At 41.1% G+C, this 57,671-nt stretch carries 53 protein-coding genes and 3 pseudogenes (1 of these 56 running past the window's edge); 48 read left to right on the top strand and 8 right to left on the bottom strand.

Translation table 11 applies throughout. The features are described 5' to 3' along the window. From asd to ACQKFG_RS00250, 7 genes are all read left to right on the top strand, one after another. A protein-coding gene (asd, locus tag ACQKFG_RS00280; protein ID WP_192204065.1) for an aspartate-semialdehyde dehydrogenase crosses the window boundary here: on the top strand, positions 1-948 show its 3' portion. The gene continues 108 nt to the left of window position 1, outside the view; the window shows 948 of its 1,056 coding nt (coding positions 109-1,056); its start codon lies off the left edge, out of view; the stop codon is at positions 946-948. Between the two features lie 103 nt (positions 949-1,051). Next, entirely contained in the window at positions 1,052-2,278 is a 1,227-nt protein-coding gene (dapG, locus tag ACQKFG_RS00275; RefSeq protein ID WP_192204066.1) for an aspartate kinase, read from the top strand. A gap of 47 nt (positions 2,279-2,325) precedes the next feature. Beyond that, on the top strand, positions 2,326-3,195 hold the full coding sequence (gene dapA, locus ACQKFG_RS00270; protein ID WP_192204067.1) for a 4-hydroxy-tetrahydrodipicolinate synthase: 870 nt from the start codon (positions 2,326-2,328) through the stop codon (positions 3,193-3,195). A 274-nt stretch (positions 3,196-3,469) separates the two neighbouring features. Then, the gene (locus ACQKFG_RS00265) at positions 3,470-5,140 is read left to right on the top strand and encodes a ribonuclease J (RefSeq protein WP_427555392.1); all 1,671 of its coding nucleotides are present in this window, start codon (positions 3,470-3,472) and stop codon (positions 5,138-5,140) included. A gap of 128 nt (positions 5,141-5,268) precedes the next feature. Beyond that, on the top strand, positions 5,269-6,015 hold the full coding sequence (locus ACQKFG_RS00260; protein ID WP_228467355.1) for a ClpP family protease: 747 nt from the start codon (positions 5,269-5,271) through the stop codon (positions 6,013-6,015). After that, the gene (locus tag ACQKFG_RS00255; RefSeq protein ID WP_098370978.1) at positions 6,012-6,239 is read left to right on the top strand and encodes a YlzJ-like family protein; all 228 of its coding nucleotides are present in this window, start codon (positions 6,012-6,014) and stop codon (positions 6,237-6,239) included. The genes ACQKFG_RS00260 and ACQKFG_RS00255 overlap by 4 nt, the downstream gene beginning before the upstream one ends. Positions 6,240-6,478: 239 nt before the next feature. Next, a complete protein-coding gene (locus tag ACQKFG_RS00250) occupies positions 6,479-8,809 on the top strand; it encodes a DNA translocase FtsK (RefSeq protein WP_427555387.1) in 2,331 nt (776 codons plus the stop codon). A 30-nt stretch (positions 8,810-8,839) separates the two neighbouring features. Here the strand turns inward: ACQKFG_RS00250 and ACQKFG_RS00245 are convergent, their stop codons facing one another. Then, positions 8,840-9,139 (bottom strand): DUF6509 family protein, encoded by a 300-nt coding sequence (locus tag ACQKFG_RS00245; protein ID WP_192204070.1) that lies wholly within the window; start codon positions 9,137-9,139, stop codon positions 8,840-8,842. A 304-nt stretch (positions 9,140-9,443) separates the two neighbouring features. Between ACQKFG_RS00245 and ACQKFG_RS00240 the strand changes: the two genes are divergently transcribed. From ACQKFG_RS00240 to ACQKFG_RS00145, 20 genes are all read left to right on the top strand, one after another. After that, the gene (locus ACQKFG_RS00240; protein ID WP_192204071.1) at positions 9,444-10,169 is read left to right on the top strand and encodes a GntR family transcriptional regulator; all 726 of its coding nucleotides are present in this window, start codon (positions 9,444-9,446) and stop codon (positions 10,167-10,169) included. Positions 10,170-10,330: 161 nt separating this feature from the next. Beyond that, complete coding sequence (locus ACQKFG_RS00235; protein ID WP_192204072.1) at positions 10,331-11,419, top strand: BMP family lipoprotein; 1,089 nt, start codon at positions 10,331-10,333, stop codon at positions 11,417-11,419. Positions 11,420-11,620: 201 nt separating this feature from the next. Next, positions 11,621-13,156, top strand: a complete 1,536-nt coding sequence (locus tag ACQKFG_RS00230) for an ABC transporter ATP-binding protein (RefSeq protein WP_192204073.1) — start codon at positions 11,621-11,623, stop codon at positions 13,154-13,156. Then, the gene (locus ACQKFG_RS00225; protein ID WP_260284294.1) at positions 13,149-14,192 is read left to right on the top strand and encodes an ABC transporter permease; all 1,044 of its coding nucleotides are present in this window, start codon (positions 13,149-13,151) and stop codon (positions 14,190-14,192) included. Before ACQKFG_RS00230 ends, ACQKFG_RS00225 begins: the two co-directional genes overlap by 8 nt. Further along, positions 14,193-15,152 (top strand): ABC transporter permease, encoded by a 960-nt coding sequence (locus ACQKFG_RS00220; RefSeq protein WP_192204075.1) that lies wholly within the window; start codon positions 14,193-14,195, stop codon positions 15,150-15,152. It begins immediately after the preceding gene. A gap of 211 nt (positions 15,153-15,363) precedes the next feature. Further along, a complete protein-coding gene (gene yfmF / locus ACQKFG_RS00215) occupies positions 15,364-16,644 on the top strand; it encodes an EF-P 5-aminopentanol modification-associated protein YfmF (RefSeq protein ID WP_427555380.1) in 1,281 nt (426 codons plus the stop codon). Beyond that, the gene (gene yfmH / locus ACQKFG_RS00210) at positions 16,644-17,930 is read left to right on the top strand and encodes an EF-P 5-aminopentanol modification-associated protein YfmH (RefSeq protein ID WP_192204077.1); all 1,287 of its coding nucleotides are present in this window, start codon (positions 16,644-16,646) and stop codon (positions 17,928-17,930) included. Before yfmF ends, yfmH begins: the two co-directional genes overlap by 1 nt. An 18-nt stretch (positions 17,931-17,948) precedes the next feature. After that, positions 17,949-18,674, top strand: coding sequence for an elongation factor P 5-aminopentanone reductase (gene ymfI, locus ACQKFG_RS00205; RefSeq protein ID WP_192204078.1), 726 nt, complete (start codon positions 17,949-17,951; stop codon positions 18,672-18,674). A gap of 79 nt (positions 18,675-18,753) precedes the next feature. Then, positions 18,754-19,011: a DUF3243 domain-containing protein gene (locus ACQKFG_RS00200; RefSeq protein WP_192204079.1), complete on the top strand. Its 258-nt coding sequence runs from the start codon at positions 18,754-18,756 to the stop codon at positions 19,009-19,011. Positions 19,012-19,252: 241 nt separating this feature from the next. Then, entirely contained in the window at positions 19,253-20,044 is a 792-nt protein-coding gene (locus ACQKFG_RS00195) for a DUF3388 domain-containing protein (RefSeq protein WP_034313530.1), read from the top strand. Positions 20,045-20,052: 8 nt separating this feature from the next. Further along, complete coding sequence (locus tag ACQKFG_RS00190) at positions 20,053-20,961, top strand: helix-turn-helix domain-containing protein (protein WP_228467356.1); 909 nt, start codon at positions 20,053-20,055, stop codon at positions 20,959-20,961. A 168-nt stretch (positions 20,962-21,129) separates the two neighbouring features. Continuing rightward, on the top strand, positions 21,130-21,714 hold the full coding sequence (pgsA, locus tag ACQKFG_RS00185; protein WP_034313524.1) for a CDP-diacylglycerol--glycerol-3-phosphate 3-phosphatidyltransferase: 585 nt from the start codon (positions 21,130-21,132) through the stop codon (positions 21,712-21,714). Positions 21,715-21,736: 22 nt separating this feature from the next. Next, positions 21,737-22,969: a competence/damage-inducible protein A gene (locus ACQKFG_RS00180; RefSeq protein ID WP_192204081.1), complete on the top strand. Its 1,233-nt coding sequence runs from the start codon at positions 21,737-21,739 to the stop codon at positions 22,967-22,969. Positions 22,970-23,318: 349 nt separating this feature from the next. Continuing rightward, on the top strand, positions 23,319-24,365 hold the full coding sequence (recA, locus tag ACQKFG_RS00175; protein ID WP_098370967.1) for a recombinase RecA: 1,047 nt from the start codon (positions 23,319-23,321) through the stop codon (positions 24,363-24,365). 353 nt (positions 24,366-24,718) lie between these two features. Then, complete coding sequence (gene rny / locus ACQKFG_RS00170) at positions 24,719-26,278, top strand: ribonuclease Y (RefSeq protein ID WP_063231807.1); 1,560 nt, start codon at positions 24,719-24,721, stop codon at positions 26,276-26,278. A gap of 152 nt (positions 26,279-26,430) precedes the next feature. Beyond that, on the top strand, positions 26,431-27,228 hold the full coding sequence (locus ACQKFG_RS00165) for a TIGR00282 family metallophosphoesterase (protein ID WP_427555372.1): 798 nt from the start codon (positions 26,431-26,433) through the stop codon (positions 27,226-27,228). A 173-nt stretch (positions 27,229-27,401) separates the two neighbouring features. Then, positions 27,402-27,662 (top strand): stage V sporulation protein SpoVS, encoded by a 261-nt coding sequence (spoVS, locus tag ACQKFG_RS00160; protein ID WP_029281188.1) that lies wholly within the window; start codon positions 27,402-27,404, stop codon positions 27,660-27,662. Positions 27,663-27,795: 133 nt separating this feature from the next. Beyond that, the gene (locus ACQKFG_RS00155; protein ID WP_427555369.1) at positions 27,796-28,731 is read left to right on the top strand and encodes a dipeptidase; all 936 of its coding nucleotides are present in this window, start codon (positions 27,796-27,798) and stop codon (positions 28,729-28,731) included. Positions 28,732-28,948: 217 nt separating this feature from the next. Further along, positions 28,949-30,706, top strand: coding sequence for a 2-oxoacid:acceptor oxidoreductase subunit alpha (locus tag ACQKFG_RS00150; RefSeq protein WP_192204084.1), 1,758 nt, complete (start codon positions 28,949-28,951; stop codon positions 30,704-30,706). Continuing rightward, positions 30,693-31,559 carry a 2-oxoacid:ferredoxin oxidoreductase subunit beta gene (locus ACQKFG_RS00145; RefSeq protein ID WP_192204085.1) on the top strand — a complete coding sequence of 289 codons (867 nt, stop codon included), beginning with the start codon at positions 30,693-30,695 and terminating at the stop codon, positions 31,557-31,559. The genes ACQKFG_RS00150 and ACQKFG_RS00145 overlap by 14 nt, the downstream gene beginning before the upstream one ends. Before the next feature lie 81 nt (positions 31,560-31,640). On the opposite strand, the gene ACQKFG_RS00140 is transcribed toward ACQKFG_RS00145, so the two are convergent. Beyond that, the gene (locus ACQKFG_RS00140) at positions 31,641-31,886 is read right to left on the bottom strand and encodes a hypothetical protein (RefSeq protein ID WP_427555365.1); all 246 of its coding nucleotides are present in this window, start codon (positions 31,884-31,886) and stop codon (positions 31,641-31,643) included. Between the two features lie 347 nt (positions 31,887-32,233). Between ACQKFG_RS00140 and tdh the strand changes: the two genes are divergently transcribed. The 7 genes from tdh to mutL all read left to right on the top strand — a co-directional run bounded on the left by tdh (position 32,234) and on the right by mutL (position 41,760). Continuing rightward, positions 32,234-33,274, top strand: a complete 1,041-nt coding sequence (tdh, locus tag ACQKFG_RS00135; protein WP_427556710.1) for an L-threonine 3-dehydrogenase — start codon at positions 32,234-32,236, stop codon at positions 33,272-33,274. Between the two features lie 170 nt (positions 33,275-33,444). Continuing rightward, the gene (locus tag ACQKFG_RS00130; RefSeq protein ID WP_427555362.1) at positions 33,445-33,849 is read left to right on the top strand and encodes a hypothetical protein; all 405 of its coding nucleotides are present in this window, start codon (positions 33,445-33,447) and stop codon (positions 33,847-33,849) included. A 320-nt stretch (positions 33,850-34,169) separates the two neighbouring features. Further along, positions 34,170-35,714, top strand: a complete 1,545-nt coding sequence (miaB, locus tag ACQKFG_RS00125; protein WP_137019693.1) for a tRNA (N6-isopentenyl adenosine(37)-C2)-methylthiotransferase MiaB — start codon at positions 34,170-34,172, stop codon at positions 35,712-35,714. Between the two features lies 1 nt (position 35,715). Further along, positions 35,716-36,144 (top strand): RicAFT regulatory complex protein RicA family protein, encoded by a 429-nt coding sequence (locus ACQKFG_RS00120; protein ID WP_063231802.1) that lies wholly within the window; start codon positions 35,716-35,718, stop codon positions 36,142-36,144. A 213-nt stretch (positions 36,145-36,357) separates the two neighbouring features. After that, a complete protein-coding gene (locus ACQKFG_RS00115; protein WP_192204090.1) occupies positions 36,358-36,897 on the top strand; it encodes an outer spore coat protein CotE in 540 nt (179 codons plus the stop codon). A 269-nt stretch (positions 36,898-37,166) separates the two neighbouring features. Then, complete coding sequence (mutS, locus tag ACQKFG_RS00110; RefSeq protein ID WP_427555357.1) at positions 37,167-39,797, top strand: DNA mismatch repair protein MutS; 2,631 nt, start codon at positions 37,167-37,169, stop codon at positions 39,795-39,797. A 22-nt stretch (positions 39,798-39,819) separates the two neighbouring features. After that, the gene (gene mutL / locus ACQKFG_RS00105; protein ID WP_427555354.1) at positions 39,820-41,760 is read left to right on the top strand and encodes a DNA mismatch repair endonuclease MutL; all 1,941 of its coding nucleotides are present in this window, start codon (positions 39,820-39,822) and stop codon (positions 41,758-41,760) included. Positions 41,761-41,780: 20 nt separating this feature from the next. Here mutL and ACQKFG_RS00100 read toward each other — a convergent pair whose 3' ends face one another. Next, positions 41,781-42,140, bottom strand: a complete 360-nt coding sequence (locus ACQKFG_RS00100; protein WP_342615370.1) for a tyrosine-type recombinase/integrase — start codon at positions 42,138-42,140, stop codon at positions 41,781-41,783. Positions 42,141-42,325: 185 nt separating this feature from the next. Here ACQKFG_RS00100 and ACQKFG_RS00095 point away from each other — a divergent pair, with 185 nt between their 5' ends. From ACQKFG_RS00095 to ACQKFG_RS00075, 5 genes and pseudogenes are all read left to right on the top strand, one after another. Continuing rightward, the gene (locus tag ACQKFG_RS00095) at positions 42,326-42,934 is read left to right on the top strand and encodes a PadR family transcriptional regulator (RefSeq protein WP_192204093.1); all 609 of its coding nucleotides are present in this window, start codon (positions 42,326-42,328) and stop codon (positions 42,932-42,934) included. 3 nt (positions 42,935-42,937) lie between these two features. Further along, positions 42,938-44,215: an MFS transporter gene (locus tag ACQKFG_RS00090; protein ID WP_427555349.1), complete on the top strand. Its 1,278-nt coding sequence runs from the start codon at positions 42,938-42,940 to the stop codon at positions 44,213-44,215. Positions 44,216-44,601: 386 nt separating this feature from the next. Continuing rightward, positions 44,602-44,772, top strand: a pseudogene (locus ACQKFG_RS00085) (histidine phosphatase family protein); the annotation flags it as partial. Positions 44,773-44,776: 4 nt separating this feature from the next. Beyond that, the gene (locus ACQKFG_RS00080) at positions 44,777-45,046 is read left to right on the top strand and encodes a histidine phosphatase family protein (protein ID WP_427555346.1); all 270 of its coding nucleotides are present in this window, start codon (positions 44,777-44,779) and stop codon (positions 45,044-45,046) included. A 39-nt stretch (positions 45,047-45,085) separates the two neighbouring features. Continuing rightward, entirely contained in the window at positions 45,086-45,538 is a 453-nt protein-coding gene (locus ACQKFG_RS00075; RefSeq protein ID WP_427555343.1) for a GNAT family N-acetyltransferase, read from the top strand. 545 nt (positions 45,539-46,083) lie between these two features. Here ACQKFG_RS00075 and ACQKFG_RS00070 read toward each other — a convergent pair. After that, complete coding sequence (locus tag ACQKFG_RS00070; protein WP_427555340.1) at positions 46,084-46,737, bottom strand: cupin domain-containing protein; 654 nt, start codon at positions 46,735-46,737, stop codon at positions 46,084-46,086. A 341-nt stretch (positions 46,738-47,078) separates the two neighbouring features. Here ACQKFG_RS00070 and ACQKFG_RS00065 point away from each other — a divergent pair, with 341 nt between their 5' ends. The 4 genes from ACQKFG_RS00065 (at position 47,079) to ACQKFG_RS00050 (ending at position 51,078) form a co-directional block, all read left to right on the top strand. After that, positions 47,079-48,971 (top strand): OPT family oligopeptide transporter, encoded by a 1,893-nt coding sequence (locus ACQKFG_RS00065; RefSeq protein WP_192204098.1) that lies wholly within the window; start codon positions 47,079-47,081, stop codon positions 48,969-48,971. After that, the gene (locus tag ACQKFG_RS00060; protein WP_192204099.1) at positions 48,961-49,326 is read left to right on the top strand and encodes a PqqD family protein; all 366 of its coding nucleotides are present in this window, start codon (positions 48,961-48,963) and stop codon (positions 49,324-49,326) included. The genes ACQKFG_RS00065 and ACQKFG_RS00060 overlap by 11 nt, the downstream gene beginning before the upstream one ends. A 221-nt stretch (positions 49,327-49,547) precedes the next feature. Further along, a complete protein-coding gene (locus tag ACQKFG_RS00055) occupies positions 49,548-50,357 on the top strand; it encodes an SDR family NAD(P)-dependent oxidoreductase (protein WP_427555336.1) in 810 nt (269 codons plus the stop codon). Positions 50,358-50,469: 112 nt separating this feature from the next. Then, complete coding sequence (locus ACQKFG_RS00050) at positions 50,470-51,078, top strand: methyltransferase domain-containing protein (RefSeq protein ID WP_427555333.1); 609 nt, start codon at positions 50,470-50,472, stop codon at positions 51,076-51,078. A gap of 145 nt (positions 51,079-51,223) precedes the next feature. Here the strand turns inward: ACQKFG_RS00050 and ACQKFG_RS00045 are convergent. The 3 genes and pseudogenes from ACQKFG_RS00045 to ACQKFG_RS00035 form a co-directional block, all read right to left on the bottom strand. Then, positions 51,224-51,588, bottom strand: a pseudogene (locus ACQKFG_RS00045) (asparagine synthase-related protein); the annotation flags it as partial. Between the two features lie 147 nt (positions 51,589-51,735). Then, positions 51,736-51,953 (bottom strand): annotated as a pseudogene (locus tag ACQKFG_RS00040) (asparagine synthase-related protein); the annotation flags it as partial. Between the two features lie 59 nt (positions 51,954-52,012). Beyond that, positions 52,013-52,729 carry a GntR family transcriptional regulator gene (locus ACQKFG_RS00035; protein WP_228467669.1) on the bottom strand — a complete coding sequence of 239 codons (717 nt, stop codon included), beginning with the start codon at positions 52,727-52,729 and terminating at the stop codon, positions 52,013-52,015. 289 nt (positions 52,730-53,018) lie between these two features. On the opposite strand from ACQKFG_RS00035, the gene ACQKFG_RS00030 reads away from it, so the two are divergent. Genes ACQKFG_RS00030 through chbG form a run of 5 tightly spaced genes read left to right on the top strand, consistent with a single transcriptional unit; the run spans position 53,019 to position 57,113 of the window. Further along, positions 53,019-53,327 carry a PTS sugar transporter subunit IIB gene (locus ACQKFG_RS00030; RefSeq protein WP_192204102.1) on the top strand — a complete coding sequence of 103 codons (309 nt, stop codon included), beginning with the start codon at positions 53,019-53,021 and terminating at the stop codon, positions 53,325-53,327. Between the two features lie 4 nt (positions 53,328-53,331). Beyond that, positions 53,332-54,681 carry a PTS sugar transporter subunit IIC gene (locus ACQKFG_RS00025; protein WP_192204103.1) on the top strand — a complete coding sequence of 450 codons (1,350 nt, stop codon included), beginning with the start codon at positions 53,332-53,334 and terminating at the stop codon, positions 54,679-54,681. Positions 54,682-54,697: 16 nt separating this feature from the next. Continuing rightward, positions 54,698-55,045 (top strand): PTS lactose/cellobiose transporter subunit IIA, encoded by a 348-nt coding sequence (locus tag ACQKFG_RS00020; RefSeq protein WP_098370952.1) that lies wholly within the window; start codon positions 54,698-54,700, stop codon positions 55,043-55,045. After that, a complete protein-coding gene (locus tag ACQKFG_RS00015; protein ID WP_349729686.1) occupies positions 55,042-56,385 on the top strand; it encodes a 6-phospho-beta-glucosidase in 1,344 nt (447 codons plus the stop codon). The genes ACQKFG_RS00020 and ACQKFG_RS00015 overlap by 4 nt, the downstream gene beginning before the upstream one ends. After that, on the top strand, positions 56,382-57,113 hold the full coding sequence (gene chbG / locus ACQKFG_RS00010; protein ID WP_192204105.1) for a chitin disaccharide deacetylase: 732 nt from the start codon (positions 56,382-56,384) through the stop codon (positions 57,111-57,113). The genes ACQKFG_RS00015 and chbG overlap by 4 nt, the downstream gene beginning before the upstream one ends. A gap of 72 nt (positions 57,114-57,185) precedes the next feature. Here the strand turns inward: chbG and ACQKFG_RS00005 are convergent. Continuing rightward, positions 57,186-57,671 (bottom strand): NAD(P)/FAD-dependent oxidoreductase (locus ACQKFG_RS00005; RefSeq protein WP_427555327.1); only part of this gene is annotated, 486 nt, incomplete at its 5' end.

Genomic DNA, 57,671 nt, shown 5'->3' with positions numbered 1-57,671 from the left:
ATCTTTTTATCATCGGCTCGTTCCGCTGGAATCAAACTTACGTTTAAGGGCGAGGAAATCGAAGTGCAGGAAGCAAAACCTGAAAGCTTTGAAGGCATAGATATCGCTTTATTCAGTGCTGGAGGAAGCGTGTCTAAGGAATTGGCTCCAGAAGCAGTGAAACGCGGTGCGATAGTAGTGGATAATACGAGCGCATTCCGCATGGATGAAAATGTTCCGCTAGTCGTTCCTGAAGTAAATGAAGAAGACTTGAAACAGCATAATGGGATCATTGCAAACCCGAATTGTTCAACTATCCAAATGGTTGTGGCATTAGAACCGATCCGCGAGACGTACGGCTTATCAAAAATTGTTGTTTCAACCTATCAGGCTGTCTCCGGTGCAGGTGCAGCAGCGATAAATGAATTAAAGGAACAGGCTCGCGACTTGCTTGATGAAAAAGAAATAGATCCGAAGATTTTACCGGTAAAAGGGGACGAAAAGCATTATCAAATCGCATTTAACGTCATTCCCCAAATCGATAAATTCCAAGATAACGGGTACACATTCGAAGAGATGAAAATGATTAATGAAACAAAGAAAATCATGCATATGCAAGACCTTCCAGTGGCTGCAACTTGTGTGAGGCTTCCTGTTGTAACAGGTCATTCGGAATCTGTATACATTGAAGTTGAAAAAGAAGGCATAGCGGCTTCTCAAATCAAGGATTTAATGAAAACGGCACCTGGAATAGTGTTAGAAGATGAACCTGAGCGACAAGTTTACCCTACGCCTGCTTCATCCGTCGGCAAGAATGATGTATTCGTCGGTCGGATTCGCAAAGATTTGGATGAAGATAAAGGCTTCCATTTATGGGTGGTTTCCGATAATCTATTAAAAGGAGCAGCTTGGAATTCAGTTCAAATTGCTGAGAGCCTTTTAAAATTAGGTTTGGTTACCGTTAAGTAATAATTTATTTTTAATAACTAGAAAAAAATTAAATTCCAATAGGATAGAGAGTTTTTGTCAGCTTCCCGGATTGGGAAGCTGGCTTATATTTGGGGTGCATATTATGAAAATTATCGTCCAGAAGTACGGTGGGACATCCGTTCGCGATGAGGAAAGCCGTTTATTTGCCAAGGGGCATATTGAAAATGCGATCAAAGAAGGCTATAAAGTGGTGGTTGTGGTTTCAGCAATGGGAAGAAAAGGCGATCCTTATGCAACGGATACCTTACTTTCCCTAGTAAATGGAGCGAAAGCCAGCCTTTCAAAACGGGAACAGGATTTACTTATGTCAGTTGGAGAAACGATATCATCTGTCATATTCACGAACATGCTCTTGGAACATGGTATTGATGCGGTCGCTTATACTGGAGCTCAAGCGGGATTCTTGACGAATACCGACTATTCAAGTGCGAAAATTATCGAAATGAAATGCGACCGTCTCATGAAGGAACTTGAGGTGAAGGATGTAGTCGTTGTAGCAGGCTTCCAGGGAGCGGCTAAAAACGGCGACATCACGACCATCGGCCGTGGTGGAAGTGATACTTCTGCCGCTGCATTAGGCGCAGCATTGCAAGCTGAACGGGTCGATATTTTTACGGATGTGGAAGGAATCATGACGGCAGATCCACGTATTGCCGATCAAGCTCGTCCATTATCTATCGTTTCATATACGGAAGTTTGCAATATGGCATATCAAGGGGCGAAGGTCATTCATCCGCGAGCTGTTGAAATTGCGATGCAGGCGAAAGTCCCTATTCGGATAAGGTCAACATACAGTGAAGGTTTGGGGACCCTTGTTACAAGCATGAACAAGGGAAGCCAGGGCAGTGACATACGTGAAAGGCTCGTGACCGGGATTGCCCATGTACCAAAGATCACTCAAATCAAGGTACGTGCGAAAAAAGATCAATATAATCTGCAGGCAGAAGTTTTCAAAGCAATGGCCAATGCCTCTATTTCAGTGGACTTTATAAATATATATCCAAGCGGCGTAGTGTATACCGTTTCGGAAGAGATGACAGAACATGCCCTCTCGATTTTGGCCGAGCTTGGTCATGAACCGGTCATTGAAAGAAATTGTGCCAAGGTTTCAGTAGTCGGTGCAGGTATAAATGGAGTGCCAGGCGTTGCAGCGAAGATTGTCACAGCGCTTTCCGAAAAGGAAATTGCCATTCTCCAGTCTGCGGATAGCCATACGACAATTTGGGTACTCGTGAAAGAGGAAGATTTAATAGAAGCTGTTAATTCCCTGCACTATGCATTTCAATTGCATGAAAGGGAAGTCCAATGATTTGGCTTTTTATTGAATAAAGGTTTTAAAAATTAAAGAGGTGTTAGATGATGATATTTGGTAGAGTATCAACCGCAATGGTCACCCCTTTCGATGGCAAGGGAAATGTCGATTTTCAAAAGACGACTTCATTGGTTAATTATTTATTAAAGAATGGAACCGATTCGCTTGTGCTTTCGGGAACGACAGGGGAATCTCCAACTTTATCTTCGGAGGAGAAAATTGCGTTATTGCGTCATGTTTCTAAGGTTGTAGAAAAACGTGTGCCCATCATCATGGGGACAGGAAGCAACAATACGTATGCTTCCATCGAGTTGACAAAAAAAGCGGAACAAAATGGCGCAGATGCGATAATGCTGGTGGCCCCGTATTATAGTAAAACAAATCAAGAAGGTCTGTACCAGCATTTTAAGGCTATTGCTGCCAGTACGACTCTCCCTGTTATGGTATATAATATCCCTGGGCGCGCTTCGGTTAACATTGAACCGGAAACGATCATCCGCCTTTCAAAAATTCCTAATATCGTAGCCGTTAAAGAAGCGAGCGGGGATTTAAACGCTATGACCCAAATCATAGCCGGCACGGATGAAGATTTTGCGTTATATAGTGGGGACGACGCATTAACACTCCCAGTATTGGCTATTGGTGGTGTGGGTGTAGTTTCGGTTGCTTCACATATTGCCGGTAATGAGTTGCAGAAAATAGTGGAGGCCTTCATCAGTGGGAATTTGAAAGAGGCAGCGAGGCTGCATCAGGAACTGTTACCGCTTATAAAAGGTTTGTTTGCAGCGCCAAGCCCTGCACCTGTCAAAACAGCGCTTCAGTTAAATGGAATTGACGTTGGCTCGGTGAGACTTCCAATCGTGCCATTGACGGAACAGGAGCGCCTTGCATTAACTAAGGTATTAAATAAATAAAATGACACGGAACAAGCTGATCGTTGAAGATTGGCTTGTTTTTACATAATGATGTAAATGAATGGGATATCCTTTCCGATTTCTATTTAAATTTTTTTATTATCGATTGAAACTGGATAAAAGTACAAAGGATCTCTTACATAATAGGTTGTTTTTTTTGAATTATATGAAAATGTCCCTCTGAAAATGGTAAGTGTTGTCATGTTTTTTGAACATCGGTTATAATGAATTCATTGGGAAATTATGAACGGGAATTTTTAAGGAGGATATTCGATTGGGTAAAGATGAAAATAATGGAATAAAAGTCATTTCTCTTGGAGGACAAGGGGAACTTGGTAAAAATATGTACGTCGTTGAGGTGAACGAGGACATCTATCTTCTTGATGCAGGGTTAATGCTGCCAGAAGACGAAATGCTCGGAATCGATGCGGTCATCCCTGATATTTCTTATTTGATGGATAATAAGGAAAGGGTGCAGGGGATATTCATTACCCATGGTCATGAAGACCATATGGGAGCGCTTGCTTATGTCTTGAAATATTTACCGGCACCTGTTTATGGAACAAAGCTTACACTAGCTTTAATTAAAACGAAATTAAAGGAAGACGGATTTAACGGCAGGGCAACATTCACTGAAATCGATTCGGATTCTCTTTTAAGTTTCCCTCAAGCGGCTGTGTCTTTTTTCCGGACAAACCATAGTATTCCCGATTCCGTCGGAGTCGTGATCCACACTCGTGAAGGTGCAATCGTTTATACTGGGGATTTCAAATTCGATCAAGCAGCAACAGATTTATATAAACCGGAAATCGGTAAAATGGCTGGTATCGGTGAAGAAGGTGTCCTATGCTTGCTTTCGGATAGTACCGGTGCCGAGAGGCCAGGTTATACGACATCAGAAGCAGTTGTGGCCAAAGATATTACAGAGGTTTTTCATGCAGCCTCCGGAAGGATCATCGTAGCGTGCTTCGCTTCGAACATTAACCGGATTCAACATGTTTTCAATGCAGCGGCAGCAAGTCGCAGAAAAGTGGCAGTTGTAGGAAAAAGCCTGCAACGCGTTTATGAAACAGCCTTGAACCTTGGCTACTTAAAGGTCGAAGAAGAGCTGATAATCCCGATTAATGAAATTCGCCAGTATGACGACCGTGAAATCGTCGTGTTATCGACAGGTCATCAGGGGGAGCCCATTGCGGCACTGCAAAAAATGGCAAAACAGACCCACAAGCAGGTGACGATCAAAAAGGGAGACACAGTTTTGATCAGTGCATCACCCCTACAGGGCGGCGAACTTATTTTATCCAAAACCGTCGATTTGCTTTACAGGGTAGGTGCTGAAGTGGTATCTGCCAATAAATATAAAGTGCACGTAACAGGGCATGGAAGCCAGGAAGAACTTAAAATGATGATCAATTTGATGAATCCTAAATTCTTGATCCCTGTACATGGGGAATACCGTCATTTATATGCCCATCAAAAAGTTGGGGTTGCTGCGGGAATTGAACGTGAAAACATCATCATTGCCGAAAAAGGTGATGTCATCGAACTAAAGGGCAATAAAATGGGTCTTTCCGGCAAAGTCTCTGCAGGAAATATCCTGATAGATGGCAGTGGTGTTGGAGATGTGGGTAATATCGTTCTTCGTGATCGTCGCTTGTTATCCCAGGATGGCATTTTGATTGTAGTGGTCACGTTGAACCGTCAGGATAAAAGCATTGCAGCAGGACCTGAAATCATTTCAAGGGGCTTCGTATATGTTCGCGAATCTGAAAAAATGATTGGGGAAGCAACTGAAATAGTAAGTGAAATCGTAAAGAAAAATGGGTCGCGCCAACCTTTTGATTGGTCCACGCTGAAGCAGGAAATGCGTGATGCGTTAAACCAATTCTTCTATGAGAAAACTAAACGCCGCCCAATGATTTTACCTATAATCATGGAATATTAAGTAAGGAACCCCTGGTTTAAACAGTCAGGGGTTCTTTTTTCTGTGTCAAACCTCTTATATCTTGAAGAATGAAGTCCGAGACTCGAGACATAATAAAGCTATAGGCTTAAGAGAAAGGGGTTGGCATAGTGGATAATGCACCATTACCAAATGAAAATGAAGGCAAACAGGAAGGTAAGAATTCAACTTTAATCGAAAAAATCCAGCAGCTGGGGGCTACTAATGTTCCGCAACTATCTCAGGACTCAAAAATCCATTGTTTGACGATCATTGGACAAATTGAAGGACATATGCAGCTGCCGCCTCAAAATAAAACGACCAAATATGAACATGTTATTCCGCAAATTGTGGCAATTGAACAAAATCCCAATATAGAGGGGCTGCTTGTCATTTTAAATACAGTCGGAGGAGATGTCGAAGCGGGACTAGCCATCGCAGAAATGCTGGCCTCCCTTTCAAAGCCTTCCGTCTCGATTGTACTTGGGGGAGGTCACTCGATCGGTGTGCCTATTGCCGTTTCGTGTGACCATAGCTATATAGCAGAAACAGCAACGATGACGATTCATCCCATTCGTTTGACAGGGCTAGTCATTGGCGTGCCTCAAACCTTTGAATACTTGGATAAAATGCAGGAAAGAGTCATTAAATTTGTTACGCGGCACTCCAACGTATCGGAAGAAAGTTTTAAGGATTTAATGTTTGCTAAAGGAAATTTAACCCGGGATATCGGCACGAATGTAATCGGGGCCGAGGCAGTTGAAATCGGTATGATCGATGATGTAGGAGGAGTAGGCCAGGCCATGAGAAAACTAAATAGCTTCATGGAAGAAAGAAGGCCAAAAATTGCCGGGGAAGAGGAGGGGCTTCTGCAATGACGCTTTATACAATCGTTCCTGAAGAAATAATTTTCCCTCATCACCATGAAAAGACGGCAAATTTAATAGAAATGATCTATAATGGTGTACATGTAATGGTTGAACATGACGGAGGCCGCACGTTTCGCATTGATCGAATAGTAAGCACGGATCCAGAAGATTATATGAATGTACACATACAGCCGGGGGCTGTCATAAATGTGTTCGAACAGATGAATCATTAGTAAAAACGACTAACTGAGGTAAATTATGATATACTGGTATGAAAATCAGCAGCCGCTTGGCTGCTTTATTCATTATGTGGGCAAAATGTTTGTCTAAATAATAAATGGTATATATATCAAGGACAGGTACATATATATTTGATATAATCAGTGAGCGAACGTTTGTTTCGAGAAGGGAAATCATGTAGTGATGTTGAATAGGAAAGTTAGAATAGTTTCATGAAGAATCAGGTGATATTATGGCAAAAAAGAAACGCAGAAAAAAGAATAGTACAGAGAAATTAAAACTAACGCTTAAATATGAATTGATCGGCCTAACTTTAATAGGTTTGGCCATCATTGCCATTGCCAAGCTTGGAGCTGTGGGAAACGGGACGGTCTTTTTAATCCGCTTCTTCATGGGGGAATGGTATATCCTCTTTTTGTTGGGGGCAATTGCAGCTGGCTTCTATTTGATGATAAAAAGGGAGGTCCCATACCTGTTAAAACGGCAATTCGTCGGGATGTATTTTCTTGTCGCGAGCATGCTCCTGCTAAGTCATGTCACACTGTTTAACATGCTTGCAGATGGAGGGCCGTTTACGAAGCCAAGTGTCATTTCGAATACATGGGAACTATTCTGGATGGAAGTGACCGGCAAGGCCAGCACAAAGGACCTTGGGGGCGGTATGATTGGAGCGATATTATTTGCAGCCTCATACTTTTTATTCGACGAAGCTGGATCGAAAATCGTTTCATTCCTTTTTATCATAGTAGGTGCCGTCCTATTGACCGGGAAAACGTTAGGTGAAACCCTCGGGAAGTTTTTCAGGGGTCTTGGCGTCTTTTTCAAAAAGCAATGGTCTGCTTTCAGAGATGATATGAAAACGTGGAATGACGACAAAAAAGAAAAGAAAAAGAATCCCGTGAAAAAGAAGAAACGGGAAAACGATCCGGTGGAGGAAACCGATCAGCCCCTTCATCAAGAAGAGGAAACACAGCAAATGGCGACCGAACGGATCATTTCCAGCTTTGCTGATAAAGCCTATAGCGACGAAAACGAAATAACTCCAGTAGTTACGGAACCTGCAGCCGAAAGTGCAGAGGAACAGGATGACGCCGTTCCGCCTATGAATTTTACGGAAGTGGAGAATAAAGAATATCTTTTACCGCCTCTTTCTTTGTTATTGCAGCCCAAAATAACGGACCAAAGCGGAGAGTACCAATTGATCCATGAGAATGCGGCAAAACTTGAGCGCACCTTTCATAGCTTTGGAGTGAAAGCGAGGGTCACTCAAGTTCATTTAGGCCCAGCCGTAACCAAATATGAAGTCCATCCGGATGTAGGGGTGAAGGTAAGTAAAATTGTCAGCCTATCCGATGACTTGGCTCTTGCACTTGCCGCAAAGGATATTAGGATCGAAGCTCCGATTCCCGGGAAATCGGCTATCGGAATAGAAGTGCCCAACTCCGAAGTGGCAATGGTGTCATTAAGGGAAGTTTTAGAGGCCAAAGAAGTTGACAAGCCTGACGCAAAACTGCAAATAGGCTTAGGGCGGAATATTTCTGGTGAAGCGGTTAAGGCGGAGCTTAATAAAATGCCGCATTTACTAGTTGCTGGTGCCACCGGCAGCGGGAAATCCGTTTGTATCAACGGGATTATCACGAGTATTCTGATGCGCGCAAAACCGCATGAAGTGAAAATGATGATGATCGATCCAAAAATGGTGGAGTTGAATGTCTATAATGGAATCCCCCACTTACTCGCGCCTGTAGTGACCAATCCAAAGAAAGCTGCACAGGCTTTGCAAAAAGTGGTCAGTGAAATGGAAAGGCGCTACGAGCTATTTTCTCATTCCGGTACCCGTAATATTGAAGGCTACAATGATTATATTAACCGGTATAACATTGAAGAAGATGCCAAACAACCGCTCTTGCCTTATATCGTAGTGATTGTCGATGAGCTGGCGGATTTGATGATGGTCGCCTCAAATGATGTAGAGGATGCCATCACACGGCTTGCACAAATGGCACGTGCCGCGGGCATCCACTTGATAATTGCCACTCAGCGGCCATCCGTAGATGTAATTACAGGGGTCATTAAAGCGAACATCCCATCTCGAATCGCTTTTAGTGTCTCATCCATGACCGATTCAAGAACGATTCTCGACATGGGTGGAGCCGAAAAACTGTTAGGACGGGGTGACATGCTCTTCCTGCCTGCAGGAGCTTCAAAACCGGTACGCGTTCAAGGGGCCTTTTTATCCGACAACGAAGTCGAGGAAGTTGTCACATATGTCATTTCACAGCAAAAAGCACAATATAACGAAGAGATGATACCAGATGAAATTGCAGAAACTTCAAATGGTGAAGTCGAAGATAATTTATACGGGGATGCGGTGTCCTTGATCGTAGAAATGCAGACTGCATCTGTCTCCATGCTGCAGCGCCGTTTCCGGATTGGCTATACCCGGGCAGCAAGATTGATCGATGAAATGGAAGCAAGGGGAATTGTCGGTCCCTATGAAGGCAGTAAACCACGAAATGTATTGGTTACTAAAGATGAACAGGATGAAGCGCATTCATCATAGTTGAAAAAAACCGGGCTGCAGCCCGGTTTTTTAATTATTCATCGCCTCGTCCAAATGTTTAAGGCAGAAGTCGGTAATCATCGCTTCTTCATCATCTTCTAAATCGAATTCGAGTGCGCCTTCGTTCCCTTTTTCAAAAATATCATATTTAATCAATTTGCCTATTTGTTCTTCCACAGCAAAAAGCACCCTGATATATAAACCATTTTCTGAAAAGAGCTCATCCTCTTCAGGCACTTCAATATCCAAGAACAACTCGTAACGTTCCCCGGACAAAATACCAAATGGATCATTTAATTTTTCGATCGTGTATTCTGTAATCTTTAACATCTTGTGTACATCCCTTCAAAGAAGATAAATCTTATTATACAGGAAAACATCATCTTGAACAGAGCGGCATTCATTTTGCATTTTCAAAATGAATTTATCTGATTTAGGAGAATAATCGTACAAATTTCGCGGTCTTATCTAGATTGAAAGACACATGTAAGGGTAATTTCTCCTAAATTCTTTTAAAGTAAATAGTAAAACACTATTTATTTATATCAAAAAAAATGTTATATTATTTTCGATTAGTAGGAATGATTCAACATCAGAGGTCTGATGTCTTAAGAAATTAGCTGGGGGAAACTGTATGTCAATAAAATCAGATAGTCGACATTTATATTTGCAGGTCATTGATTACCTGAAGCAGGATATTGAAGCAGGAGTCTATCAGGAAAATGAAAAATTCCCTTCAGAATTCGATCTTGCAAAAAAATTGGGAGTGAGTAGGGCGACACTTCGAGAAGCGCTGCGAATTTTAGAAGAAGAAAACATCATCATTCGCCGCCATGGAGTTGGGACTTTCGTCAATCCGAAACCTCGGTTCACTTCAGGTATCGAGCAATTAAAAAGTGTCACGAACATGATTGAAGAGGCAGGAATGAAACCGGGTACGATTTTCTTAAGCTCGACGGCCCAAGAACCTACAGAAGAGGATATACGCAGGTTTTCATGTTCAACAGATGAACGCATCGTCATCATCGAGCGAGTAAGGACAGCGAATGGGGAGCCAGTTGTCTACTGCATTGACAAAATTCCTGAATCTATACTATCAGAAAATTTTGACCGGAATGATGAGTCTCTTTTTGATATTTTGGAAAGAGATGCGCATCGGAAAATTACGCATGCCGTAGCGGAGATTGAGCCTATTGGATACCATGAGAAAGTTTCTCCTATCCTTAAATGCTCTCCAGAAGCCGCACTACTCGTTTTAAAGCAGATGCATCTGGATGATTGGGACCAGCCTATCCTGTATTCTGTTAACTACTTTAAAGCCAATATGTTCAGCTTTCATGTTCTTCGTAAACGTGTGTAGGCCCTGACTCTGCATACGGGTGAATGCAAGCGTTTGTTTTGATTCCGTAAAATTCAAATCAAACATTAGCAAAAAAAATTAACGAGAAGTGAAAACGCAAACATAAATGACTTTTCAGAACATTCCTGCTCAAAAAACTATGTAAATTAGGGGGATAAAAATTGAAAAAGCGCAAATTAGGACTAGCTCTTTCACTTGTTCTTGCAGCCGGTACGCTACTAGGGGCATGTGGTAATTCAGAGAATGATGATAAAGAATCTTCAAATGGGAAAAACAAAGATAACTTCACGGTTGCGATGGTAACTGATACAGGCGGCGTGGATGACGAGTCGTTCAACCAATCCGCTTGGAAGGGCATTCAGGAATTCGGTAAAGATAATGGTCTGGAAAAAGGTAAAGATGGCTATAACTACCTGCAATCTAAATCAGATGCCGATTACGCTAAAAACCTGAATACGCTTGTACGTGAAGATTACCAACTTATTTATGGTATCGGTTTTCTTTTAGCCGAATCTGTTGGTGAAGTGGCTGACCAACGTCCGGATTCACACTTTGCTATCGTGGATACTGTTGTTGATAAAAAGAACGTAGCCAGCATTAATTTTAAAGAGCAGCAAGGTTCATTCCTTGTAGGTGTAATTGCCGGATTGCAAACGAAAACAAACAAGGTCGGTTTTATCGGCGGTGTTGAATCTGAATTAATCAAGAAATTCGAAGTTGGTTTTAAGGCTGGGGTATTATCTGTAAACCCGGATGCGAAAGTTGAAGTTAAATATGCGGGAGACTTCAATAAAGCTGATATCGGTAAATCCACTGCAGGCTCCATGTATTCTTCTGGTATCGATATCATTTATCACGCTGCTGGAGGAACTGGAAAAGGTGTATTCACTGAAGCTGTAGAGCAAAAGCAAAAAGATCCTAAAAGAGAAATCTATGTTATCGGTGTAGATAGCGACCAAGCTAAATTAGGGGCAGTTCCGGGAACTGACGACAATATCACACTGACTTCCATGCTAAAACGAGTTGACGTAGCAGTTAAAGACCTTTCCGAGAAAGCGAAAGAAGGAAACTTCCCTGGCGGAAAAGTAATTGAGTACGGTATCGAAGAAAACGGTGTAGGCATTTCCGATACAAAAGATAACGTTACAGAAGAATCTTTAAAAGCGGTCGAAGAGTGGACAGAAAAAATCAAATCAGGTGAATTCGTAGTTCCGGGTACGGATGAAGAATTCGAAAAACTTGGTTTATAAGCTGTAATGCCAGAAAGAATAGGGAGGCAGGATTGCCCTCTATTCTTTCTTTTCCCAATAACTCTTTGCACTGAAAAATTTCGAATGAAAAACTATGATAGAATCGTAGTTTTTCATTTGGTTTTTTTAAAAATCAATAAGTTACTAGCAGCAATTAAATGATTTAAGAATATGTACACTCATTTTAGGAGTTGATAATACGTGGAATATGTAATTGAGATGCTCAATATCCGTAAGGAATTCCCCGGCATCGTCGCAAATGATAACGTTACCCTGCAGGTTAAAAAAGGGGAGATTCACGCATTATTAGGTGAAAATGGCGCGGGTAAATCCACTTTGATGAATGTTTTATTCGGCTTATATCAGCCTGAGCAGGGAGAAATCCGTGTGAATGGCAAGCCAGTCAAGATTACCAGTCCTAACATTGCCAATGATTTAGGGATTGGGATGGTCCATCAGCATTTTATGCTCGTTGACCCTTTTACAGTAACGGAAAATATCATATTAGGAAAAGAACCATCAAAAGCGGGTAAGATCGATTTGAAAGAAGCGAGCGAGGAAGTTAGGAAACTATCAGAACAATATCAGCTTCGTGTTGACCCCTACGCAAAAATTGCCGATATTTCAATAGGGATGCAACAGCGTGTCGAGATTCTTAAGACGCTTTACCGCGGTGCGGAGATATTGATTTTTGATGAACCGACCGCTGTATTGACTCCTCAAGAAATCAAGGAATTGATATATATTATGAAAGCCCTTATCAAAGAAGGGAAATCTATCATTTTAATCACACACAAACTTAAGGAAATCATGGAGGTTTGTGACCGGGTAACGGTTATACGCAAAGGGCAAGGAATCGGTACAGTGAATGTCAACGAAACGAACCCTGACGAATTGGCCAGCTTAATGGTCGGTAGGGAAGTTCTATTCAAGACGGAAAAAGCGGCAGCCACTCCTTCGGATGTAGTTCTTGAAGTTCGTGAACTGGAAGTCAAGGATTCCCGGGGCGTTTCAGCTGTTCGGAATTTGGAGTTAACAGTCCGTGCAGGAGAAATTGTCGGTATCGCTGGTGTAGATGGAAATGGTCAATCCGAACTAATTGAAGCATTGGCTGGACTAAGGAAGACAACAGCAGGTTCGATAAAGCTAAATGGAAAAGAGATCAGGAACCTTAAGCCGCGTAAGATCACTGAAGCAGGTGTCGGCCATATTCCGGAAGACAGACATAAACATGGTTTGGTTCTCGATTACAGCATTGGGGAAAATATTGTCTTGCAAACCTACTATCAAAAGCCTTTTTCAAAAGCAGGTATCTTGAACTCAAAGAAAATTTTCGAAAAAGCCCGTTCATTGATCAAAAGTTACGATGTTCGCACCCCGAGTGAATATACCCCGGCAAGGGCGCTTTCTGGAGGGAATCAACAAAAAGCTATCATCGGCCGGGAAGTTGATAGGAACCCGGATTTATTGATTGCCGCACAGCCAACACGCGGACTTGATGTCGGAGCGATCGAGTTTATCCATAAACGTCTAATTGAACAGCGTGATGCAGGAAAAGCGGTACTTCTCATATCATTTGAATTGGAAGAAATCATGAATGTGAGCGATAGAATTGCCGTTATATACGAAGGGGAAATCGTCGCAATTGTCGATCCGAAAGAAACGACTGAACAGGAGCTTGGCCTTCTTATGGCCGGCAGTAAACGGACGGAAGCAGGTGGAAAACAAAATGTCTAAGTATTTATCTAAATTAACGAGTCCGTTAATAGCAGTTATCCTCGGCTTGGTCGTTGGGGCAATAATCATGTTAGTAAGCGGCTATGACCCAGTTGCCGGCTATGGCTCCATGATAAATGGAATTATTGGGGATTCTTATTATGTAGGGGAATCCGTCAGGACAATCATCCCTTATATCCTTGCTGGTTTGGCAGTGGCTTTTGCTTTCCGCACGGGCCTATTCAATATCGGCGTGGAAGGGCAATTAATTGTAGGCTGGCTGGCGGCAGTTTGGGTCGGAATTGCTTTTGATCTTCCAAGGATCATCCATTTACCATTTGCCATCTTAGCTGGTGCAGCTGCTGGCGCCTTGTGGGCATTTATCCCTGGTTATTTAAAAGCTAAGTTCCGCGTACATGAAGTGATCGTTTCTATCATGTTGAATTATACAGCTTTATATGTGACGAATTATTTAATTAGGAATGTAATGACTGACAAACTGGATAAAACAGAAAGAATTGCCGATACAGCATCACTTCGGTCTCCTTTTTTCGAAAGCATTACGGATTTTTCCCGGATGCATTGGGGAATAGTGGTCGCGATTATTTGCGTAATCATCATGTGGTTCCTTCTTGAAAGGACAAAAACCGGCTTTGAACTGAAAGCGGTAGGTTTCAATCAGCACGCGTCCGAATATGCAGGGATGAGTGTAAATAAGAACATCATACTTTCCATGGTTATTTCAGGTGCGTTTGCAGGGCTTGCAGGTGCGATGGAAGGCCTTGGAACTTTCGGTTATGCCGCAGTCAAAGGCGGGTTCACAGGTATGGGCTTTGACGGGATTGCAGTAGCCTTACTAGGAGCGAATACGGCTATTGGTGTCGTGCTGGCAGCCTTATTATTTGGGGGGCTGAAAGCAGGTGCCTTAAATATGCCGCTAGAAACCGGCATACCAAGTGAAATAGTAGATATTGTCATAGCATTGATCATTTTCTTTGTCGCATCCAGTTATTTTATTCGTTGGATTGCCGCTCGATTTAAGAAAGGGGTGAAATAAGTGGACTTTTACCAAGTATTACAAATTATTATTCCATCAATGATTGCTCTAGCTGCTCCACTTATTTTTACTTCACTCGGAGGAGTGTTTTCTGAACGGGCTGGTGTCATAAACATCGGTTTAGAAGGCTTGATGGTCATTGGTGCCTTTACAGGGATTGTTTTTAACTTAATGTTTGCTGATGTATTTGGGGAATGGACTCCTTGGCTGGCAGTCTTGGCGGCAATGATTGCCGGCTTGCTGTTTTCCATTCTGCATGCTGTGGCATGCATTACGTTCAGGGCGGATCAAACGGTCAGTGGGGTCGCCATCAACTTGTTGGCAGTAGGTCTGACCATGTTTTTGGTGAAGCTGATTTTTGACAAAGGTCAAACTGATAGAATCACAGAAACATTCCCACGGATTGATGTTCCGTTACTAAGTGATATTCCATTTATAGGACCCATCTTTTTCTCAAATGGTTATTATATCGTATATATAGCGATTCTAATATCCTTTGTCGTTTGGTACGTACTTTATAAAACACCTTTCGGGTTAAGGATCCGTGCAGTGGGTGAGCATCCGATGGCTGCTGACACGATGGGTGTCAATGTTACGAAAATCCGCTATGCCGCCGTTTTATTATCAGGTGCTTTTGGCGGTATCGGCGGAGCGATTTATGCTACCATCTTTTCGAATGAATTCAATCATGCGACAATTAATGGTCAAGGTTTCATGGCCATTGCCGCCATGATTTTTGGTAAGTGGCACCCGATCGGGGCAATGGGTGCTGCGTTATTCTTTGGTTTGGCACAAAGTTTAAGTATCGTTGGCTCGAGCCTTCCCTTCTTCAAGGATATTCCATCGGTTTATCTCTTGATCGCTCCTTATGTTCTGACGATCATTGCACTAACTGGTTTCATTGGACGTGCAGATGCTCCGAAGGCATCCGGACAGCCATATATCAAAGGGAAAAGATAAGTATTTAACCGGTCAGCAAACTTTGCTGGCCGGTTTTGTCTTTTGAGCTTGAGCCATAAGTGATGGTGAGGCTGGTGAAATACCAAAAAAAGTAGCTGTAACTTGCATGATTTTTCCTTTCACATGTATATTTTAAGTAGATGTTTAAAAGGGTTCCAATCTACAAACAATAAGCTAATAAAGGTGATTTATATAATGAGGAGGATTATTCATGTCTATTGCTTCCGATACAATTACGGAAAAAAGCGGTTACAAGCTTCATGTAGTCCAGACGGATAAATATAAAACGAATACTCTCGTGCTGAAGATGAAAGCCCCGTTGACAAAAGAGGACGTTACATATCGTGCATTACTGCCATATGTGTTACAAAGCAATACAAGTAAATACCCTACAACACCCGAGCTTCGATCGTATCTTGATGATTTATATGGAGCAGGGTTTTATGTCGATGTTGCTAAAAAAGGAGAATATCAAATCATAAGTTTTACGATCGATATCGTCAATGAAAAGTTCCTTAGTGATTCAACCCCCCTTCTCGAAAAGGCTTTTGGGTTATTATCAGAAGTGATCTTTAATCCGAAGAAGAACGGCGAAGCCTTTGACTCTAAAACGGTTTCCAATGAAATCCGTTCTTTAAAACAGCGGATTCAATCCATTTCCGATGACAAGATGCGATACTCAGCTACACGCCTTGTAGAGGAAATGTGCAAAAAGGAACCATATGCTCTAGAAGCGAGCGGCAATCTTCAAGACTTGGAAACGATAACTCCAGAATCCCTTTACGCCTATTATAAAAAAGTGCTGACGGAGGATGAAATCGATTTATATGTAATCGGTGACATCAATGAATCGGAAGTGGAGGCTCTAGCTGACAAGCATGTGTCGTTGCAAGAACGAGTGCCTGTGAGACTGCAAAGGAAGCCGGGCAAGGTAGTGGAGAAGGAAAAAGAAATCATCGAAAATTCGGATGTAAAACAAGGTAAATTGAATATCGGTTATCGAACCCAAGTTGCATACGGTGATCCGGATTATTATGCTCTCCAGCTATTCAATGGGATTTTTGGTGGCTTTTCACATTCGAAACTTTTCATTAATGTCAGGGAGAAAGCCAGCCTTGCTTATTATGCAGCTTCAAGGCTTGAAAGTCATAAAGGACTTTTAATGGTCATGGCGGGCATTGAGAATGCCAACTACAAGCAGGCATTGGATATCATCCATGCACAAATGAAGGAAATGAAGCAAGGGAACTTTTCCGAAGAGGAACTGGCACAGACAAAGGCGGTCGTTAAGAACCAACTCCTTGAAACCATTGACGTTTCGAGAGGTCTTGTGGAAATTTTATATCATAATGTGGTTTCCGGGCAGGATATATCGCTCGACGATTGGTTTGCAAAAACAGAGCGGACGACAAAGGAAGAAATCATTGCAGTCGGTAAAAAAATTCAGCTTGATACGATTTATTTCCTAACGGAAGCGGAGGTGCAAGGGTAATGGAAAAAATAGCATTCACTCAATTGAAAGAAGAACTTTTCCATGAAAAAATGGATAATGGTCTAGAAGTATATATTCTTCCGAAAAGTGGGTTCAATAAATCATTTGCGACTTTCACGACTAATTATGGTTCAATTGACAACCATTTTAAACCATTGAATGGAACGGAATTCTCTAAAGTACCTGATGGGATTGCCCATTTCCTTGAACATAAGCTATTTGAAAAGGAAGATGGTGATGTTTTTCAGCAATTTTCAAAGCAGGGAGCATCTGCAAATGCTTTTACTTCTTTCACCCGTACAGCCTATTTATTTTCAAGCACGTCCGATTTCGATAGAAATCTAACTACCTTAATTGACTTTGTCCAGGAACCTTACTTTTCGGAAAAGACGGTAGAGAAGGAAAAAGGAATCATTGGGCAGGAAATCAATATGTATGATGATAATTCAGACTGGCGATTATATTTCGGGACGATAGCCAATATGTATCATCAACACCCAGTGAAAATCGATATTGCCGGAACTGTGGAATCGATTGCGGATATTACGAAGGATATGCTTTACGAATGTTATAATACTTTTTACCATCCTAGCAACATGCTCCTATTCGTTGTAGGACCGGTAGATGTCGAAAGCACCATGAAACTGATTAGGGATAATCAAAATAATAAAGGGTACAACGAACAACCTGCAGTGGAACGTAAATTTGACGAAGAGCCGGAAGTCGTTGCCAAGGATAAGGAAGTCTTAAGAATGAATGTCCAGACACCAAAAGTGATGCTGGGCATCAAGGCCATCAATGTGCACCAATCCGGTTTACAGCTTTTGAAAAGGGAATTGGCGACCAATATATATTTGGAAATGCTATTTGGCAAGAGTTCACCTTTGCATGAGGAGCTATATGAGGAAGGGTTGATCGATCAAACCTTCTCTTATGATTATACCCAAGAACAAGGTTTTGGGTTTGCGTTAATTGGCGGGGACAGTGCCAAACCTGATGAGTTGAGGGAGTCTTTATTTGGTATCCTGCAAAAATCAAAAGCGGGAACTGGCCTGAATGAAGAAAGCCTGCAAAGGACAATCAAGAAAAAAATCGGTTCTTTCCTTCGCTCCCTGAACTCGCCGGAATATATAGCGAATCAATTCACCAGATATGCATTCAATGATATGAACTTGTTCGATGTTGTATCGGTATTGGAAAAACTAACGATTGAAGATATCAGGGAGGTCGCCGAGGACTTAATATCCGATCAACGGATGACTGTCTGCCAGGTACTTCCTAAATAATATAAAGGGGGCGGCAATGTGGGGAAACGTTTTGCCCTTATTACTGGAGCCAGCGGAGGAATCGGCAGGGAAATAGCTATAAAGCTCGCCGAGGAGAATTACTCACTTTATTTACATTATAACAGCAATGAAGAAGCGATACTTGAACTGATTGAAGAGCTGAAGCCTCATCAAGTCGAACTTATTCCGGTTCAAGCGGATTTGGCTGCAGCGGATGGATACAAGAAATTGGCGGAAAATATTTTTGCCCTCCATGCAATCGTCCTTAATAGTGGCAATAGCTATTATGGGCTTATATCGGACATGGATGAGACAATCGTTAATGAAATGGTCCAGCTGCATGTAACGAGCCCATTCCAATTAACAAAGGAACTGCTTCCAAAGCTCATGTACCAAGAACAGGCTGCCATCGTTGCGGTCACATCGATTTGGGGGCAGACAGGTGCATCTTGTGAAGTGTTATATTCTATGGTCAAGGGCAGTCAAAATGCTTTTATCAAGGCGCTTAGCAAAGAGGTATCGCTCAATGGAATCCGGGTGAATGCCGTTGCCCCCGGTGCGATTTCCACTTCCATGCTCGAATCATTCAGTGCGGAAGACCTGGAAATCATCAAAGGCGATATTCCGATGGGCAGGATGGGCCATTCAAAAGAAGTCGCAGAGGCCGTATACTATTTGCTTTCCGACAAGTCGTCTTATATAACCGGGCAAATCTTAGGTGTAAATGGCGGATGGTACACATGATTTTTTTTAGACATGTATAATTTTCTCGGTTCCTTCACAAAATATCTATGTACTATTTTGAAGGAAAGGGTGACCATTCATGTCTGTACTGGACAATTGGGATCAATGGAAAAATTTCTTAGGCGACAGATTAAATCAAGGTGAACAACAAGGTTTGTCAGAAAGTGCTGTTAACAACTTGGCTTTCGAAATCGGTGATTACCTGGCTAATCAGGTTGAGCCCCAGAATGATCAAGAAAAAGTGCTTGCTGATCTTTGGTCGGTCGCAAACGATCAAGAAAAGCATGCCATGGCAAGCGTCATGGTCAGGTTAGTCGAGAACAATGGAACGAAGTAAAATATCAATCCAAAAGGCCCTGTTATTAAATAACAGGGCCTTTTGGATTGAAGTGGATGCCTATTTATCCCCTTATATAAAAATGAATATTTTTCTAGGGTTTTTCCTTTTAACTTATCACGAAATGCTATATTATAGAAGCTAGACAATTACTATTAAAGTGTTCAGACCTTGAAATTTCCGATGGATGAGTTTTTTGCCCCTGAGAGGGTAAAGACTTTTAGGCTTAAGGAGTGTTATCGTGGATAATAAAGAATGGTATTTTGAATATGAAATTCAAGTCAACCGTCCTGGTTTATTAGGGGATATATCATCCCTTCTGGGTATGCTTTCCATTAATATCATCACCATCAACGGGGTCGATGAAGGCAGGCGGGGGTTACTTTTGTTGGCGAAAGACAGCCGTAATATAGAAAGGTTCGAGTCAATCCTACGTACGATGGATACGATAAAGGTCATTAAGCTTAGGGAACCTAAATTGCGTGATCGCCTCGCAGTCAGGCATGGACGTTATATTCAGCGCGATGCTGATGAGAAAAACACCTTTAGGTTTGTTCGTGATGAACTAGGCTTGCTTGTCGATTTCCTGGCCGAGCTATTTAAACAGGAAGGTCATAAATTGATTGGGATACGAGGAATGCCACGTGTCGGGAAAACTGAATCTATCGTAGCCTCGAGTGTATGTGCTAATAAGAGATGGTTGTTTGTGTCATCGACCCTTTTAAAGCAGACTATCCGCAGTCAGCTAATTGAGGATGAATATAATAATGATAATTTGTTCATTTTAGATGGGATTGTTTCAACTCGCCGTGCAAATGAACGTCATTGGCAGTTGATTCGCGAAATTATGAGGCTTGATGCTGTCAAAGTAATCGAACATCCGGATGTTTTTGTCCAAAATACTGAGTATACCCTTGAAGACTTTGATTATATTATTGAATTGCGAAACAATCCTGAAGAAGAAATAACATATGAAGTTGTCGACCAAAAAGACCAGTTTTCGGGGTCGGATTTTGGTTCCTTTGACTTTTAAAATGGCAGGTGTTTTATTTGACTGAGTTAGGTAATCGATTAAAGGAAGCTAGGGAAGCCAAAGGCCTTAGCTTGGATGATTTGCAGGAATTAACTAAGATTCAAAAACGTTACCTCATTGGCATTGAAGAGGGAAATTACAGCATGATGCCTGGGAAGTTCTATGTACGGGCATTCATAAAGCAATATTGTGAAGCGGTCGGACTGGATTCAGAAGAGATTTTCGAACAATATAAGAGTGAGATACCATCGGTCTATAGCGAGGAATTGCCAGAACAGCTTTCAAGGGTCCAATCCCGGAAAACCATACCGGCAGGAAATTCAAAAGTTGTAGAAATGTTACCGAAGATCTTGGCTGCCGTTTTAGTCATTGGTGTGGCCGTATTGATTTGGGTGCTTGTATTGAATTATATGAGTAATCCGGATAACGATGACAAAAAGGACCCAAAACAGAGCGATGCCGTGGGATACAATAAAAGTGAAGAGTTTAACAAAGAAGAAGAGAATGCAGACCAAAAACAGAATGAAGAAAAATCAGATTCATCTGATAAGAAGAATGAAGATGATGCAGTTGTCAAGGATGAAAAGAAAGAGCAAAACCTTGCCGTCACCAGTTCCAGCGGTAAAAATAGTACGTATGAATTAAAAAATACCGATACCTTTAAATTAAAGGTGACCTCCAAAGGCTCACCATGGGTAGGCATAAAAAATGGTGAAGGTAAATTACTTTTCCAGGGCACCATCGACAAGGACAAGAGCCAGGAAATTGATTTCACCAATGAGAAAGAAGCTGTCATCAATATAGGCAGGGCATATGAAACTGAGATTTATGTGAATGATGAGAAGCTGGAGTATTCCATTTCACCGACTGAAGTGAATACGCAATTGGTTACGATACAATTTACGAAAGCCGAATAGTCATCTTATAGATGACTATTTTTGCTCTATATATACAAAAGTAAGGCTGCAGTAAATGGTTTACCCGGCATATAAGATTGGATTTTGAGTTAAATTATACATATAAGCATTATTTTAGTCTAAGACGCATTGCCCAAATGGCAGGCGTAAATTTTGGAGGTAAAAGTTTTGAATCTGCCTAATAAGATTACAGTAGCAAGAATCTGTTTAATACCAGTATTTTTAATCATCATGCTCGTTCCTTTTTCATGGGGGACACTAACTTGGGGAGAATACAGTTTGCCAGTGGCGCATCTGGCTGGAGCCATCCTCTTTATTATCGCTTCCACTACGGATTGGATCGATGGCCATTTTGCCAGAAAATATAATATGATTACTGATTTAGGGAAATTTTTAGATCCATTGGCTGATAAACTTCTGGTTTCGGCTGCCTTAATCGTTTTGGTTGATCTAGATTTAATGTACGGTCAATCTTGGATCGCCATCGTGATCATAAGTCGTGAATTTGCGGTCACCGGATTACGTTTGGTGTTAGCGGGTACGGGGGAAGTGGTTGCAGCGAACCAGCTTGGAAAAATTAAAACATGGGCACAAATTGTTTCTATATCGGCTTTATTGCTGCATAACCTTCCATTTGCCCTCATTTCACTTCCTTTTGCTAATATCGCATTATGGATTGCATTAATCTTTACAATCTGGTCAGGTTTGGATTATTTTATAAAAAACAAAGAAGTATTTGTTAATTCAAAGTAAAACGAATGGTGGTTTTGAAAAGATGGATGCAGAAATCATTGCAGTGGGCTCAGAGCTTCTTTTAGGGCAAATCAATAATACTAATGGAAGATTCTTATCGCAGCAGTTTGCGGAAATGGGGATCAACGTTTTTTACCATACTGTGGTCGGGGATAACGACCGCCGTTTACAACAAGCTATAGAAATCGCTGAATCAAGGGCAAATTTGATTGTCTTTACCGGTGGACTTGGTCCAACCAAAGATGATTTAACGAAAGAAACGATTGCTCGCCATATAGGGAAAAAGCTCGTTTTTAATGATGAAGCATTGCAATCCATTGAAGCCTACTTCCAAAAAAGGGAACGTCCGATGACGGAAAACAACAAAAAGCAGGCCCTCGTCTTAGAAGGCAGTGAAGTGTTGGCAAACGATCATGGGATGGCACCGGGAATGGTCTTGTCCAAATCTGGGATTACATATATGCTTCTACCTGGGCCGCCAAGTGAAATGGAGCCGATGTTTTTAAGTTATGGTTATGAAAAGATCATGAATAAATTGGAAAAGCATGAACGAATCGATTCCAAGGTTCTTCGGTTCTACGGTATAGGTGAAGCCGAACTGGAAACGGTGATTGAAGATCTCCTTGTCAATCAAACGAATCCGACAATTGCCCCGCTGGCAGCCGAAGGGGAAGTGACGTTAAGGATCACCGCTAAAGACTCATCTAAAGAAAAATGCGAAGAGCTTATTTTAGAAGCGGAAAAAGAAATTCTTAGCAGGGTCGGCAAGTTCCATTATGGAAGTGATAATACCTCGCTAATAAAGGAACTTGTAAAAGAATTAACGATCCGCAAGCTTTCAATTTCGGCAGCTGAAAGCTTGACCGGAGGGATGTTCCAAGAACAGCTGACAACCATCCCGGGCGCCGGTAAAGTTTTCAAAGGCGGAATAGTCTGCTATACGAATGATGCGAAGGCTAATGTCCTCGGCGTCAGTGATGATACCATATCCGAGTATGGAGTGGTCAGCGGTGAGTGTGCTATGGAAATGGCCTCTAATGTCCGGAACAAGCTCGATGCGGATGTAGGCATAAGCTTTACGGGCGTTGCAGGGCCGGATGAACAAGAAGGCAAGCCTGTAGGTACAGTATTTATTGGCATTTCCTATCGGGATGGAAACACTCATTTCAAGGAGTTGAATCTTTCAGGAAGCAGGGCGCAAAACCGTATTCGGAGTGTGAAATACGGCTGTCATTACCTATTAAGGGATTTATAAACGCTATAAGCAGAGCTTTTTACAGCTCTGCTTTTTATTTTGGTTTTAGAAGTTTGTTTCTTGAAAAATAGGGAAAAAAAGAAAAAAGTTAATTCAATGAAAATGTTTTTTTTAGGGAGTAAGTGAAATGAAATGGAGATTTCCTTTAGATAAAACGCTTTTTTACAAAGAATATCCCGAAAGAAAAAAACGAATGAATGTTCGACTTTTTGCTTGGCAAAATTGTAAAAAGAGTATATAGTAAAGATAGGTTTTGAGACAGGGTACAAACCTTGATCTCAAATAATTGCTAACGTAAGTACACCTTTAATCGGGCAGCCGATTATTTGAATATAGAGGAGGAAATTGAGTGAGTGATCGTCAAGCGGCTTTAGATATGGCGTTAAAACAAATTGAAAAACAATTTGGTAAAGGTTCTATTATGAAACTTGGGGAACAGACTGATCGTAGGATTTCAACGATTTCAAGCGGTTCCTTAGCATTGGACGTAGCATTGGGAGTGGGCGGATATCCAAGAGGCCGTGTAATTGAGATATATGGACCTGAAAGCTCGGGTAAAACGACTGTTGCATTACATGCTATTGCAGAGGTACAAAAGACTGGCGGCACGGCTGCATTCATTGATGCCGAGCATGCTTTAGATCCAGCATATTCAGAAAAACTTGGTGTCAATATCGATGAGTTACTGCTTTCACAGCCTGATACGGGTGAACAAGCCTTAGAAATCGCTGAAGCGTTAGTTCGAAGCGGAGCGGTGGATATCATTGTCATTGACTCGGTGGCAGCACTTGTTCCTAAAGCTGAAATCGAAGGCGAAATGGGAGATTCCCATATGGGTCTTCAAGCCCGGATGATGTCTCAGGCACTTAGAAAACTGTCTGGTTCCATTAATAAATCAAATACCATTGCCATTTTCATTAACCAAGTCCGTGAAAAAATCGGTGTTATGTTTGGAAATCCGGAAACGACTCCGGGAGGCCGGGCGTTAAAGTTCTATTCAACTGTTCGTCTGGAAGTGCGCCGTGCGGAACAATTAAAACAAGGTAATGAAATCGTCGGTAATAAAACGAAAATCAAAGTTGTAAAAAACAAGGTTGCTCCACCATTCCGTCAAGCAGAAGTTGACATCATGTATGGTCAGGGGATTTCACAGGAAGGTGAAATCATCGATATGGGTGCAGATCTTGATATCGTCCTTAAAAGTGGCTCGTGGTATTCATACAATGAAGAGCGTGTCGGACAAGGGCGCGAAAATGCGAAGCTGTTCTTGAAAGAAAATCAGGATATCGCTCAGGAAATTTCTCAGAAAATCAGAGATCACTATAACCTCGATGGAGAGCATGAATTACCGCCAGAAGAAAATGAACCAGAAGAGCATTTTGAATTGCTTGATTAATGATATTTAAAAAAGGCCTAAGCTTGTTCGCTTAGGCCTTTTATGTATATTTTGAGAAAAGTGCGAAATTTTCAGCGGATTAAAGGGCATTGAAATCAGATTCACAGACTTCTTCCATAATGAATGCTGTAGATTATGATGGTTGTTATCAAGAAAACTTGAATAAACATTGATACATAAGGGACAAACGCTTGACAATAAAAATTCTCAACTATACAATTAATATGTATATTTTACAATTTTTCAAACTAAAATTTTGAAAATTAAGTGCTGTATATTGAATTTATGTGCAATGTACTTGCCGACAGTTCAACATTTTATGTAAAAAGTTCATAGCAAGGGGAGGTGAAACGATGGAACCCATGACAATCATCTTCACTTTGCTTGGCCTAATCGTCGGTGCAGTTGTTGGTTATTTTATTCACAAATCAAAATTTGAGAGTAAAATAGCAGGGGCAAAGGGCTCTGCAGAACACATCCTTGAGGATGCAAAACGTGAAGCGGAAGCACTTAAGAAAGAAGCCTTGTTGGAAGCAAAAGATGAAATTCATAAAGTTCGTGCCGATTCGGATCGGGAAGCCCGTGAAAGAAGGAACGAATTACAAAAACAAGAAAATCGGTTATTGCAAAGAGAAGAGAATCTGGACCGCAAGGATGAAACGTTAGACAAACGTGAGAGCCTTTTGGAGAAAAAAGAAGATTCTCTAAACCAAAGACAACAGCATATTGAAGAGATGGAAAGCAAAGTGGACGAGACGGTTCGTAAGCAGCAAACAGAGCTTGAACGTGTTTCCGGTTTAACTCGTGAAGAAGCTAAAGCAATCATTATCGACCGAATGGAAAACGAGCTGGCTCACGATGTAGCGCTTATGATTAAAGAAAGTGATACCCGTGCCAAAGAAGAAGCTGATAAAAAAGCAAAAGAAGTCCTTTCTCTTGCCATTCAGCGTTGTGCGGCTGATCATGTTGCAGAAACCACCGTTTCTGTAGTAAATCTTCCAAACGATGAAATGAAAGGACGGATAATCGGACGTGAAGGACGAAATATCCGGACGTTAGAAACGCTAACAGGTATTGACCTTATTATTGATGATACTCCTGAAGCTGTCATTTTATCCGGATTCGATCCAATTAGACGGGAAACGGCACGCTTGGCTCTTGAGAAACTTGTTCAGGACGGACGGATCCATCCGGCTCGCATTGAAGAAATGGTTGACAAAGCAAGACGTGAGGTAGATGAACATATTCGTGAAATTGGTGAACAAACAACTTTTGAAGTTGGTGTTCACGGTCTCCATCCAGATCTCATCAAAATACTAGGACGTTTGAAGTTCCGTACCAGTTATGGGCAAAACGTACTTAAACATTCAATTGAGGTGGCCCAGCTTTCAGGTTTACTGGCCGCTGAGCTTGGTGAGGATGAAGTTCTTGCCCGTCGTGCAGGTTTATTGCATGATATTGGGAAAGCGATTGATCATGAAGTGGAAGGCAGTCATGTTGAAATTGGCGTTGAATTAGCAACCAAATATAAAGAGCATCCAACTGTCATTAACAGCATCGCTTCACATCATGGCGATACGGAACCAACTTCCATCATATCAGTGCTTGTGGCTGCCGCTGATGCATTATCAGCTGCAAGACCGGGAGCTAGAAGTGAAACGCTTGAAAATTACATTAGAAGACTTGAAAAACTTGAGGAAATTTCTGAATCCTATGATGGAGTGGAAAAATCTTTTGCGATTCAAGCCGGACGAGAAGTGCGGATTCTAGTGAAACCAGAACAAATCGATGATCTTTCTGCACATCGACTCGCACGTGATATCCGTAAAAGGATTGAAGAAGAGCTCGATTACCCAGGTCATATAAAAGTCACGGTCATCCGTGAAACAAGAGCAGTCGAATACGCCAAATAATTGTAAATGAAGGACGAAGTGGTGCAAACCACTTCGTTTTTTCTATTTCCGAAATTAGTCGTTAAGCGTAATTCCTATAATTACCCCAAATTATGTTACAATACATACTTGAATAATTCATATAATTAGGTGAATCTAGAAAGGATTTTACAATGAAATTGCTATTTATTGGAGATGTTGTGGGGTCTCCTGGTCGTGACATGATCCAAGAATACCTTCCTAAGTTAAAAGAAAAGTATCGTCCGCATATCACGGTCATCAATGGCGAGAATGCAGCAAGTGGCCGGGGGATTACAGAAAAGATTTACCGCAGTTTTTTAGAGTCGGGAGCGCAGGCGGTGACCATGGGAAACCATACATGGGATAATCGGGATATTTTCAACTTTATTGATGAAGCAAAATATCTCGTCCGTCCAGCTAACTTTCCAGACGGGGCACCTGGAGAAGGAATGAAATTTTTAAAATTGAACCATCATGAAATAGCGATCATCAATTTGCAAGCGAGAACGTTCATGCCTGATTTGGATTGCCCGTTCAAAAAGGCGGAAGAACTCGTGGCGGAGGCTCGAAAAAAGACACCGATCATCTTTGTCGATTTTCATGGAGAAGCTACAAGTGAAAAGCAAGCTATGGGGTGGTTCCTGGATGGGAAGGTTACAGCCGTTGTCGGTACACACACGCACGTCCAGACAGCCGATAACCGTATATTACCTGCAGGCACCGCTTACATATCAGATGTAGGCATGACAGGACCATATGATGGCATTCTTGGTATGGAAAGAGGGGCAGTCATCCATCGGTTCCTAACCAGCCTTCCTGTTCGTTTCGAAGTGCCTAAAGAGGGGCGGACCCTATTAAGTGCGGTTCTCCTTGAAATTGATGATAAAACCGGCAAGGCAATAAAAATAGAAAGGATACTGATTAACGAAGATCATCCATTCTATCAATGATTCAAAAGGATGGACAGTCAAACTGTCCATCCTTTTTCCATTCATTAATAAATGGTGGACAATCCAGGTTTTCTTTGTCATACAAGTTTTACTTGATGAATATAGTAGCAGTGGAAAGTGTTATAACTATTGAGCCAAGTTAGAATCGGCAGGGAAAACAAGGAGGACTAGGAATGGAAATATTAAAAGTTTCAGCAAAATCTAATCCTAATTCTGTAGCAGGCGCACTAGCGGGAGTGCTCAGGGAAAGAGGAGCAGCCGAAATTCAAGCAATCGGTGCAGGTGCGTTAAATCAAGCCGTCAAGGCAGTAGCAATCGCGAGAGGGTTTGTCGCACCTAGTGGAGTCGACTTGATTTGTATTCCTGCCTTTACAGATATACTTATTGATGGCGAAGAGAGAACGGCAATAAAACTAATCATTGAACCAAGATAATTTCATGTCTGGGTGCCCTGTTTGTCGGAAGGCGAGCAGGCTCTTTTTTGTCCTGAAATCCAAATGACGAAAAATCCATGTCCCTTTATAATGGAATGTATAATCTTAAAAAGATACAGGAAGGAGAATTACATTGGCGATTTTTGATGCACATTGTGATGTGCTGATGAAAATGTTCATCGATCCGGATATTACTTTTACGAATAGTGATAAATTGCATATAACAAAGCGGGGATTATTGGATGAAGGGGGAAAGGTCCAATGTTTTGCAATATATATTCCTGAAAAAGTCCACCCTGATATGAGGTTTCAAGCCGCTTTGGCGATGGTGGATATTTTTTATGAAAAAATTTTATCAGAGCCGGAAATGAAATTTATAAAGACCAAGGCAGACATTCAATCTTTAAAAGAAAAGGAAATAGGTGCAATGCTAACTTTGGAAGGGTGCGATTGCATTGGGAATGATTTGTTGAAACTGAAAACACTTATTCATCTTGGAGTTTCCTCCATAGGTCTAACTTGGAATTACGCTAATTTGGTAGCGGATGGGGCATTAGAAACAAGAGGGGGCGGCTTGACAGGGTTTGGAACAGAAGTGGTGGCACTATTGAATGAGAAGTCAATTTGGTGTGATTTATCCCATTTATCTGAAGCAGGGTTTTGGGACACCCTAAAGTTGGCAGAATTCCCAATTTCCTCCCATTCGAATGCTTATCATCTTTGTCCGCATCCACGAAATTTAAAGGACGGGCAGATAAAAGCCCTTTTGCAGAAAAATGGGGTGATCGGCGTAACCTTTGTCCCGCAATTTCTTTCAAATGGCGGTTCGGCTACGATAAAGGATATCTTGAAACATATAGAACATATATGCAGTTTAGGAGGGGAAAGACAAATTGGATTAGGGTCGGACTTCGATGGAATCGATCATATGGTAGAAAATTTAATGTCTTATAAGGATTATCATAACTTAATAAATGAACTGAACAGGCTTTATTCCAGTGAGTTTGTAAAAGGACTCCTTTTTGATAATTTCACCCGTAATTTTCCGCATGAAAAGGTAATATCTTAAATGATTTTTAATTCTTACTATATAGATATGAATTAATATTCTGAAAATATAAAAAATAAAAGCAAAAAGGTTGCAATTTAATGATTTAACCGATAGAATTGAAAGCGTTTAGTACACCTTTCCTAAAATAGAACGATTAATTATACATAGTTGAATGTTCTGAAGAGAGGTGCGGTTAAATGCATTTATATACGAACGTCCTAAAGGAGTGTAAGACATGATCAATCAACTTTCATGGAAAGTTGGCGGACAACAAGGTGAAGGTATTGAAAGTACAGGAGAAATATTCTGTATTGCCCTCAATCGCTTAGGTTATTACTTGTATGGCTACCGTCATTTCTCATCCCGAATCAAGGGTGGACACACGAATAACAAAATTCGTGTAAGTACTACGGAAACTCGTGCTATCTCTGATGATTTAGACATCTTAGTTGCTTTTGACCAAGAAACAATTGACGTCAATTATAAAGAATTACATGAGGGTGGCATCATAATCGCAGATGCAAAATTCAAACCTGTCTGCCCAGAAGATACAAAGGCAGAATTATATATTGTTCCATTTACGGAAATAGCAGCCGAATTAGGAACATCATTAATGAAAAATATGGTGGCAATCGGCGCGACATGTGCTGTTCTAGGTATGGAAATATCCGTATTCAACGATGTGGTTGATGAAATATTCGGCCGTAAAGGTGAAGAAATCGTTAAGAAGAATATGGATGCCATTACTGCTGGCTATAAGGCAATGGAAGTGTTGCTTGGAGAAAAACTGGGAGCAATGGAACTGGAAAAGGCCGATGGCCAAAAACGAATGTTCATGATTGGTAACGATGCCATCGCTCTAGGCGCAGTTGCAGGCGGTTGCCGCTTCATGGCAGCTTACCCGATTACTCCGGCCTCTGAAATTATGGAATACTTAATTAAAAAACTCCCTCAATTTGGTGGGACGGTCATACAGACTGAAGATGAAATCGCGGCGGCTACAATGGCAATCGGTGCAAACTATGGCGGTGTACGTGCCATCACAGCTTCAGCTGGACCTGGACTTTCTTTGAAAATGGAAGCGATTGGTTTAGCGGGCATTACCGAAACTCCAATTGTCATCGTCGATACTCAACGTGGCGGTCCATCCACGGGACTTCCTACAAAACAGGAGCAATCCGATTTAATGGCGATGATCTATGGTACACATGGTGAAATACCTAAAATCGTCATGGCTCCGAGTACTGTTGAGGAAGCTTTTTACGATACGGCAGAAGCATTCAACCTTGCAGAGGAATATCAATGTCCAGTTATCGTTTTATCCGACCTACAGCTATCATTAGGTAAACAAACGGTTCAGCCGCTTGATTACGGCAAAGTGGAGATAAGACGCGGAAAATTGGTTGACTTTGAAATTGAAGAGTCTGAAAACAAATCTTACTTCAAGCGTTATGAAGTAACGGAAGACGGAGTCTCACCACGTGTAGTGCCTGGTATGAAAAATGGGATTCACCATGTTACAGGTGTTGAACATGATGAAACGGGCAGACCTTCCGAGACGGCTTTGAATCGTAAATTGCAAATGGATAAACGGATGCGTAAGCTGAATAATTTATCTAACACATTCCAAACACCAGTATACAAAAACACACCGCATGAAGAAGCGGATTTATTAATTCTCGGCTTTAACTCAACACGCGGGACGATTGATGAAGCGATCGGCCGGTTAGAAACGGATGGAATGAAAGTGAATCATGCGCATATCCGTTTGATTCATCCTTTCCCAGCAGATGAAGTCCTATCATTGGTGCAAAGTGCTAAGAAAGTAGTAGTTATTGAAAATAATGCGACTGGACAATTGGCTAATATTATCAAGATGAATGTTGGACATGTTAATAAAATTAAAAGCATCCTAAAATATGATGGCAACCCATTCCTCCCGCATGAAATTCACACACAATGCAAGGAGATGTTCGAATATGGCAACGTTTAAAGAGTTTCGGAATGATGTAAAACCTAACTGGTGTCCTGGTTGCGGGGATTTCTCCGTTCAGGCTGCCATGCAGCGTGCGGCAGCCAATGTAGGATTGGAGCCGGAGAATTTGGCCGTTGTTTCCGGTATCGGCTGTTCAGGTCGTATATCGGGTTACATCAAGTCCTATGGTTTCCATGGCATCCATGGCCGCTCACTGCCAATTGCCCAAGGAGTAAAAATGGCCAACCGTGAATTGACCGTTATAGCTTCAGGCGGTGACGGAGATGGTTTTGCTATCGGGATGGGACACACCATCCATGCGATTCGCCGTAATATCGACATTACGTATATAGTCATGGATAACCAAATTTATGGATTGACAAAAGGCCAGACTTCTCCTAGATCCGCAGCTGGATTTAAAACTAAATCCACACCAGAAGGATCAATAGAACAAGCTGTTTCACCTATGGAATTAGCATTGTCAGCTGGTGCTACGTTTGTCGCCCAAAGCTTTTCCACTGACTTGAAAGACCTGACGGCGATCATTGAAGCAGGGATAAACCACAAAGGGTTCTCCTTTATCAATGTTTTCTCTCCTTGCGTAACATATAATAAGATCAATACGTATGATTGGTTTAAACAAAACTTAACTAAATTGAACACGATAGAAGGCTATGATTCATCAAATAAAGAACAGGCCATGCAGACTTTGATGCAACATGACAGCCTTGTGACAGGGATTATTTATCAAGACTCTTCACGCCCTTCGTACCAGGAATTAGTGCCAGGGTATGCTGAAAAAGCGTTGAATAAATCAGAGCTGACACTGGATCAACAACACTTTGATAAGCTTGTTGCTGAATTTATGTAAAAAGTTAAAAGGTTCACCCCTAAGATGGGGTGAACCTTTTTTGTGGTTAATTATCAGGCTCTCCAGTAGATGTGCCACATGCTAGAAGATTTTCGACTGGCTTAGCTTAACAAAACCGTTGTTGCATCCGCCGAAGTTGCGATTAAAAGAAGCAACCGCCACCGCAACGGCCACCGAAACCGCCACAGAAACCGCCGCCGAAACCGAAGCAACAACGATTCCTTCTTCTACAACAACAACGTTCATGACGATGACAGTCGCGATCGCGGTCCCGATCGCGGTCCCGGTCCCGATCCCGATCGCGGTCCCGATCACGGTCACGGTCACGATCGTGGTCCCGATCCCGGTCGCGTTTATTACAGCCCCTCACCGCACGACAAAAATCGTCTGCGATTCTGTCGTTATTATTTCGGTTATCATGATGATCATGATTTTTGCATTCACATGACATATAAGCCACTCCTTCATAATTTTTGTTTGTACAAGATATCTTATTCAAGAGCGGACAGGATGCTATAGAAACATGACCCATTTAACGAAAATGTACGAATGCCCTAAAAAATCATCATTATTAATGTGAAAAGCGATTATGGTATTTTTTTGACGGATTTTTCATATATTTACATATTAAGGAGTGTGGAGAGAGCAGCCCTATTTCAGGGGGAATGTACATGTTGAGAGGTAAAATGAAAGCCGTCGTCAAACATCACCGAGGTTATGGGGCACAGTTACAAGTTGTCGATATACCGGATATTCGTGATGACGAGGTCTTGATTCGGGTGAAAATGACCTCGATCTGCGGAACGGATATTCATATTTTCACCTGGGATGAATGGTCACGGGGAAGAGTGAGTCCACCATACGTATTTGGGCACGAATTTGCTGGGGAAGTAATCGAGACAGGAGCAAGAGTCAGCAATGTTTCAGTTGGTGATTATGTATCTGCCGAAACACATATCGTTTGCGGTACATGCAGGCAGTGCTTAACCGGTCAATTCCATATTTGTAAAAAAACAAACATTATCGGTGTTGATAAACAAGGATGCTTTGCAGAGTATATAGCTCTGCCAGCCAAAAATTTATGGAAAAATCCAAGTGAAATGCCACTCGATATAGCAACCATCCAAGAACCGATGGGTAATGCAGTCCATTCAGTGCTAGCTGGCGAGGTGCTGGGTAAAACGGTGGCAATAATCGGTTGTGGTCCAATTGGACTTATGGCGATTGCTGTTGCAAAGGCTGCGGGAGCTGATAAAGTAATCGCTCTAGATATTAATGATTATCGACTTCAGCTTGCCCAAAAGATGGGTGCTACAGACCTCATTCATTCAATTAAACAGGATCCATTGGAAATCACGAAAGATCTCACAAGTGCGGATGGGGTGGATGTTGTTTGCGAAATGAGCGGTAATCCTGCAGCTATCCAACAAGGGTTTAAGATGGCGACGAATGGTGGAAGAATATCAATACTAAGTCTGCCTTCTAAGCCCGTCACGCTTAATATAACGGAGGATATTGTATTCAAGGGCCTTACTGTCCAAGGGATAACCGGGAGGAAGATGTTTTCAACCTGGCAACAGGTTTCAAGTCTGCTTGAAAGTGGCAAGGTTGATGTAAAACCGATGATTACCCACCGTTTTTCACTAAGCGATTTTGAAAAGGGATTTGAACTGATGACCAAAGGTCAGTGTGGTAAGGTTCTCCTTATTCCTTAAAGAGTGAGAAGGTTTACGAGTAAAACGCCCAAACTCACGAGTAAAGCGGTCAAACTCACGAGTAAAACGCCCAAACTCACGAGTAAAGTGCCCAAACTCACGAGTAAAGCGGTCAAATTCACGAATAAAGTGCCCAAAACACGAGTAAAGCGGTCAAACTCACGAGTAAAGTGCCCAAAACACGAGTAAAGCGCCCAAACTCGCCCAAACTCACGAGTAAAGCGGTCAAATTCACGAGTAAAACGCCCAAACTCACGAGTAAAGCGGTCAAATTCACGAGTAAACGGCCCAAACTCACGAGTAAAGTGGTCAAACTCACGAGTAAAGCGGTCAAACTCACGAGTAAAACGCCCAAACTCAGGAGTAAAACGCCCAAACTCACGAGTAAAGTGCCCAAACTCACGAGTAAAGTGCCCAAACTCACGAGTAAAGTGGTCAAACTCAGGAGTAAAACGCCCAAACTCACGAGTAAAGTGCCCAAACTCACGACTAAAGCGGTCAAACTCAGGAGTAAAGTGCCCAAAACACGAGTAAAACGCCCAAACTCACGAGTAAAGCGGTCAACTCAGGAGTAAATTGCATGGTCTGCATTTGAAAAAGCTGTGAAGGAATAGTAAGAAGGGGCTAAGTTCGTTAGAATATGCGAATCAGGTCTCTTTTTTTTAGTTCACAATTACCTTATTTATGAAAAATTTCTTACAATTGAAGAAGCCACGACAGAATGATTGTTTCTTGCTGTTAAAAGCTTTATACTATAATAATGTGGATATATCACACTTAATAGCTAATATTTACTGGTAATTCTTAAAAAGGAATCCGTATAAAACCATTTGAAGATAGGTCTTGAAATAGTTGGTGAAAGAAATAAACTAACTATTTTGAAAGGAGATTAACCATGAACGAGAAACAACGATTAGAATCACAACAAGTACAGGCTGAGAATCCAGCGGACAAAAAATCCGAAAAGGACTTCAGTAAGTACTTCCAAGCCGTTTATATTCCGCCTTCCTTAAAAGATGCGAAAAAGCGAGGAAAAGAAGAAGTAGAATATCATGATGACTTTGCAATTCCTGAAGGTTTCCGTGGAATGGGAGAAGGTAAAAAGTTTTACATCCGTACTTATGGCTGTCAAATGAACGAACATGATACAGAAGTCATGGCGGGCATCTTTATGGCACTTGGTTATCAGCCGACAGACACGGTGGATGATGCTAACGTCATTTTACTTAACACTTGTGCGATTCGGGAAGGCGCAGAGAATAAAGTGTTCGGTGAATTGGGGCATTTAAAATCATTGAAATTGGAAAAGCCGGATCTACTGCTTGGGGTTTGCGGTTGTATGTCACAAGAGGAGTCAGTTGTAAAGCGGATTCTAGAGAAGCACCATTTTGTTGATATGATTTTCGGAACGCATAATATCCACCGGCTGCCGCAAATTCTTAATGAAGCTTATCTTTCCAAGGAAATGGTCATTGAGGTTTGGTCCAAAGAAGGTGATGTAATCGAGAACCTTCCGAAAGTGCGTAAAGGAAAAACGAAGGCATGGGTCAATATCATGTATGGCTGCGATAAGTTTTGCACTTACTGCATCGTACCTTACACAAGAGGGAAAGAAAGAAGCCGCAGACCAGGAGATATCATCCAAGAAGTCCGTCATTTAGCGGCACAGGGTTACAAGGAAATAACCCTGCTTGGACAGAATGTGAATGCTTACGGTAAAGATTTTACGGATATCGAATATCGTTTCGGCGATTTGATGGATGAAATCCGTAAAATCGATATTCCACGTATTCGTTTTACGACAAGCCATCCCCGTGATTTTGATGATCACTTGATAGAAGTACTGGCTAAAGGCGGCAATCTCGTTGACCATATCCATCTTCCAGTCCAATCGGGAAGTACGGACACACTTAAAATCATGGCCCGTAAATATACACGAGAACAATATTTAGAGCTAGTAAAAAAGATCAAGGAAGCTATTCCAAGTGTATCGCTAACCACTGACATCATTGTAGGCTATCCGAATGAAACGGAAGAGCACTTTGAAGAAACGATGTCTTTATATCGTGAAGTTGGTTTCGATGCAGCATATACTTACATCTATTCACCACGTGAGGGAACACCGGCTGCTAAAATGCAGGATAATGTACCGATGGAAGTGAAAAAGGAACGTCTGCAACGCTTGAATGCCCTTGTCAATGAAACGTGCGCATTGAAAATGAAAGAGTATGATGGACAGATTGTTGAAGTGCTAGTTGAAGGCGAAAGCAAGAAGAATGCGGAAGTATTGGCAGGTTATACAACGAAAAATAAGCTCGTGAACTTCAAAGGACCAAAATCCGCTATTGGCCAAATCGTAAAAGTGAAAATCACCGGAACGAAAACATGGTCATTAAATGGGGATATGGTTGAAGAAGCAACGGCGATTGAGGTGGAGTAATATGACTAAATATACTAAAGATGACATTCTGAACAAAGCGGCCGAGCTTGCTGAAATGATCGCCAGCACGGAAGAAGTCGATTTCTTTAAACGGGCAGAAGCTCACATCAATGAAAACCAAAAAATCAGGGAAATGATCGCCAGCATCAAGAGCTTGCAAAAACAGGCTGTAAACTTCCAGCATTACGGCAAAGAGAAAGCATACAGCCAAGTCCAGGCCAAAATTGATGCACTGGAAAAGCAATTGGATGAACTTCCGATCGTGCAGGAATTCAAACAATCCCAAGTGGATGTAAATGATCTTTTACAAATGGTCTCATCACAAGTATCGAACAAGGTGACGGACCTGATCATTGAATCGACCGAAGGGGACATCCTTCGCGGTGAGACAGGTTCACAGGTACAAGCTGGCGGCGGAAGCTGTTCATGAATATAGAAAAAGCCCTTCTGATTTCAGAAGGGCTTTTTCTATATGCGGAAATCCTTATACAGTGCCCATTCGTGACACATATCCCAAAACTTGCGCATAAAATAACCTAGGTTTAAAACATTACAGCAGTTTTCAAACAATTAAAATTCTACGCACACTAGACTTTTACCACGCATAGGATGAATGGAAACTGTATGAGGAGGGTTCGCTAGCATGTCACAATATAGAGAGATAATTACTAAAGCGGTGGTGGCAAAAGGACGTAAGTTCACAAAGTCCTCTCACACCATTTGCCCGGCTCATCATCCTTCTAGCATTCTAGGTTGTTGGATCATCAACCATAAATACGATGCAAAGAAAGTCGGCAAAAAGGTAGAAATTCACGGCAGCTACGAAATCAACGTCTGGTATTCTTATAACCATAATTCGAAGACGGAAGTTGTAACTGAAAAAGTGCAATATACCGACGTTATTTCGCTGAAATACCGTGATCCCGATTGTCTTGATGACCATGAAATCGTTGCAAAAGCTGTCCAACAGCCGAATTGTTTAGAAGCTTGCATCTCCCCATGTGGACAAAAAATCATTGTCCATGTGGAAAGGGAATTCTTTGTGGAAGTCGTCGGCGAAACGAAAATTTGTGTCGCTGTTAGTCCAGATGGCCGCTGTGAGGATGACTGGGGCTCTGATTTCGATGATGAGGATTTCGAAGATTTAGATCCGGATTTCCTTGATGAATTCGAAGACGAATAGAATTTAGAAATTAATACCGGATGACATTCCCTTCATCCGGTTTTATTTAATTTGAAGCGGGACAAGCAGGCCTGGCCATGATCAAAAATAGGGGTGAATGTTACTATATCCGTGCGTATGGCTCTGCATAGGCAGCTCAAAAAAAGTTTGAATTCAATGTATAATTGATTTACCATGCAATTTCGAATACAGGCAATGTTGCTTTCCCGTATGTTATAATGAAGGACATAAATGTGTAATAGATTTTAGTTTGGAAAGGTTTTGAAGGAATGGCTGGATATACTCCGATGATACAGCAATATTTAAAAATTAAGGCAGAGTATCAGGATGCCTTTTTATTTTTTCGTTTAGGCGATTTTTATGAAATGTTTTTTGACGATGCACTGAATGCATCACAAGAGCTCGAAATCACATTAACGAGCCGAGAAGGCGGTAGTGAAGAGCGAATTCCGATGTGCGGCATTCCGTATCACTCGGCTGCTAATTATATTGATATATTGATAGAAAAAGGTTTTAAAGTAGCTATTTGTGAACAAACCGAAGATCCGAAGCAAGCCAAAGGTGTGGTACGCAGGGAAGTTGTCCAGCTGATTACTCCGGGAACGAAAATGGATAGCAAGGGTCTGCGTGAAAAGGAAAATAATTATATTGCCACCATCACTTATTTCACCGATGGGCAGTTTGGCTTTGGATACAATGATTTATCGACAGGGGAAAATAAGGTCACTTTGATTGAGAGTTTTGAGGAAGTCCTGAATGAATTTGCCATCCTTGGTGCTAGTGAAGTGGTCATTGCCGAGGATTTCAATGAAGAATGGAAAAAAAGGCTGCAAGAACGGGGCGCTGCCGCTCTATCCCTAGAGAATAATTTGGTTCAAAGCGAATCATTCGTTGCATTGCTTCATCTGTTAAAAGACCAGAAACTGGCGACAACGACCTCGCGTTTATTGAATTATCTTTACCGTACCCAAAAACGCAGCCTGGATCATTTACAGCCTGTGCTTGCATATGAAACATCACAATATATGAAAATAGATTATTATAGCAAACGCAATTTGGAATTAACTGAAACCATTCGCTCCAAAGGAAAAAAAGGCTCATTATTATGGCTGCTTGATGAAACGAAAACAGCCATGGGCGGAAGGATGTTGAAACAGTGGATTGATAGGCCGCTCATTAATAAAAAACAGATCGAGCGGAGACAAAGCCTTGTTGAGACCCTGAAAAATCAATACTTCGAACGGCAGGACTTACGTGAACGCCTGAAGGAAGTGTACGACTTGGAGCGGCTTGCCGGCAGGGTTGCCTTCGGGAATGTAAACGCTCGGGACTTGATTCAACTGAAGCGTTCATTACAACAGGTGCCGATCATTCGTGAAATCGTGAAGTCAATGGCTTCCAATCAGGATATTTCAATTCTGGCCGATAAATTGGATCCTTGCGAAGAAGTGACGGATTTGCTTGAAACGGCGCTTGTAGAAAACCCGCCATTGTCCGTAAAGGAAGGGAATATCATTCAGGATGGTTTCCATAAGGAGCTGGATACCTACAGGGATGCCAGCAGAAATGGGAAAACCTGGATTGCGCAGCTTGAACGCGAAGAGCGGGAACGGACCGGGATCAAATCTTTGAAAATCGGATATAATCGTGTATTTGGCTATTACATTGAAGTCACACGAGCCAATTTGCATCTGCTTGAAGAAGGCCGGTATGAACGGAAGCAAACCTTAACGAATGCCGAACGTTATATCACACCTGAATTGAAAGAAAAGGAAGCTTTGATTTTACAAGCAGAAGAAAAAAGCATCAGTTTGGAGTATGACCTATTCCTCAATCTTCGTGAAGAGGTCAAAAGCTATATCCCGCGCTTACAGGATTTAGCGAAAGGCGTCAGTGAACTGGATGTCCTGCAGTGCTTTGCAACGATTAGCGAAGAACGCCATTATGTGAAGCCAGTCTTTTCTGATGATCGAAGAATCGTATTGAAGGAGGGCCGGCATCCAGTGGTTGAGAAAGTCCTTCAATCACAGGAGTATGTCCCCAATGACTGCTTTATGGATGGAGACAGGGAGTTACTCTTGATCACAGGACCCAATATGTCGGGTAAAAGTACGTATATGCGTCAAATTGCGCTAACATCGATTCTAGCGCAAATTGGATGCTTCGTATCAGCAAGTATAGCTGAATTGCCTATTTTTGATAAGGTGTTTACTAGGATTGGCGCGGCAGATGATTTGATTTCCGGTCAAAGTACATTCATGGTAGAGATGCTCGAAGCAAGGAATGCCATCATGAATGCGACAGAAAACAGTTTGATATTATTTGATGAAATAGGGCGGGGAACATCAACATATGATGGAATGGCGCTTGCTCAGGCCATCATTGAATATATTCATGAGGAAATTGGGGCAAAGACTCTCTTTTCGACCCATTATCACGAATTGACTGTTTTGGCGGAAGAACTGCCAAAATTGAAAAATATCCATGTCAGTGCCATTGAGCAGAATGGGAATGTCGTTTTCCTTCATAAAATTAAAGAAGGGCCAGCAGATAAAAGCTATGGAATTCATGTGGCTAAGCTAGCTGATTTACCGGAGCAGTTAATAAATCGGGCGGCCGCTATTTTAGCGCAGCTGGAAAATGAAAATGGACAGGCAAAGGCGATGCCTGAACAGCCTGCTGCTACTGCTGTAGAAGCACCTATTGCCGAAGCTGCCCCGGTAACAGCCGTCAATGAGGCACAGCTTTCCTTCTTTGGGGAAGAGGCTCCTAAAGGAAGAGTGAATTCTTCACCTAAGGAAAAAAAGGTGCTGGATGACATAAAATCACTGGATATCCTTGAAATGACGCCGCTTGAGGCAATGAATACCCTTTATAAATTACAAAAGAAACTTAAATGAGAATTAAAGCGAGGCGATAAAAATGGGAAAAATCATACAGCTTGATGAGGCTTTATCTAATAAAATCGCAGCTGGCGAAGTTGTTGAACGCCCAGCCTCAGTCGTTAAGGAACTTGTGGAAAACGCAATAGATGCAAACAGTACCATTATAGAGATTGAATTGGTGGAGGCTGGACTTGGTTCCATCCGGATCGTGGATAATGGCGATGGAATTTTGGCTGATGACATAGAAGCGGCATTTAAACGCCATGCCACAAGTAAAATAAAAGATGAAAATGATCTTTTCCGAATTCGAACACTTGGCTTCCGCGGTGAAGCAATGCCCAGTATTGCTTCAGTTTCCCGTTTTGAAATGAAAAGCAGCACAGGCGAAGGTGTGGGAACACGCATACTTCTTGAAGGCGGCATGGTTAAGGAACTCGAAGCTTCATCCAGCCGAAAAGGAACGGATATCCTGGTTTCCGATTTATTTTACAATACTCCTGCAAGGTTGAAATATATGAAAACGATTCATACCGAGCTAGGAAATATTACGGATGTCGCTAACAGACTTGCACTTTCGCATCCGGATGTTTCTATACGGTTATCACACAACGAGAAGCGAATCCTGCATACGAATGGTAACGGTGATGTCAGGCAGGTGCTAGCCGCAATTTATGGTACGAATATTGCCAAAAAGATGATTCCGGTTCAGGCAAGCTCCTTGGACTTCAAATTATCCGGATATATCGTTATGCCTGAGGTCACCCGGGCTTCAAGGAATTATATTTCAACCATGATAAACGGCCGCTTCATTAAAAACTATGCGCTCGTGAAAGCAATCCTGGATGGGTACCATACACTCCTTCCAATTGGGCGTTTTCCAATTGCTTTGTTGAATATTGAAATGGATCCGATTCTTGTCGATGTCAATGTACATCCATCCAAAATGGAGGTAAGGCTTAGCAAGGAACAGGAATTGTTCAGTCTTGTATCGGAAACGATCAAATCTTCGTTTAAAAAGATGACTCTAATACCAAGTGGATATACACCAACACCAAAGCCGGAACAGGTGAAAAGTGAGCAAACTGAGCTGGAATTGGACCATGTTGTGGAAAGCGGCAAGCGGGTCCTTGAAGAAGCCAAGAAAGAAGCTTCACTCTTGAAGGATACCTTGATTCGGGAAAAGCAGGAACAAAAGAGTTACGTGGATCATAATGAAGATTTCAATCTAGAACCAATAAAGGAAATAATCTATAGCAATGAAAAGCAGCAAATGGCAGATGCTTATATTCCGGTTTTACAAGATGATGAAAGCAAACCAAATTACGAGTCAGCTGAAAAGTATACAACCTATACGGTCGAACAAGAGGAAGAAATTGAGGTGAATGAACCGGATAGCCGCATCCCTCCCATGTACCCAATTGGGCAAATGCATGGAACCTATATTTTCGCCCAAAATGAAAAAGGATTGTACATCATAGACCAACATGCTGCCCAGGAACGGATCAAATACGAATATTTTAAAGAAAAGGTCGGACGTGTTGAAAACGAGCTACAGGATATGCTAGTTCCCATCACCCTTGAATTTTCAACAGACCAATGTATAAGGATAAATGAATATAGGCATGAATTGGAAAAAGTAGGCGTCTATTTAGAAGAGTTTGGCTATAACGCCTATATTGTCCGATCGCATCCACAATGGTTCCCTAAAGGAATTGAACAGGAAATCCTCGAAGAAATGATAGAACAATTGCTATCGATGAAAAAGGTCGACATCAAAAAACTGCGTGAAGAAGCAGCCATCATGATGAGCTGTAAAGCCTCAATAAAGGCAAACCGTCATCTGCGCAATGATGAAATCCAAGCATTATTAGATGAATTAAGGCGGACAACCGATCCCTTCACATGTCCTCATGGAAGACCTATCATCATCTCTTATTCCATTTATGAAATGGAGAAAATGTTCAAGAGGGTCATGTAATGAAAAGCAATGGAGAATCCTTATGCAATGGGATTCTCCATTGCTTTTTTAGTTAAATGACCACTTTTATTGGTTCGTGCTCTTTTTTCCTGAAGCTTTTTAAAAGTTTTCTGCAGAGGAGTCCTGTATATTCTGAGTAAATGAGTAAATTTATCTAATGTGATAGAAACTTTTGAATGGCCTAATTTTTCTGATACCACTTTCGAGTTTTCTCCGATTTCCAACATTATAGTTGCATGTGTATGGCGTAAATCATGAAATCGAATCCTCTTCATTCCGGCAAGCATAGTCTCATAAAGAAACTGCTTGTGTATCGTATTGGGATTTACTGGCTCTCCACCAAAAGCAGAAACGACAAAGTGATCCTCTATTAACTTCAACCCCACTTAAAGTAGATGTACCTGTTTCTTAACTTTGTGAGATTGTAATTCTTCGATCCGCTCATTGGTGAAAAAATAACTTTCTTGAAATTATGTAAAAATCATTATGATATGGTTGTTTTTACCTGTGATTAGACATATCATAATGATATATCAAAGTGATATGTGGAAGGGGGATTGTTACATTGTCAATCGAAAGTTCTATACTTGCTATATTAAGCTTTTGGCCCAGTACAGGATACAATATTAAAGCAGAGTTTGAACATAAAGCTGCCGGCTTATACTGGGGAATGAGTTATGGGAGTATTTACCCGAAATTAAAGAAGCTTGAAGAAGAAGGACTTGTTTATCCTATTGAACAAGAGGAAGAGGGACGTAAAAAGAAACTTTATGAACTTACCCCAAAAGGGTGGGAGGAATTTGAAAACTGGCTTCAACTCCCACCTGCCTACCCAATAATTAGAGACGAATTATTAATGAAGATGTCCACATGGCATGAAGATATGGAAAGCTCAGTATTAATCAGTCATCTACTAAGAAGAAAAAAGACAACCGAAGATTTACTTGAATTTGTAAAAGACTGGCCGACAAACGGAACCTCTTACATCAGTAAGGTGGGTATGCTAACCATTCGCTATTCTGAATTAAGACTGGAAGCTGAGTTGAAATGGATTGAAGAATCAATAAATGCTTTGGAAAATAATCAACTTTCAAAAGGGCAGGATCCTAACGGGAATACAGAAAAACTGCTAGCAAGACGAAGAGGGGCAACCCAAGGGGAAAAGGAGAAATAACACATGAAAGCTGGAATGTTTGAGCCTTTAAAATTCCGTCCATTTCGTTCATTATTTGGCGCGCAGCTATTTTCTGATCTGGGTAATTGGCTTGATTTTATAGCTTTACAGGTTATTGTTGCTTATCATTGGGGGTTAGATGAAACAGCCATTGCCGCAGTGATTATTGCATTAGGGCTGCCTTGGGTCATCATAGGTCCCTTTGCCAGTGTATTCGTCGATCGACTTCCAAAAAAGCAAATGATGATCATTTGTTTATTTTTAAAGGTCATGTTTGTAGGTGGACTGTTTTTTGCTCCAAACCTTTATATCCTTTTACTATTTGTATTTTTGAAGGGAACAGTATCAGCGATTTACGACCCAGCAAGACAAAGTATGATTAGGTTTACTGTCCCTGATAACCACCTTCCAGAGGCCGTAACACTTAGCCAGCTGTCCGTTAATACAATGAAAATTATTGGTCCTGCCCTAGGGGGAGGCCTCATAGCTTTATTTGGAACAAAAAGTCCATTCTTATTTGAAGCTGCAGGTTTTTTCATCGCCATATTATTTTTGTTAACTCTTCCCAACATGGATGAAAAAGAAAGGAATGCTGGGACTAAATCAGAAAATATAAATAAGAAAAATGGTCACTATTGGAAAGAATTATTAGATGGCATTATGCACATCTCATATACCCCATTATTAAAAATCTCAGTTATCCTATCGTCTGTAGCGTTTTTTATCATTTTCCTGTACGATGGACTATTCATATTTATTGCCCAAAATCTTGGCTTCACTGAAGGGAATTTTGGGTTACTAATTAGTGCTGTAGGTATGGGAAGCGTGGCAGGTTCCCTTTTAATGGGCAACTGGACTCATTGGAAAAGAAAACCTATTCATTTTATGTCAAGTGCATTCCTTTTTAGTGGTTCATTAATCATTGTAATGGGTCTTGGTAGTATGGAGATTGTAAATCTCCCTGCATTGGCCTGGGTGATTGGCGCATTTTTCCTTGGTTTCATGGGCTCCGGTGAGTCGGTCCCTTATGGATTTATCTTACAATCTGAGACACCTAAGCAAATGATGGGCAGAGTATCTGCTGCGGCTACATCATTACAAACCTTTTCTATGCTTATTGCCCCTGCGGTGGGATCTCTTCTTGCCAAATGGCTTGGAGTTCCTTTCGTCTTGATAGGAGCAGGAGGGGCAACCTGCTTATTAGGTGCAATTGTTCTCATCTTTATCGTGAGAAGAATAAACGTTCAAAAAGATATTCAAGAAAAACAATTCCAAGCTTAAATAGTTACATGATGAAATAATCTTATTTGGAACATGAACGGTGAAGTTAGGATGAAGTTTTTAGCAACCGAAATTTATTGGTCATAAAAAATAAAGCAAGATGAAATATGTATGATTCTTGAACTCTAATAGAATGTATTCCACAATTGGGCGCGATTCTTTAATAAGAGTCGCTTTTTTTATAGAACTAACGGGGCAGATTAGTTCGAGAAGGAAAATTATGGATAAATATAGAAACTAGTATTTACTACTTATGTGGGAGGATCTGTATGCAAAAGAAGATTTACATTGTAAGACATTGCGAAGCACAGGGGCAACCTTAGGAATCTCAATTAACAGAAAAAGGTTCGAAACAAGCGAAATATTTAGTCGAATTCTTCAGTAATGCAAAAATTGACCGAATAATATCGAGTCCCTTTTTGCGTGCTATTCAATCAGTAGAACCATTAAGTGAGAAAACAAATATTAAAATAGAGATTGATGAACGCCTCTCGGAACGAACACTAAGCACAACGGACTTACCTGATTGGTATGAAAAACTAAAAGCAACATTTTAATGATATGGAATTGAAATTTGAAGGAGGAGAGTCAAGTCAAGAAGCGATGAATCGAATCGTAAATGTTGTTGAAGAAGTCTTTAAAAGTTGGACTGAAAACACAGTAATCGTCAGTCACGGAAATATAATATCCTTACTTTTAAAGAATTACTTCGAGGGTTGGGAGAATCTTAGTAATCCTGACGTTTTTCAAATAAACTGTATTAATAATGAAGTGATCTTGGAACGTATATGGGATGAAGATAAAATGAATGGGTGTAGCGTGATCCTCTAGTAAGTATCGCGCTAATAAGAAACCCGAAGGGAAAGTCTTATGCAAATAATTAGCGTTAGAGAACATCCAGAGTATAAAGAAAAAGCAATAAAATATATTCAATGCAAATGGGCAAACGAAACCAGTATGAAAGTATATGAGGACTGTATTACACACAGCATAACAACGGATAGTCCATTTCCTATTTGGTATTTAATGGATGATTATGGTAAAGTTATTGGCTGCGCAGGTCTTATTAGCAATGATTTTATTAGTCGTATGGATTTATGGCCTTGGATATGTGCCCTTTATATTGAAAATAGTTATCGTGGTAGGTCTTTAGGCAAAGAGCTACTTAAACGTGCTAAAGCTGATGCCGAAAAAGCAGGATTCAATAAAGTTTTCCTTTGTACTGACCACATTGGATACTATGAAAAATACGGATTTACTTACATAGGTGACGGATACCATCCTTGGGGAAGTAGTTCAAGAATTTATGAGAGCAATAACTAAAATAATCATGTTTTAGCTTAGCGATTTTTCTTAATGAACCAACAGGTGCGTTAGCTGAAGATCAGAGCTGTCTTTAAGGCAGCTTTTTCTTCTATCGAAATTCCCGATTTGATTATAATGTGTTAGGCACTGCAAGTATCGAATCGCAAACCAAGAAAGTGCGGCGGTTCAAATAGAAGAAAGCTGGTGGAATATATAGAAATTGTATATAAGATAAATCCTAGTATTGAATAATTGTATCCAAGTGTGTGCTGGATTTTTCAATGGGTGACCGCCAAAATGACCATAAATTTTCTATTAGGAAATGAAATGTTCTGATAAAAGGGATGAATAAATTTAAATAAATCAGTAAATGCAACTAATGTGAGATGTTGAGAAGTAAAATGAATTCGGTTTTTTATACGGGTCATGTAATGAAAAACAATGGAGAACCCTGACGTAATGGGATTTTCCATTGTTTTTTTCGATTTTGATTTTATTAGACGCCCATCCTTGAAGGGGGGATAGGAGTTGGACAGGGTTAAGCAAGTTCCCAAAATATATCTTCAATAATAATAATATGGGGGAGTGGGCTGGAATTGATAGTTATATGCAGGGGCAGTATACATTTGGTTATCATAGTAATTATTATATTGCGGATATTGCTGCATGTCTTCTTCGGAAGCTCGTTGGCAATTGGCTGGCGGACCGATCAATGTTGAGGTTTGAACCGGTGCAATCGCTTTTTTCCATTGGTTTTCATCCAGGCAATACGTATGTGCCATAATATTTGCAGGTGTCAATTTCAAGATATCCGAACCTAGGATCACCTCAGGTGTTGGTGCATTAAAAATGGCCAGCAGGTGAGTATTATCCGTATTAGCCACTTCATAATGCCACCAACCTTGAGGAACGTTGGCTACTTGGCCAGGTTTAATAGGATAATTTTGTATTTGCTTAGTAAAAGGATTCAGTAATGAAACGGTTGCCGCTCCAGAAATGCAATACACAAGTTCTGCAGCATTTTGGTGATAATGCGGTTCTACGACATTGCTTGAACTAAGGTAAATATCTAATAAAGAAACATTTTCGAGTGTGTTCAATTGATTGATACCTAATACATTTATATAGTTTTGATTGTCTTTTTTCATTAAATTGCTTTTATTAACATCAAAAAAGTATTGTGTGGATGGTGAAGTATAGTCCATATAGGAGACCATGAATTTATCATTCCTTTATTTAAGACTTGATTTTTCAGGATATGTAAATCTCATTTTAATGTGCAATAACCCAATGGGTTATTTGCTTATGGAGCTAATAAGGAGTGTGATGGAACCGGCCATTGAATGAATGAGGTGCAGGGATTTCCTGTAACGAATGGGCCCAAAAAGATGGTTATGAGATGAATGGTATTTTTATATATTTTAAAACCGAAACTACTAATCTGATTATTAGATATAATCAAACTTTAAATAAGCAGAATTTTCCCATTGCATGACTTTAAATTACAGTGATATAATGTTCTTTATGATTTTAAAGTTTAACATAGGAAGTGGCTAAATTGTCGAACAATTCAAAAGAGAGTAAATTCGTCCCGTACGTCTCTGCATCTAAATCTTTACCGGAATTAACTGCAACTGCAATTATTCTAGGGATCATTCTTGCAATCGTATTCGGGGCGGCAAATGCATACTTAGGCCTACTTATTGGATTAACTGTCTCTGCTTCAATACCCGCAGCGGTAATTTCAATGGCTATCTTAAGAGGGGTTTTTCGCAGGGATTCAATATTAGAAAACAATATTGTGCAAACGATGACCACGGCAGGTGAGGCTATTGGTGCCGGTGCTGTATTTACCATACCAGCATTATTCATGTGGGACATGGACGTGAGTCAGGCATTCATCATTTTCGTTGTATTAACTGGGGGATTTTTAGGGGTCTTCATGATGGTTCCCCTTCGCCAGCTTTTGATTGTAAGGGAACATGAAACATTACCATATCCTGAAGGTACGGCATGTGCCGAGGTCCTGAAGTCAGGAGAAAAGGGTGGTACAAGCGCGAAACTAATCGGAGCCGGTTTGGTTATCGGCGGTGTCGTTAAAGGGCTTGGTGATGGGTTTAAACTCTTCAAGACAGAGGTTGAAACGGGAATCACGAATTTTAAAAATGCAGTGGTTGGTCTTGATGCCTTTCCTTCCCTTTTGGGTGTAGGTTATATTATTGGACCGCGTGTTGCAGGACAAATGCTAGGTGGGGGTTTATTAGCCTGGGTCGTTCTAATACCGGCCATCAGTTTTTTTGGCGGAAGCAATGGAACAGCCATTTTCCCTTCCGATGTACCGATCGGTGAATTGGATGCATGGGGAATTTGGGATAATTATATACGCTATATTGGTGCTGGTGCCGTTGCAACTGGCGGATTGATCACATTGATCAAAACATTACCAATACTTTTCAGTTCAGTTTTTGATACTATTAAAGGCGTAAAAGCCAATAAAGGACAACTAAAATCAGGTTCGATCCGTACAGAACAGGATATGCCTGCTAAATATGTTTGGTTGGGAACGATCATTGTCATTTTAATCATTGCTTTCACACCTATAACAGATGTAGGGATCATCGGTGCGATTGCAATTGCGATTTTTGGATTTTTATTCGTGACAGTGGCTTCAAGGGTTGTTGGAATCGTCGGAAGTTCTTCTTCCCCTGTTTCTGGAATGACGATAGCTACACTATTGATTGTGGCCATTGTCTATAAAGCTACTGGTTTTACTGGTACAACTGGAATGGTAGCCGCATTGACCGTCGCTGCAATCATTTGTACAGCACTTGCGGTTTCAGGCGATGTTTCACAAGATCTAAAAACAGGATATATCGTTGGCGGAACACCATGGAAACAACAAGTTGCCATGATGATCGGTGTTGTTGCGTCCGCTTCCGTCATTGGTTTTATCCTTGTTCTGATGGATAATGCATATACGATGGGTTCTGCAGAACTACCTGCACCTAAAGCGGCACTAATGAAAATACTTGCTGAAGGTGTTCTAGGGGGGGATTTGCCTTGGACCCTCATCTTTATCGGTGCTGCTATTTCCATCACATTAGAGTTTTTCGGTCTGAATTCACTTGTTGTTGCAGTCGGCATTTACTTACCGGTTCATACTAGTGTCCCAATCATGATCGGTGGATTTATACGATTCTTCGTTGAGTTCTTCTCGAAAACAAAAGAAGCGCTTAAAGCTCGGGTTGATAGAGGTGTATTATTTGCCTCTGGCTTAATAGCAGGTGAATCATTGATTGGTGTTCTTATTGCCATATTGATCGCAGCAGGTGTCCAAGTTCCGGCTGCGGCTAAATTAGCCAGCAATTTGCTGCCATTCCTACTATTCCTTGCTCTAGCTGGATTGCTTTGGTTCGTATCCAGCAAAGGGAAAAAAGAAGATGCATCGTAAACGCCAATCAAAAAAGAGGAACCTGTTAACTATGGTTCCCCTTTTGGAAAGACGCGTCACTATGGTACATGAATCTTCGGAAGCAACTTTTTTGGTCATTCAAAGGACAAATTTTGTGGAACGAATTACAATTCGTTTCTTTAAACAACCATCAGTCCGTAAAATCAAGCTTGATAAGTTTGGGGCATATGCCATTAAACAGATGCAGTTCCAAAGGAATGTAAATCAGATTTCTGAAGCGATGAGTGAACATTTTGGTGAGGAAGCAGAACCAGCCTTACCTCGGTTGATGAAGTTTCTGGAGATTCTTGAGGTTCATGATTGGATCATATGGGATGATGAAGAAGAAAAATGAAAGAAAGCTGAAGCTCTTTTTGATGCTTCAGCTTTTTTCTGTTTTCCCTTTGGTAAACAAAATTTTCTTTAGGTTTATGAACTTCTAATAATCTCCCTTCAACGAATTGGAACATAGGTATAATTATTTGTAATAACTTTATAGATATTGTATCCTTGTACTGGCAGTCATGAGTAATAAAGCAGTGATATTCAATTTTGAAGAGCAGGTGGTTATTTATTATGGGAAGAGTACAAGGTAAAGTAGCATTAGTGACAGGTGGAGCTTCGGGTATAGGGTTATCCATATCCACTCTGATGGCTAAAGAAGGCGCAAAAGTCGTGATTGCTGATTTTAACGAAGCAGGAGCAAAAGAAGCGGCCGAAAACATAAAAAAACAAGGTGGGGAAGCGGCTGGAGTATTCTTGGATGCTGGACAAGCAGATTCTATCCAGGCAGCAGTCGACTTTACAATTGAACAATATGGTACGGTTACGGTACTTGTTAATAACGTGGGTTTAACTAACCTCCATAAAGATCTGGATGTCGTGAATTTAGATTTGGAAGAATGGGACCGACTTATGGATGTGAATTTAAAAAGTGTCCTATTGGGAAGCAGGTTTGCAATTCCTCACATGATTAAAGCAGGAGGGGGATCGATAATCAATACTGCCTCCATGGCTGGGTTTACAGGTGACTCCGTACGATCTGCATATGGTGCGTCCAAAGCGGGGGTAGTGAATTTGACCCGTTATATCGCTGCACAGTATGGTAAAGATCATATTCGTTGTAATGGAGTGGCACCAGGCCTTATTTTAACTCCTGCAGCGAAAAATAATATGCCTCAGGCCGTACTCGATATTTTTGCCAAATTCAATGCATTGCCATATCATGGTGAAGCGGAAGATATCGGGTATACAGTTCTCTTCCTTGCATCTGACGAATCCAAATTCATTACAGGTCAGACGATCCAAGTGGAAGGCGGTCATTATATAGCCAACCCAAGCATCTCTGATTTTAATGATTATGTAATTAAAGCAAAATCCAATTAATTGTCTGGACATTCTTATATCAAAACCTTACCCTGGATAAGATCAACCTTATCCGGGGTTTTTAATTATGAAGCCCACTATTTTAAAAAACATGAAGCAGGTGCAAATAATAATGAAAGAAACGAATTATGATGAAATGCTGAACATCAGGACGGAAGGTGAACAAAAAAAATTCAATGATTCTTTGCATTATCACCGCTATGAACCTACTCCATACAGTGCATTAGAACATTTATTCAAAAAATATGCACTGAAAGGAAATGATCGCATTGTAGATTTTGGATGCGGTAAAGGACGCTTGAATTTTTTTATCCATCATTTATATAAATCATTTGTGGTTGGCGTGGAGATGAATGAAAGTTTTTATAAAGAAGCGATCGAGAATCTGAATGGCTATATGGAGAAAAGGAAAAAAAACAATGCCAATATAGAATTCCACTGTTGTTTGGCAGAAGATTATGATATTGATACGAAAGACAATCGTTTTTATTTCTTTAATCCGTTCTCGGTACAGATTTTCATGAAAATCATCAATAACATTTTGCTTTCCTTTGAAAAAGAATCGCGCCAAATCGAACTTATATTATTTTATCCTTCACAGGATTATATTTTTTTCCTTGAAAATCAAACTGCCTTCAGGCTGAAAAAAGAAGTGATGTTACCTGGCTTGACTGAATCTAATCCTTTTGAGAAATTCGTCATATACGAATTATTGAATTGAATGGATACTCGTTTTATGGTGATGATCAGGTAAATATTAACAGTACCCAAGCAATCATTGGTGCTTGCTTGGGTGCAATGGGTAAAGCCATTAAAGATGATTGATTTACAGCATATTGTAAGTTCTTTTAAGACTGTGTTTCATATTATTTTTCTATATAAATTTGATGCCAAATCATAAAAGTTAAAATGGTCCAGAGCTTCCGGCTGTTGTCCGCTTTATTATTTACATGGTTTTCAAGTAATTTGATAATTTGCGCTTTGTTAAAAAGATAGTCGGGCCGGGCTTTCCTTGATTTACCTTACTGCCCAATCGTATAATTCGTCCTTTAACCAATGGCGTATCTGAACAGGAAAGCTTAGCTTCTTTCTGCTCCATACATGTTCCGGCACTTTCCCGCGGGAATATGTTTGCGTTTCCGATATAGCGGTTTTCCAAACGCGCCACTTCGTGCTCTATAAAACTCTTTCCTCTTACACCCTCTGGCAGAACAGAGGAAAGCGCCTTCAACACTTTCTGAAATATCACCATGGGTGGAATCGCAGATATATTTCAAAAATCGGAGATATAAGACCGAAAATCGCAGATATATTTCAAAAATTGACGATATAACTCCGAAATCGCAGATAAAATGCCGAAACCGGAGATATAATCTAATTCTTCAGGACTTATTATATAACTTATATTTCTATAATTTAGAGCGGCCGCTGTTTCCTGGGCAACGTTTATTTAACTATATCCATCTCTTTCGAACCCAACAGAAAAAGTTTTGATTCTATTGCGATGGAGCAGATAAATGATGAATCAATTCCGCCTGATAGAAAAGATCCAACCGGAACATCACTTCTCATATGGACGTTTACGGAATCCATTAGAGTTTCTTGTAAGGATGCCTTAATTAATTAGGCATCCGTCATTTTTTATATATTTACAATCAATAGTTTCGCTCGATGACAAAGTGTGCACGATCGCCTCTAAAGAGAGTTTTAGAGAATTCAATGACCGATCCGTCATTCTCATATGTGTAAGTTTCTAAGGAAAAACAAGGTGAACCGTTCGGAACCTCCAATTTGTCAGAAATGGAATCGTCGGCAAGTGAAAACTCCAAGTGTTCGACTGTTTTTTTTACTTTTAAATTGAATTGTGTCTCAAGTACTTTAAAGAGTGATTTTTCGCAGGCTTCGATATTAAGCCCGGGTGTTTTATACCAAGGTAGAAAGGCAATTTCATATTGAAGGGGGATGTCGTTTACGTAACGTATCCTTTCCAGTTTATTTACTGGGTCTCCAATATTTTGTTTGAAAAGCTTGGCTAGGGTAGCGTTTGCTTCAATCACCTTTAAGCTAATGACCTTCGTAGAAGGGTTTTTTCCTTGCATCGTGACTTGCTCAGAGAATTTTTCAACCGTGCTTGTAAGAAATTGCTTCACTTTATTCTCCGAAACGAAAGTCCCTTTGCCTTGAACACGGTAGATGTAGCCTTCGACGTTCAATTGCTGTAAGGCCGTACGAACTGTTGTCCTGCTTACTCCGTATATTTTACAAAATTCAGCCTCGGTAGGTAATTTTGTATTTGGTTGATATTCGCCATTTTTTATGAGATCGATAATCGATTCCTTAACTATGGAATGCAATGCCGCTTCTTTATTCATGGTCTCCACAGTGATTCCTCCTATGTTCATTCCAATATATACATATAGATTATCTCGGATAAGTTTAATAATCAACTTTAAAACGAAAATTTGTAGTAACAAATTTAAAATTGTGTTGATATTTTCCTGATTTGTAACTACAATATATGTATGGAGGTAATAATACCCACTTCATATAGCCTTTCAAGGGAAGTGATAAAACAAAGTAACATGGATTTATACTAAAATGTGGTTTAGTCTTACTTGAAAATACTGAATAATCAATCATTAAAAAAGGGGGGTAATTTCAATGAATATCTTATTATGTTGTTCTGCGGGGATGTCTACTAGTTTATTAGTTACCAAGATGGAGGAAAGCGCTAAAAAACAAGGAATAGAATGTCGTATATGGGCTGTGGGTTCTACAGAAGTGAATAATGAAATAGAAAAGGCCGATGTGATTTTATTAGGTCCGCAGGTTAGATATCTTCTTTCCAAGTTACAGGAAGCGGGGAAAGATAAGGGGATTCCAGTCGCAACCATCAATCCAATGTTCTATGGACTATGTAATGGTGAAGAAGTATTAAAACAAGCCACTACTTTAATAAAAGGAGAATAAGGATATGATGACTTTTATTGATAAGTATATTATGCCTGGGGCGGTAAAGGTAGGAAATAACCGGCATTTGCTTGCGATTCGTGACACATTGATTGGAATGATAGCGATTACAATGATTGGGTCATTCGCCGTCCTGTTTAATAATCTAGGGCAAGTCATCAAGCCTTACGGTAGAATGATGGAGGCCATCTTCGGTCCTGCATGGAATACGCTGGGCGGTGACATTTGGTTTGGAACCTTTGCATTCATGACTGTATTCGCTGTATTCGGCATCTCTTATAAATTGGCACGATCATACGGTGACGATGGTTTTGAAGCGATGCTGGTTTCCGCAGCCTGTTTCTTCTTATTATTGCCTCAAATCGGAAATGTCACCCTGACCATCGATGATAAGGATGTAACAGGCGGGGCATGGGGTTTTGTAAGCGTTAACTATTTTAATGCTACAGCTTTATTTACAGGAATTGTTGTTGCCTTAATTGCCACTGAAATCTTTGTGAGACTTTCACGAGTGAAATATTTAGTCATCAAGCTGCCTGATGGAGTACCTCCAGCGGTAGCCCGTTCATTTGCAAAGTTAGTGCCGGGTATGGCGACGATCTTTATTGCTGGTGTATTCGGACTGCTATTCCGTAAAATTACGGATGGGCAGATACTGAATGACTGGCTTGGTAAAGTGATTGTATCTCCATTACAAAGTGCAGTAGATTCATTGCCATTCGCTATTTTACTAGTATTTCTTGTTCATTTATTATGGATGATCGGTTTGCATGGACCCAATATCCTTGGCGGGATCACGACACCGCTTTTTGAAAGTTCGGGAGTGAAAAATATCGATTTATATGCAAAAGGGGTAAAAGACATGGATCAATACGGGGTATTGGCGGGTTCTTTCCTGGATGCATTTGTTTATTTAGGCGGATCTGGTGCAACATTGGGCCTGATCATTGCAATGATCATTGCCGGTCGGAAACGGTATAAACAGATGATTGCACTCGGAGGGGCACCAGGAGTGTTCCAGATTAACGAACCCATCCTTTTCGGATTGCCTATCGTTCTGAATCCAATGTGGTTCATCCCATTTGTTCTCGGCCCGGTAATTACAACCGTGATCTCTTATATCGCGGTAAGCAGCGGAATGGTTTTCCCGATCGTAGCCAAGATTCCATGGGTTACCCCTCCGATCGTGGGCGGATTCCTGGCGACAGGCGGGCATATGTCCGGAGCGGTCTTGGCTGCAATCAACTTAGTCATTTCAACAGTGATTTATTTACCATTCGTCTATGCTCAAGTGAAGATAGACACCAAAAATAAAACAGAGCTTACAAAAGATTCAGAAACGCTAAGCGTTTAAGAAAGCGGTGATGAAAATGGAAAAAGAAGAATTGTACCAACTATCCTTTCAATTGATTTTATATAGCGGGAATGCGAGAAGCTTTGCAATGGAAGCGATGCAGGAAGCAAAGAAAAGGAATTTTGATTCTGCTCGCGTGAAAATAGCCGAGGCCGAAACAGAATTATTGCAAGCCCATAAATACCAAACCCAATTAATTCATGCTGAGGCGGGCGGGGACCAATTTGATCTTCCCATTATCCTGGTGCATGCACAAGATCATTTGATGACAGCGATGACTATAAAGGATCTTGCAATTGAAATGATTGATCTACGCGAAGAATTCTTACATGCAGATGCTGTGAAGGAGAGGACTGCTGAATGAGCAAGGGGCTGAAGATTGTCACGATTGGCGGAGGTTCGAGCTATACGCCCGAACTGATCGAAGGTTTCATCAAATATCATGAAAAACTTCCTGTGAGTGAAATTTGGCTCGTGGACATCGAAGCTGGAAAGGAAAAGCTTGAAATTGTCGGTAATTTGGCAAAAAGGATGATTGAAAAGGCTGGCGTGAATATTGAAGTCCATCTCACGCTAGACAGAAAGAAAGCGCTTAAAGGCGCTGATTATGTAACAACCCAGCTGCGGGTTGGCCAGCTAGCAGCAAGGGCGCTTGATGAAAAGATTCCGTTGAAACACGGAGTGATCGGACAGGAGACGAACGGACCAGGCGGGCTTTTCAAGGCTTTTAGAACGATTCCCGTCATTCTGGATATTGCTCATGAAATGGAGGAATTATGTCCGGAAGCATGGCTGATTAACTTCACGAATCCTGCAGGAATGGTAACGGAAGCAGTTCTGCGTCACAGTAATATTTCCAAAATCATCGGCCTTTGCAATGTGCCGATTGGTATGGAACGAGGTGTTGCGGATTTAATGGATGTAGAGCCATCAAGAGTCCGGATCGACTTTGCTGGCTTGAACCATATGGTTTACGGCTTGGATGTATTCGTTGATGGCGAGAGTGTCAAAGATCAAATCATCCATTTGATTACAGATCCATCTAATGCTGTCACGATGAAGAATATCCATGCAATGGGCTGGGAACCGGAATTCCTAAGAGCGTTAAACCTGTTTCCGTGTCCATACCACAACTACTATTATAAAACGGGAGATGTGCTAGCCCAGGAATTGAAGGATGCAGAAAAAGGGGAAACACGTGCAGAGGTCGTTCAAAGACTTGAAACAGGTTTATTTGAGCTATACAAAGACAAGGATCTGGCCATCAAGCCGCCGCAGCTTGAAGAGCGCGGAGGTGCGTACTACAGTGATGCTGCTGTGAGGTTGATTTGCTCGATGCATACCGATAAGCGAGATATACAAGCGGTAAATACCGTAAACCATGGTGCGATTGAAGGCATCCCCTATGGTTCGGCGATCGAAACCAGTTGCGTGATAACTAAGGATGGTCCTAAGCCTATCAATGTAGGTGAGCTTCCTGTCGCAGTCCGCGGTTTAATTCAGCAAATCAAATCCTTTGAAAGGGTAGCCATCGAAGCCGCAATTACAGGCGACTATGATACTGCATTGCTTGCCATGACGATCAATCCACTCGTTCCAAGTGATCGGGTTGCAAAACTTATCTTAGACGAAATGCTGGAGGCGCATAAAGAGTATTTGCCGCAGTTTTTTGAAAAAAAGGAGTTGCACGATAATTTATCATGATTGAAGTCCTTGTAAATGCAGATGATTTCGGGTTGACTAAAGCGGTGAATTATGGGATTTTGGATAGCCACAAATATGGAATTGTCAATTCGGCGACGATCATGATGAATGCGAAAGCAACGGAGCATGCGATTGAAATCGCAAAGAAGACACCTTCGTTGAAAGTAGGTATACACTTAGTGCTGACATGGGGTAAACCTTTATTGAGTGATGTTCCGAGTTTAGTTGACGAATCAGGTTTTTTTAAAAAGCAAGCGTTGATATATGGGGATCCTGCCGGTATTTCCTTGAGGGAATTGGAGAGGGAGTGGTCAGCACAAATCGAAAGATTCTTGGAATTTGGTCTATTTCCGACTCATTTCGACAGCCACCATCATGTACATGGGATCACAGCATTTCTACCTGTAATAAAAAAGCTGTCTGATAAATACGGATTGCCAGTGCGTAATGCCGGAAGGCACCTGGCTGGGATTCAAACCGTTACAGATGTATTCCTGGATGATTTTTATGGAGATATGGTGGTTGAAGATTATTTTCAAAACTTGAAGGGGAGGGTACCGGATGGGGCGAGCGTGGAGATAATGACCCATCCTGCTTATATGGATGAAGAATTGATGGAAGTCTCCTCTTATAATGATAAACGCTTGAAAGAAACCCGGATTTTGACACAAGCAAAATTACCTGAGGGATTTTCCCTTAGATTCAGCATCAACCAAGTTAAGATTTGATCATTACAAAAGAGGACCATTCATCAAATGATGAATGGTCCTTTTAAATTCAATGAGTGCTATATCTAAAAATTAATAAGCCAAGCTGAATAGGGCTTTGATGTGTGATAGATAACGAACATTACTTGCTTCTTTCATCAATGTAGCCGGCAGGCCTTTAAGGGAAGTGTTATTGGCCCCAACGGTTGCCACCGCATCCTTACGGCCTAGGCTCGCAAGTGTACCTGAGTTTACAGGTGAAAATTCTTCAAGTTTCTTGCCTTCAAAGGCTGCATATAGGTTGTATCCAACAAGCTCACCCATTTGCCAAGCATTTTGTGCAGTAGGAGCGTATGGACGGCCGCCTTCTGGAGGGAACGCAACGGCGCTGTCCCCGACAACGAATACGTCATTATGGGATTTGGATTGCAAATACTCATTAACGGTCGCTTTGCCGCGATCCACTTCAAGGCCTGATTCGCCTACGATAGGAAGAGCCGCAACTCCGCCTGTCCAAACAAGCGTATTGGCCGTTATCGTTTGTCCATCTTTCAACTCGATTTGATTTCCTTTAACACC

Source organism: Peribacillus sp. NPDC076916, assembly GCF_050269675.1.
Taxonomy (GTDB): domain Bacteria; phylum Bacillota; class Bacilli; order Bacillales; family DSM-1321; genus Peribacillus; species Peribacillus aracenensis.
Note: the sequence above shows the minus strand (reverse complement) of the source record. Positions and strands in the feature narration are given on the sequence as shown.

Coding starts and splice junctions, on each gene's coding strand:
- ACQKFG_RS00115 (WP_192204090.1), top strand. CDS start 36,358: ATGTCACAATATAGAGAGATAATTACTAAAGCGGTGGTGGCAAAAGGA.
- ACQKFG_RS00225 (WP_260284294.1), top strand. CDS start 13,149: ATGTCTAAGTATTTATCTAAATTAACGAGTCCGTTAATAGCAGTTATC.
- chbG (WP_192204105.1), top strand. CDS start 56,382: ATGATTGAAGTCCTTGTAAATGCAGATGATTTCGGGTTGACTAAAGCG.
- yfmH (WP_192204077.1), top strand. CDS start 16,644: ATGGAAAAAATAGCATTCACTCAATTGAAAGAAGAACTTTTCCATGAA.
- ACQKFG_RS00080 (WP_427555346.1), top strand. CDS start 44,777: ATGGAATTGAAATTTGAAGGAGGAGAGTCAAGTCAAGAAGCGATGAAT.
- ACQKFG_RS00120 (WP_063231802.1), top strand. CDS start 35,716: ATGACTAAATATACTAAAGATGACATTCTGAACAAAGCGGCCGAGCTT.
- ACQKFG_RS00240 (WP_192204071.1), top strand. CDS start 9,444: ATGTCAATAAAATCAGATAGTCGACATTTATATTTGCAGGTCATTGAT.
- spoVS (WP_029281188.1), top strand. CDS start 27,402: ATGGAAATATTAAAAGTTTCAGCAAAATCTAATCCTAATTCTGTAGCA.
- ACQKFG_RS00030 (WP_192204102.1), top strand. CDS start 53,019: ATGAATATCTTATTATGTTGTTCTGCGGGGATGTCTACTAGTTTATTA.
- ACQKFG_RS00035 (WP_228467669.1), bottom strand. CDS start 52,729: ATGAATAAAGAAGCGGCATTGCATTCCATAGTTAAGGAATCGATTATC.
- ACQKFG_RS00070 (WP_427555340.1), bottom strand. CDS start 46,737: ATGGTCTCCTATATGGACTATACTTCACCATCCACACAATACTTTTTT.
- ACQKFG_RS00255 (WP_098370978.1), top strand. CDS start 6,012: ATGACGCTTTATACAATCGTTCCTGAAGAAATAATTTTCCCTCATCAC.
- ACQKFG_RS00055 (WP_427555336.1), top strand. CDS start 49,548: ATGGGAAGAGTACAAGGTAAAGTAGCATTAGTGACAGGTGGAGCTTCG.
- ACQKFG_RS00060 (WP_192204099.1), top strand. CDS start 48,961: ATGCATCGTAAACGCCAATCAAAAAAGAGGAACCTGTTAACTATGGTT.
- ACQKFG_RS00020 (WP_098370952.1), top strand. CDS start 54,698: ATGGAAAAAGAAGAATTGTACCAACTATCCTTTCAATTGATTTTATAT.
- ACQKFG_RS00075 (WP_427555343.1), top strand. CDS start 45,086: ATGCAAATAATTAGCGTTAGAGAACATCCAGAGTATAAAGAAAAAGCA.
- ACQKFG_RS00150 (WP_192204084.1), top strand. CDS start 28,949: ATGATCAATCAACTTTCATGGAAAGTTGGCGGACAACAAGGTGAAGGT.
- ACQKFG_RS00250 (WP_427555387.1), top strand. CDS start 6,479: ATGGCAAAAAAGAAACGCAGAAAAAAGAATAGTACAGAGAAATTAAAA.
- ACQKFG_RS00165 (WP_427555372.1), top strand. CDS start 26,431: ATGAAATTGCTATTTATTGGAGATGTTGTGGGGTCTCCTGGTCGTGAC.
- ACQKFG_RS00200 (WP_192204079.1), top strand. CDS start 18,754: ATGTCTGTACTGGACAATTGGGATCAATGGAAAAATTTCTTAGGCGAC.
- ACQKFG_RS00025 (WP_192204103.1), top strand. CDS start 53,332: ATGATGACTTTTATTGATAAGTATATTATGCCTGGGGCGGTAAAGGTA.
- dapA (WP_192204067.1), top strand. CDS start 2,326: ATGATGATATTTGGTAGAGTATCAACCGCAATGGTCACCCCTTTCGAT.
- mutS (WP_427555357.1), top strand. CDS start 37,167: ATGGCTGGATATACTCCGATGATACAGCAATATTTAAAAATTAAGGCA.
- dapG (WP_192204066.1), top strand. CDS start 1,052: ATGAAAATTATCGTCCAGAAGTACGGTGGGACATCCGTTCGCGATGAG.
- ACQKFG_RS00245 (WP_192204070.1), bottom strand. CDS start 9,139: ATGTTAAAGATTACAGAATACACGATCGAAAAATTAAATGATCCATTT.
- mutL (WP_427555354.1), top strand. CDS start 39,820: ATGGGAAAAATCATACAGCTTGATGAGGCTTTATCTAATAAAATCGCA.
- miaB (WP_137019693.1), top strand. CDS start 34,170: ATGAACGAGAAACAACGATTAGAATCACAACAAGTACAGGCTGAGAAT.
- ACQKFG_RS00180 (WP_192204081.1), top strand. CDS start 21,737: ATGGATGCAGAAATCATTGCAGTGGGCTCAGAGCTTCTTTTAGGGCAA.
- yfmF (WP_427555380.1), top strand. CDS start 15,364: ATGTCTATTGCTTCCGATACAATTACGGAAAAAAGCGGTTACAAGCTT.
- ACQKFG_RS00145 (WP_192204085.1), top strand. CDS start 30,693: ATGGCAACGTTTAAAGAGTTTCGGAATGATGTAAAACCTAACTGGTGT.
- ACQKFG_RS00015 (WP_349729686.1), top strand. CDS start 55,042: ATGAGCAAGGGGCTGAAGATTGTCACGATTGGCGGAGGTTCGAGCTAT.
- ACQKFG_RS00050 (WP_427555333.1), top strand. CDS start 50,470: ATGAAAGAAACGAATTATGATGAAATGCTGAACATCAGGACGGAAGGT.
- ACQKFG_RS00090 (WP_427555349.1), top strand. CDS start 42,938: ATGAAAGCTGGAATGTTTGAGCCTTTAAAATTCCGTCCATTTCGTTCA.
- rny (WP_063231807.1), top strand. CDS start 24,719: ATGGAACCCATGACAATCATCTTCACTTTGCTTGGCCTAATCGTCGGT.